Source organism: Alteromonas sp. S015, from assembly GCF_036864485.1.
Lineage (GTDB): Bacteria > Pseudomonadota > Gammaproteobacteria > Enterobacterales > Alteromonadaceae > Alteromonas.
In genome coordinates this window covers 57672-115342 of the sequence record NZ_JAZETO010000004.1, presented here as the reverse complement: position 1 = coordinate 115342, position 57671 = coordinate 57672, and the positions used below count along the sequence as shown (strand labels likewise).

Annotated in this window: 47 protein-coding genes (1 of these 47 only partly in view); 41 read left to right on the top strand and 6 right to left on the bottom strand. The window is 45.7% G+C overall.

The window, feature by feature from the left end:
- The first annotated feature begins 235 nt into the window (after window positions 1-235).
- Together prsK and prsR are read left to right on the top strand one after the other, a co-directional pair.
- Window positions 236-2308, top strand: a complete 2073-nt coding sequence (prsK, locus tag V7R42_RS09210) for an XrtA/PEP-CTERM system histidine kinase PrsK (protein ID WP_334019886.1) — start codon at window positions 236-238, stop codon at window positions 2306-2308.
- A 79-nt stretch (window positions 2309-2387) separates the two neighbouring features.
- Window positions 2388-3749, top strand: a complete 1362-nt coding sequence (gene prsR / locus V7R42_RS09205; RefSeq protein WP_334019885.1) for a PEP-CTERM-box response regulator transcription factor — start codon at window positions 2388-2390, stop codon at window positions 3747-3749.
- 86 nt (window positions 3750-3835) lie between these two features.
- On the opposite strand, the gene V7R42_RS09200 is transcribed toward prsR, so the two are convergent.
- From V7R42_RS09200 to V7R42_RS09185, 4 genes are all read right to left on the bottom strand, one after another.
- Window positions 3836-4153 carry a GFA family protein gene (locus tag V7R42_RS09200; RefSeq protein WP_334019884.1) on the bottom strand — a complete coding sequence of 106 codons (318 nt, stop codon included), beginning with the start codon at window positions 4151-4153 and terminating at the stop codon, window positions 3836-3838.
- Window positions 4154-4171: 18 nt separating this feature from the next.
- On the bottom strand, window positions 4172-6304 hold the full coding sequence (locus V7R42_RS09195) for a tetratricopeptide repeat-containing diguanylate cyclase (RefSeq protein ID WP_334019883.1): 2133 nt from the start codon (window positions 6302-6304) through the stop codon (window positions 4172-4174).
- Window positions 6305-6432: 128 nt separating this feature from the next.
- The gene (locus tag V7R42_RS09190) at window positions 6433-6756 is read right to left on the bottom strand and encodes a replication protein RepA (protein ID WP_334019881.1); all 324 of its coding nucleotides are present in this window, start codon (window positions 6754-6756) and stop codon (window positions 6433-6435) included.
- Window positions 6716-7411, bottom strand: a complete 696-nt coding sequence (locus tag V7R42_RS09185; RefSeq protein ID WP_334019880.1) for an AAA family ATPase — start codon at window positions 7409-7411, stop codon at window positions 6716-6718. The genes V7R42_RS09190 and V7R42_RS09185 overlap by 41 nt, the downstream gene beginning before the upstream one ends.
- A 299-nt stretch (window positions 7412-7710) precedes the next feature.
- On the opposite strand from V7R42_RS09185, the gene V7R42_RS09180 reads away from it, so the two are divergent.
- From V7R42_RS09180 to V7R42_RS09155, 6 genes are all read left to right on the top strand, one after another.
- Window positions 7711-8451: a glutathione peroxidase gene (locus V7R42_RS09180; RefSeq protein ID WP_334019878.1), complete on the top strand. Its 741-nt coding sequence runs from the start codon at window positions 7711-7713 to the stop codon at window positions 8449-8451.
- An 84-nt stretch (window positions 8452-8535) separates the two neighbouring features.
- A complete protein-coding gene (locus V7R42_RS09175) occupies window positions 8536-9624 on the top strand; it encodes an alpha/beta hydrolase (RefSeq protein WP_334019877.1) in 1089 nt (362 codons plus the stop codon).
- A 520-nt stretch (window positions 9625-10144) separates the two neighbouring features.
- A complete protein-coding gene (locus V7R42_RS09170) occupies window positions 10145-10543 on the top strand; it encodes a hypothetical protein (RefSeq protein ID WP_334019876.1) in 399 nt (132 codons plus the stop codon).
- A gap of 188 nt (window positions 10544-10731) precedes the next feature.
- Window positions 10732-12144 (top strand): TolC family protein, encoded by a 1413-nt coding sequence (locus V7R42_RS09165; RefSeq protein WP_334019874.1) that lies wholly within the window; start codon window positions 10732-10734, stop codon window positions 12142-12144.
- A 5-nt stretch (window positions 12145-12149) separates the two neighbouring features.
- Entirely contained in the window at window positions 12150-13862 is a 1713-nt protein-coding gene (locus V7R42_RS09160) for an efflux RND transporter periplasmic adaptor subunit (RefSeq protein WP_334019873.1), read from the top strand.
- Window positions 13855-17082 (top strand): efflux RND transporter permease subunit, encoded by a 3228-nt coding sequence (locus tag V7R42_RS09155; RefSeq protein WP_334019872.1) that lies wholly within the window; start codon window positions 13855-13857, stop codon window positions 17080-17082. The genes V7R42_RS09160 and V7R42_RS09155 overlap by 8 nt, the downstream gene beginning before the upstream one ends.
- An 85-nt stretch (window positions 17083-17167) precedes the next feature.
- Here the strand turns inward: V7R42_RS09155 and V7R42_RS09150 are convergent, their stop codons facing one another.
- Window positions 17168-18394 carry a dipeptidase gene (locus tag V7R42_RS09150; protein WP_334019871.1) on the bottom strand — a complete coding sequence of 409 codons (1227 nt, stop codon included), beginning with the start codon at window positions 18392-18394 and terminating at the stop codon, window positions 17168-17170.
- A gap of 392 nt (window positions 18395-18786) precedes the next feature.
- Between V7R42_RS09150 and V7R42_RS09145 the strand changes: the two genes are divergently transcribed.
- From V7R42_RS09145 to V7R42_RS08990, 32 genes are all read left to right on the top strand, one after another.
- On the top strand, window positions 18787-19557 hold the full coding sequence (locus V7R42_RS09145; protein WP_334019870.1) for a SapC family protein: 771 nt from the start codon (window positions 18787-18789) through the stop codon (window positions 19555-19557).
- 153 nt (window positions 19558-19710) lie between these two features.
- The gene (locus V7R42_RS09140; protein ID WP_334019869.1) at window positions 19711-20529 is read left to right on the top strand and encodes a hypothetical protein; all 819 of its coding nucleotides are present in this window, start codon (window positions 19711-19713) and stop codon (window positions 20527-20529) included.
- Window positions 20530-21017: 488 nt separating this feature from the next.
- Window positions 21018-21476 carry a division/cell wall cluster transcriptional repressor MraZ gene (gene mraZ, locus V7R42_RS09135; RefSeq protein ID WP_159493646.1) on the top strand — a complete coding sequence of 153 codons (459 nt, stop codon included), beginning with the start codon at window positions 21018-21020 and terminating at the stop codon, window positions 21474-21476.
- On the top strand, window positions 21473-22414 hold the full coding sequence (gene rsmH, locus V7R42_RS09130) for a 16S rRNA (cytosine(1402)-N(4))-methyltransferase RsmH (RefSeq protein ID WP_334019868.1): 942 nt from the start codon (window positions 21473-21475) through the stop codon (window positions 22412-22414). Before mraZ ends, rsmH begins: the two co-directional genes overlap by 4 nt.
- Window positions 22411-22746: a cell division protein FtsL gene (ftsL, locus tag V7R42_RS09125; protein ID WP_014999277.1), complete on the top strand. Its 336-nt coding sequence runs from the start codon at window positions 22411-22413 to the stop codon at window positions 22744-22746. The genes rsmH and ftsL overlap by 4 nt, the downstream gene beginning before the upstream one ends.
- Window positions 22743-24518 (top strand): penicillin-binding transpeptidase domain-containing protein, encoded by a 1776-nt coding sequence (locus tag V7R42_RS09120; RefSeq protein ID WP_334019867.1) that lies wholly within the window; start codon window positions 22743-22745, stop codon window positions 24516-24518. Before ftsL ends, V7R42_RS09120 begins: the two co-directional genes overlap by 4 nt.
- Window positions 24508-26073, top strand: coding sequence for a UDP-N-acetylmuramoyl-L-alanyl-D-glutamate--2,6-diaminopimelate ligase (locus V7R42_RS09115; RefSeq protein WP_334019866.1), 1566 nt, complete (start codon window positions 24508-24510; stop codon window positions 26071-26073). Before V7R42_RS09120 ends, V7R42_RS09115 begins: the two co-directional genes overlap by 11 nt.
- The gene (locus V7R42_RS09110) at window positions 26070-27479 is read left to right on the top strand and encodes a UDP-N-acetylmuramoyl-tripeptide--D-alanyl-D-alanine ligase (RefSeq protein WP_334019865.1); all 1410 of its coding nucleotides are present in this window, start codon (window positions 26070-26072) and stop codon (window positions 27477-27479) included. Before V7R42_RS09115 ends, V7R42_RS09110 begins: the two co-directional genes overlap by 4 nt.
- Window positions 27473-28555 carry a phospho-N-acetylmuramoyl-pentapeptide-transferase gene (gene mraY / locus V7R42_RS09105; protein ID WP_334019864.1) on the top strand — a complete coding sequence of 361 codons (1083 nt, stop codon included), beginning with the start codon at window positions 27473-27475 and terminating at the stop codon, window positions 28553-28555. The genes V7R42_RS09110 and mraY overlap by 7 nt, the downstream gene beginning before the upstream one ends.
- A gap of 21 nt (window positions 28556-28576) precedes the next feature.
- On the top strand, window positions 28577-30085 hold the full coding sequence (gene murD, locus V7R42_RS09100; RefSeq protein WP_334019863.1) for a UDP-N-acetylmuramoyl-L-alanine--D-glutamate ligase: 1509 nt from the start codon (window positions 28577-28579) through the stop codon (window positions 30083-30085).
- Complete coding sequence (gene ftsW, locus V7R42_RS09095; protein ID WP_334019862.1) at window positions 30082-31506, top strand: cell division protein FtsW; 1425 nt, start codon at window positions 30082-30084, stop codon at window positions 31504-31506. Before murD ends, ftsW begins: the two co-directional genes overlap by 4 nt.
- Window positions 31499-32617, top strand: coding sequence for an undecaprenyldiphospho-muramoylpentapeptide beta-N-acetylglucosaminyltransferase (gene murG, locus V7R42_RS09090; RefSeq protein ID WP_334019861.1), 1119 nt, complete (start codon window positions 31499-31501; stop codon window positions 32615-32617). The genes ftsW and murG overlap by 8 nt, the downstream gene beginning before the upstream one ends.
- Entirely contained in the window at window positions 32617-34062 is a 1446-nt protein-coding gene (gene murC, locus V7R42_RS09085; protein WP_334019860.1) for a UDP-N-acetylmuramate--L-alanine ligase, read from the top strand. Before murG ends, murC begins: the two co-directional genes overlap by 1 nt.
- Window position 34063: 1 nt before the next feature.
- The gene (locus tag V7R42_RS09080) at window positions 34064-35047 is read left to right on the top strand and encodes a D-alanine--D-alanine ligase (protein ID WP_334019859.1); all 984 of its coding nucleotides are present in this window, start codon (window positions 34064-34066) and stop codon (window positions 35045-35047) included.
- Window positions 35048-35049: 2 nt separating this feature from the next.
- Window positions 35050-35820: a cell division protein FtsQ/DivIB gene (locus V7R42_RS09075; RefSeq protein ID WP_334019858.1), complete on the top strand. Its 771-nt coding sequence runs from the start codon at window positions 35050-35052 to the stop codon at window positions 35818-35820.
- Window positions 35821-35827: 7 nt separating this feature from the next.
- Window positions 35828-37057, top strand: coding sequence for a cell division protein FtsA (gene ftsA / locus V7R42_RS09070; protein WP_014980043.1), 1230 nt, complete (start codon window positions 35828-35830; stop codon window positions 37055-37057).
- Between the two features lie 108 nt (window positions 37058-37165).
- Entirely contained in the window at window positions 37166-38332 is a 1167-nt protein-coding gene (gene ftsZ / locus V7R42_RS09065) for a cell division protein FtsZ (RefSeq protein ID WP_014980042.1), read from the top strand.
- A 214-nt stretch (window positions 38333-38546) separates the two neighbouring features.
- Window positions 38547-39458 (top strand): UDP-3-O-acyl-N-acetylglucosamine deacetylase, encoded by a 912-nt coding sequence (gene lpxC / locus V7R42_RS09060; RefSeq protein ID WP_014980041.1) that lies wholly within the window; start codon window positions 38547-38549, stop codon window positions 39456-39458.
- A gap of 208 nt (window positions 39459-39666) precedes the next feature.
- Window positions 39667-40545 (top strand): M23 family metallopeptidase, encoded by an 879-nt coding sequence (locus V7R42_RS09055; protein WP_334019857.1) that lies wholly within the window; start codon window positions 39667-39669, stop codon window positions 40543-40545.
- A gap of 180 nt (window positions 40546-40725) precedes the next feature.
- Complete coding sequence (secA, locus tag V7R42_RS09050; protein WP_334019856.1) at window positions 40726-43434, top strand: preprotein translocase subunit SecA; 2709 nt, start codon at window positions 40726-40728, stop codon at window positions 43432-43434.
- Entirely contained in the window at window positions 43434-43814 is a 381-nt protein-coding gene (mutT, locus tag V7R42_RS09045) for an 8-oxo-dGTP diphosphatase MutT (RefSeq protein ID WP_334019855.1), read from the top strand. Before secA ends, mutT begins: the two co-directional genes overlap by 1 nt.
- A 375-nt stretch (window positions 43815-44189) precedes the next feature.
- Window positions 44190-46097: a methyl-accepting chemotaxis protein gene (locus V7R42_RS09040; protein WP_334019854.1), complete on the top strand. Its 1908-nt coding sequence runs from the start codon at window positions 44190-44192 to the stop codon at window positions 46095-46097.
- A 36-nt stretch (window positions 46098-46133) separates the two neighbouring features.
- Entirely contained in the window at window positions 46134-47681 is a 1548-nt protein-coding gene (locus V7R42_RS09035; RefSeq protein ID WP_334019853.1) for a chemotaxis protein CheW, read from the top strand.
- A 19-nt stretch (window positions 47682-47700) separates the two neighbouring features.
- Window positions 47701-48738, top strand: coding sequence for a chemotaxis protein CheB (locus V7R42_RS09030; protein WP_334019852.1), 1038 nt, complete (start codon window positions 47701-47703; stop codon window positions 48736-48738).
- Window positions 48739-48749: 11 nt separating this feature from the next.
- Window positions 48750-49394, top strand: coding sequence for a HEAT repeat domain-containing protein (locus tag V7R42_RS09025; protein WP_334019850.1), 645 nt, complete (start codon window positions 48750-48752; stop codon window positions 49392-49394).
- Window positions 49387-50241: a CheR family methyltransferase gene (locus tag V7R42_RS09020; protein WP_334019849.1), complete on the top strand. Its 855-nt coding sequence runs from the start codon at window positions 49387-49389 to the stop codon at window positions 50239-50241. The genes V7R42_RS09025 and V7R42_RS09020 overlap by 8 nt, the downstream gene beginning before the upstream one ends.
- A 1-nt stretch (window position 50242) precedes the next feature.
- On the top strand, window positions 50243-50620 hold the full coding sequence (locus tag V7R42_RS09015) for a response regulator (RefSeq protein WP_334019848.1): 378 nt from the start codon (window positions 50243-50245) through the stop codon (window positions 50618-50620).
- Window positions 50613-53228, top strand: a complete 2616-nt coding sequence (locus tag V7R42_RS09010) for a chemotaxis protein CheA (RefSeq protein ID WP_334019846.1) — start codon at window positions 50613-50615, stop codon at window positions 53226-53228. Before V7R42_RS09015 ends, V7R42_RS09010 begins: the two co-directional genes overlap by 8 nt.
- Window positions 53219-53476, top strand: coding sequence for a hypothetical protein (locus V7R42_RS09005; RefSeq protein ID WP_334019845.1), 258 nt, complete (start codon window positions 53219-53221; stop codon window positions 53474-53476). The genes V7R42_RS09010 and V7R42_RS09005 overlap by 10 nt, the downstream gene beginning before the upstream one ends.
- Window positions 53473-54207, top strand: a complete 735-nt coding sequence (locus V7R42_RS09000; protein WP_334019844.1) for a ParA family protein — start codon at window positions 53473-53475, stop codon at window positions 54205-54207. Before V7R42_RS09005 ends, V7R42_RS09000 begins: the two co-directional genes overlap by 4 nt.
- Before the next feature lie 16 nt (window positions 54208-54223).
- Window positions 54224-54592 (top strand): response regulator, encoded by a 369-nt coding sequence (locus V7R42_RS08995; protein ID WP_334019843.1) that lies wholly within the window; start codon window positions 54224-54226, stop codon window positions 54590-54592.
- 9 nt (window positions 54593-54601) lie between these two features.
- The gene (locus V7R42_RS08990; protein WP_334019842.1) at window positions 54602-55891 is read left to right on the top strand and encodes a methyl-accepting chemotaxis protein; all 1290 of its coding nucleotides are present in this window, start codon (window positions 54602-54604) and stop codon (window positions 55889-55891) included.
- An 88-nt stretch (window positions 55892-55979) separates the two neighbouring features.
- Here the strand turns inward: V7R42_RS08990 and V7R42_RS08985 are convergent, their stop codons facing one another.
- Complete coding sequence (locus V7R42_RS08985) at window positions 55980-56852, bottom strand: aspartoacylase (RefSeq protein WP_334019841.1); 873 nt, start codon at window positions 56850-56852, stop codon at window positions 55980-55982.
- 443 nt (window positions 56853-57295) lie between these two features.
- Here V7R42_RS08985 and V7R42_RS08980 point away from each other — a divergent pair, with 443 nt between their 5' ends.
- Window positions 57296-57671: the 5' end (the start) of a peptidylprolyl isomerase gene (locus tag V7R42_RS08980; protein WP_334019840.1), read on the top strand. It continues 386 nt past the right edge of the window; the window shows 376 of its 762 coding nt (coding positions 1-376); the start codon lies at window positions 57296-57298; the stop codon falls past the right edge of the window.

The following is a 57671-nucleotide window of genomic DNA, read 5'->3' as shown; positions in this document are numbered from 1 at the left end:
CGTTTATAATGGCGTGGGCGATGCCTGCGCACAACGCTAATCTGTAAACTATTTATCCCGTACAATGTGCGTTTCAGTGGAATGATAGTATAAATACTCAATGTTGTGGTTAATGTCACCTCGGGTAGTAATGCTGCCGGTTTTTGACATTGCATCGCTAGTTCAGGGATGTTGCATCAAAGCATCGCTTTGTATTGCACCTCCTAAATAGCGATAATAAGGGTGAGATAAAAGGATGATTTCAGATATAGGCTATGGGTTAAATAGTCTGGCGCACTTAGCCCTTTTATTACTGTTGTTAACGGTACGCAAACCCGGTGTAGCCAAGCATTTGCTGGTATTGGCAACTGCAGCCACCTTTTTATGGTCCACAACCTTAATCACTTCGCTGTTTGGACCTATTTCGCTAAGCTGGTTACTTAACGCTGATGTGCTTAAGCAGCTAGCGTGGTTACTCTTTTTGGCCGGCTGTATACAGACCAGCTTTAACAACATCATGGACGTACTAAAACGCCCTGTAACGTTAATTATTATTGCCCCTGCACTGGTAGCATTGCTAGCCCCTTATCTATTGGTAGTAAATCCCGCGTGGAGCTTTCTTGTCCTTATCGTGCTGTCATTAGAAGTTCTTGTACTTCTGGAAGTTGTGTATCGACAAGCGGGGCGTGAGCAATGGGCTTTTAAGCCAATCATTATTTATCTGGGGGCAACCAACCTGTTTGAGTTTGTTACTTATGCAAACGCTACCATGGTCAACCAAGTGGAAATTGGCTACATAGCGGCGCGAGGTTATATTTACTTTTTGTTGATGCCCTTACTCGTCATATCGATTCGACGAATTCATCACTGGGGCATTGATATATTTATCTCGCGGGACGTGGTGTTGCACAGCTCTCTACTCTTAGTTGCGGGCGGTTACCTTTTCGTGATGGCTGTTGTTGGCTATGCCATAAATTATATGGGCGGCAACTGGGGAGCGACGGTTCAAATAATATTGGTTGTGATGTCATTTGCATTGCTTGCCACTGTATTCTTGTCCAACGGATTTCGCACTAAGATAAAAGTATTTATCACTAAACATTTCTTTGCGAATCAGTTCGACTACCGCGTTGAATGGGTAAAGTTAACGCAGTGGCTAACGCGGGCAGGGGATAGCTCATCTGATGTTTACCATGCTGGCCTTACAGGAATGCTGAATGCTATTCAATATGAGTCTGGTCTACTGTTTAAAGTAACGCAGAATGGCTATGAATGTGTGGCTGAGGCATCACCTATCGCAAACACTGTGTCGACTGACAACAATGAAGTGTCAACCGGTTCGAGAGAAAACAACGCTGCCTGTAAAACGCTGGAAACCCTGGCAAGTTACAGCGACAAAAATGGCTGGATAATCGATACGGATGCTTACCTGGTTAAGCCATTCGATTACGAAGGGCTGAAGCTAGATAGAGATGCACTAAAAGCATGGGGTTACCAACTCTTTGTGCCTATTCTAAAGGACGGAACGTTGTGGGGATTTGCTGTTCTTGCAGCAGGGGACAATGAAAAAATCAGTCTTAATTGGGAAGTGAAGGACTATTTGACCGCTGTATCTGAGCAAGTGGGAACGTACATGCATCATCATGAAGCGGCACAAGTGGTTGCGGAAAACGCTCAATTTGCTGCGTTCAATCGAATGTCAGCTTTCGTTTTACACGACTTGAAAAATGTACTTGCTCAAGTTGACCTTATTCTTGCCAATGCTCAACAGCACAAACACAACCCTGAATTTATCGAAGACACCTTCGAAACCTTGGAGCATACTAAAGCAAGAATGGAAAAAATGCTCAAGCAGCTAACTGATAAGAAAGCAGTGGAAGAAGGCGTAAACTCAGAGTTTTTGATTTCGGAGCTCGCTAAGGATGTTGTCAACAACCGCTGTTCGGGCTTAAGTCCACTACCGATAGTTCATGTGCTAAAAGAAACGGCCGTGACCGTTGATAAAGATAAAGTGGCAAACGTGCTTTATCACTTGATCAGCAACGCTCAGCAGGCAACCGCAGATGGCGGAGAAGTCGACGTGGTGATTACTGCGAATTCTGACAACAAAACGCAGCTAGTTTTGATAGAAGATACAGGGTCAGGTATGGATAAAGCGTTTATTGAAGAACGACTATTCAAGCCATTTGATACCACAAAAGGCAATGCTGGTATGGGTATTGGTGCATATGATGCAAAAACATATATCGAGTCTATCGGTGGCAAGCTAACTGTTCAAAGTGAACCTGGACGCGGTAGCTGTTTTACGCTGTATTTTCCGATAGGATAAGGTATATAACTAAAAAGTGGATGAAGCATTATCAAATCCACTCCTTTCGATGGATGAAGTAGAATAATAGGATGATGAAATGACCGATACCATTTTGGTAGTAGATGATGATTTAGGTATCCAAAAGCAGCTTAAATGGAGTCTTACCGATTACAATGTTGTTTTTGCGCACGATCACACCTCTGCCATAGCCCAACTCCGTCGTTTTGAGCCTAAGGTTGTTACTTTAGATCTGGGGCTTCCGCCAGATCCCGCTAACGCGTCGGAAGGTTTGCGTATTCTTCACGACATTATCGCTCTAGCACCAAGAACCAAAGTGATTGTTGTTACAGGCAATAACGATAAACAACACGCATTGAAAGCGATCGATTTTGGGGCATACGATTTTTATCAAAAGCCTATCGATTCAGATACCATAAAATTGTTGGTGCACCGCGCGCTTAATCTGTCTAAGTTAGAGCACGAGAATAGTATTCTTGCTCGCACCCGTTCTGGCATGTCCAGAATAGTGGGGAATAGTGAGGCTATTCAAAAAGTGGTGCGTCGCGCCGAGAAAATCGCCAATACCGATATCAGTACCCTATTACTTGGTGAAAGTGGCACGGGTAAAGAAGTTTTCGCTCGAAGTATTCACGAACACAGTCCTAGGAAAGACAAACCATTTGTTGCCATTAACTGTGCGTCTATACCAGAGAACTTACTAGAAAGTGAACTGTTTGGTTACGAAAAAGGGGCATTCACTGGCGCGAACAAAACCACCGTAGGCAAGATAGAAACGGCACAAGGTGGGACACTGTTTTTAGATGAAATTGGTGATATGCCCATTGGTCTGCAAGCTAAGATGCTTCGCTTCCTACAAGAACGCGTGATTGAGCGTGTTGGTGGGCGCAATGAAATTCCCGTTGATATACGTGTTATCTGTGCAACACACCGCGATTTACAGGCGATGGTGGCGCAAGAAACCTTTAGAGAAGACCTGTATTACCGAGTGGGTGAAATGCCAATCATGATCCCTCCATTACGTGAACGAGACCAAGACATCATTTTACTTGCGCGTACATTCTTAAATATTTATCGCGAAGAATTCAAAGCCAAAGCGAAGAGCTTTTCAGAGACTGCCGTTAACGCCATGCTAGCCCATCAGTGGCCGGGCAACATTCGCGAAATGCAAAACAAGTTGAAGTCAGCCGTTATTATGGCTGAAGGTACGGTAATACAACCTGATGATTTAGGATTGATGCCCGTAGATTCAATTGATGAGCCTGAAACGTTGAACTTACGTGAAGTACGAGAGGTTGCTGAGAGCCGCGCCATTCGCAGGGCCTATCAAAAAGCAGATAAGAATATGTCCAAGACTGCAGAGCTACTGGGTGTGACTCGTCCTACGCTGTATTCGCTCATTGATAAATATCATATGGATGACATCAAAAATAGCGACTAGGTCAGACACGAATACTTAACAGGTGAGCAATGTATTGCTCACCTTCGAACACCAGGGCGCACTCGCTTTTATCATAGCTAACGCTATTAAAATACAAATTGACAGTGAGACTCTGCTAAGGCGTCATGACCGCTGAAGGTTACTTCAACCGATACCTGATTGGAACCCTGCTCAATAAAGATTACGCTTCCACAAACATTACACACGTGGTGGGTCTCATCGTTGGCCTCGTGTAATTGGGCTAGTGCCGAAGGCGCGCAGTCTATCACCAGTTGTTCTTTTTCTATGGTAACGCGCAATTGACTAGTGTCAGAATGGGTTAGCGTTTCGTCATCGGCATCAAGTTCTCCGATATGATCAATTTCATATTGAATTGCTTGGCAGCTGCAGCTTCCTCTATACATATACTTCTTCCTCTACCGCTATTTACCGAGGGTCTCCGGCCATTTGATACTTGCTACGTTATTGAACGACGTGGCAATCGTCGAACCGGCGAAATTAAACTTCGTATCTAGTGGAGTGGGGTAGGCTCTTGGCGTTGTAAACGTTTCAATCACACCAACCCAACCATTTCTACCCGACAATTTAGTGGCATACAGCGCGTAATCGATAACGGCGAACGTACGTTTCCACGCGGTATCAAAATCTTCCTCTCTATCTGGAGGAAGTAGTGAAAATCCGATGCTACAAGTAATATTAATTGGCTTTTCCAAACCAATATCAAAAGGGGTACTTGCGACCATTTCTCTGCAGCGCTCTGCAACCTCGGGTAGCTCTTCACGAATAGATTGACGACAAACCACCAAAAACTCCTCGCCACCCCATCGAATAATTAAATCCGTTTGCCTGAATACTTCTTTAAGAACGTTGGCAAACGCCGATAACACCTTATCGCCTGCTATATGCCCATAGTTATCGTTTATGCGCTTGAAGTGGTCGATATCAATAAGAAAGCAAAGTAAATCTTGTTTCTCCTTTCCTTTGCTAGCGCTCTGTTTAGCGGCAAACTGACTGCGCCTTATTTCGCCGGGAAGCTGTGATTCAAGGTAGTGCCTATTGTACAAACCCGTTAACGGATCGCGTAAACTTACCTCCTCAAGCGTTTTATAGGCTCTTTCCAGTTCTTGGTTTTTCTCTTGGAGAGTTAGAGTTTGCTGGCGTACTTCTCGGCGCAAAACAATGGTTTGCTGACGTTGTTTGTAGCGACTCCAAACTAAAAATGTTAATAGTGTCGCTGCTAACGATATGCTCCAAAATAGAGTGGCTCGCAAGTTTTCTTGCTCGGCTTGCGCTAATGCTAATTGTTTAGATTCTTCTAGTTTTTCCAACGTTCTAGACTGCCGAACTAACTCAATCTCAGCCTGCAGCCCTTCAATGGCAGATTTATTTTCTGAATCAAGCAGCACTTCACGTAGTTGCTGCATCACAGATTGAATGTCTAACGCCTTTTTGAATTCGCCTAATGATACAAAGGCGCTTAGCTGCAAAGAAAGAAAGCTAAGTTGTCCTCTAAGATCTCTATTTTTTCTAGCATCAATGGTGCCCTTACGGGCCTCTTCTAACGCTAATTTAAAATTCTGCTCCTTCATATAGGCTTGAGCTAACGCAAGTCTTCCCTCTTTAACCAGTTTTGCCTGACCCGATGAATTGGCAAACTGCATGGCTTCTCGTAATAGCTCTCTTCCTTCAATGGTATCGCCGTTTTCAATCAATGCTCTACCCAATAGCATTTTAGCTTCGGCGATGGCGCCAACATCAGACGTGGTGTTTAACAGCTCAAGCCCTTCATTAATTGCTTTGAGTGCGTGGTTCACAGCGCCTGTTTTGAGTAATAGTGCACCAATGCGAGTTTTTATAACACCGAGTAATCGCGTTTCTTGTGTTGGCTCGACACTGTCGAAAGCGTCTTGGTAATAGGTGTGAGCCAATGTTGCTTGATTTAGTAAACTGTATATTTCACCAATACGCAGTAACGTAACACTCATTTCACTGGCCATACCGTTTTCCCGAAAGTAACGCAATGCTTGCTTTAATGGCTCAAGCGCGGTTTCTATTTCGCCCTGTTCTTGCTGAATAATACCCAGTTCAAGGTTTAAACGAGCCTTAAGTGATTCATTGTGTTCAATTTGCGCAATAGACATAGCTCGACGGACATAAGTTATCGCAACGGCATAGTTTGATAGATGTCGTTCTGATGTGGCTAGTTGTAATAGCGTCGATGCCATTTTGTTTAATTCACCGTCTGTGGTGTAGCGCTCTAAGGCTGCATTAAAAATGGCTTTTGATACTTCAAAACGCGACGCGTTTTGAAGTAAGCGTCCGAGAGTGGAAAATGTGTCAGCGGATATTTGCTGCTGTTGAAGTGCTTGCTCTAAAAGCAACAACGCCTTGCTATCGGCATCAGCATATTGCTTGCTGCTTAACAAGTTCTCGACATCAGCAATCGCGGTATTGAGAAGCTCGAACGCTTTTACCGTTTTCACCTGTGCGCCATGCACAGCGATTAGCAGAGCGCATACCAACACGCGCACTGTGCTAAATCCTTCACGGCCCATTCGATTGTATCTCCTATACGCTGTCAGAATATGCTGTCACTGAGTATCCCAGTAGGCTAACGCTAAGGCAACATTATTATTGTGAAAGATAAAACGAATGAAGTACGTATTTTAATTTATACTTTAGTCTAATTTTCGCTATTGCTTTCAATCCATTCGCGAATTAGAGCAGACTTGGCTTTACCTGTCGTTTCTGAGAGTTTTGCAAGCCTTTCAATGCATTGCGGTGTTAATGTAAAGGTGGCGTGTCGCATACCTTCGAATTTCGTGGATTTTTTTATCGGTACAACGCGGTCAGTATTAGCAATTTTAGGTTCGATTTTTGCCGCCCAAGAGTCCTTGTTATCTACCTTACCCTGTGCATAAATCAACGCACCGTCTATAAAAGCTTCTACAGTACGAAGTTTGGGTTTAGCTAAAGGCTTCGACTTTTTGAGGTTGAGTAAACTCATAAGCATCCTCCACTTTGCCAGCTAGTAGCTCTTCAAACAGGGTTCTTATTTCTGTAGCCGCTTTACCTTCGGGTTCACTCTCAATAACTGACTGCCCTGATTCTTCTGAGTCGTCATACATGTTTCGACTAAAAGTGACCGAGTTTAGAACAGGAATACCAAAAGAACGACATACTTCCTTTGCCTCTAGAATACGATTAGACAGGCTAGGAAGAGAAGGGCATTGTGTGATTACAAACGCCGCGTTCATTTTGGGGTTAACCATTTTACAGGTAGATAAAATATCTTCCATGTGAGGCACCGTTTTAAGATCGCGACGTTTGGGTCTAAGTGGGATGAGTATGTGGTCGGCAACCGCCATTGACGACCGAAGAGCCAGGTTATCTTGCCCACCACAATCAATTACAACGTAATCGTAGTACTGACGCAGACTGAGCAATTCATTACGTATTTTTCCGTATAACTGAACACAGTTTATTTCAGCCAAACGAGGGTTTGCTTTGCGCTCTTGAATCCAGTCTGAGGTCGTTCGTTGCGGGTCACAATCGACCATTAACACCTTGGCACCCTTTTCAGTGCGAAGATATACCGCAATGTTTTGTGCCAGGCAGCTCTTGCCGCTACCGCCCTTTTCTCCACCAACTAATATAATCATGGTGATAACCCTCGAATATCGCTTACGTTAAAATGCCAAGCGTTACGGAGATCGCGACTGATGTCACAATCCTACCTAACCTCGACAAAAAGCATAGGCAGGCAATGAGATAGGTTCAGCATCAAAATCGATATTAACGAATGTAAGATAATACCTATTGATTTGTGTAAAAACTCATTCTAGTCTTCTAGAATCGGTTGGTCTTTGATGTACGACTTTTTGTTTAAATGTACAGCAAAGCTCATCAGATCCTAGTCTATATAAATATTTACAGTAAAAATCACCGATAAGAGGTTGTTATGTCAGAAAGTCGCTTTACTTCCAAAGAAGGCCAAAAAGTACCTAGCGTTTCATTTCAGTGCAGGGAGAATGAAGCATGGGTAACGAAAACGACAGATGAAATTTTTTCTGGCAAAAACGTAGTGGTATTCTCTTTACCCGGTGCATTTACACCTACATGCTCCTCTACTCATTTGCCTCGTTATAACGCATTAGCCAAGAAATTTGCGAAACACGGTATCGATGACATTGTTTGTGTATCGGTAAACGATACCTTCGTTATGAATGCGTGGGCCGCAGATCAAGAAGCCGCTAACATTACCGTTATTCCTGATGGCAACGGTGAGTTCACCGATGGCATGGGTATGCTGGTAGATAAAGCGGATTTGGGCTTTGGCAAAAGAAGCTGGCGTTATTCAATGCTGGTGAAAGATGGTGTCGTAGACAAAATGTTTATCGAGCCTGATGTTGCTGGCGACCCGTTTGAAGTGTCGGATGCAGATACCATGCTGGCTTACATTGCACCAGAAGAGCAAACCAACGCCCCAGTTTCTATTATCACAAAACCGGGTTGTCCTTTCTGTGCCAAAGCGAAAAAACTGCTCGACGAAAAAGGCTACGAGTACGAAGAAATCGTGTTGGGCAAAGATGCTTCGCTAACCAGCTTAACGGCGATTAGTGGGCGCGAAACCGTGCCACAAGTTTTCATTGGCGGTAAGCACATCGGTGGTTCTGACGACCTAGAGGTTTATTTTAGCTAACTCAGATTGCGTTTTAATCGTCATAACGAACGGGAGCATGGTAAACTGCTCCCGTTTTTTATTAGTTAGCCGAAGCGGAGAGTAATGGTGTCATCGAACTTTTTTGTAAAAATGCTCATAGGTATCGTTGTGCTTTTAAGTGCAAATATGGCTATAGCTGCAAATGTGTCTATATCCGATACCAGCGAAATGAAAAGCAGAAGTTTTTCAGATCTGCAAAATCAGTACAAAGCATTTTACGAAAAAGAATGGGGCCAAACCCAGCCGTGCAGAGAAACGGCACTCAATCGCTTTTCTGTGTGCAGTAATGTGTTGCGAAACGAAGGCAACTCGCCTTTTATGCTGACCAACAAATCAAGCAGCAAGGTGGCCGTGCTTATCCACGGTTTAAGCGATTCGCCTTTCTTTATGCGTGAAGTCGCCAACATCTTATTTGAACAGGGTTTTACTGTCGTCGTGCCGCTTTTACCTGGACATGGTAAACGAGATGCCAATGATGATATGTCTGACTGGGATTTAGCAGAGCGCTGGCAGACGCATGTAGATGAAGTCATCAGTTTGGCTGATGATATGGGTGATACCTTGCTTGTAGGCGGTTTCTCTACTGGTGGTGCGCTGGCGGTTGAACATTATCTGGATGATGCCAATAACGAAGCAACTAATATTGATGGTCTTATGTTGTTTTCTGGCGCGTTGGCATTGTCTGATAACGCAGAAAGTATGTCCCGTATTTGGGGCATTAAACTTTTAGCAAGAATTATTGATGGAAGCTATCAAACCCATGGCCCAAATCCATATAAATATCCTAATGTGGCGGGATTGGCTGGGTTGGAACTGATGGACTTAATCAACACCATTCGCGAAAAGGTTGAGGAAGGTCAGCAATTGGAAGTGCCGTTATTTGCCGCTCATTCTCAAGCTGATGTAACAACCCCAATTCGTGGCATAGAGCAGTTAATGGAAGCAAGTAAAGGTCCGAATACCTTTTTCGTTATCGATGAATCGTACGGGTTATGCCACGCCGATTTAGTCGTAAATACAAGCTTGCTCAATAAAATGAATTTCAACGCAAGCATGGTTAATCAGCAAGAAGAATGTGCGGTACCTAAAGCAAACCCGCTGTTCTCGACCATGGGCCTGATGTTGAAAGATTATTTGTCGCAGTTTAAATAAATTACTGGGGCCTGTTGACCTTTGGTGTACGAATTTTGGTCTAAACGGAAGCCTTTTAATCGCGAAACAGTCCTGCAAGCCTAGTGGGCTAAGTTAAAGGACTGTGACAAAGAGTAAAAAGCTTCCATAACGACCCCTTCGGGCAGCGCCTGTGTGCCATCTATACTGCGTTGGATGCTTTCGATTTAGAACCATTAAACCGTCTAACATCCGCTTTGTCTAGATGGTACACAGACCGCTGCAAAAATGTACAGAAAAGGTCAGCAGGCCCTAGCTTAGTGACATTAACGGCTGGCTTTACTGGTCGGTGACATCACGCTATTATTCTGTTGTAGAATAGACAGTAATTTTCTGAGTACAGTATTTGAGAAAGTTTCGGATTGGTTTAACGCGCAAACGGTATAGGTCGGCGAATGCAAGTTCGTTTATCCTTACACTGTTTTTAATGATGGCCCTCGTGTCGTCAGGTAGCGCTGTATCAATTGAACATTCGTACGAACATATCCATTCGGTGTCGGCGATGACAGTGCAGTCGGATGCTGCTCATGCTAACCATCAGGTTCGAATGCCTGAGTCTGCTAATACACATTGTCAGCACCAAGAATTGTCATCACAACATGCGGATTTAAGTGCTAAAAACAGCAAGAGCAAACCCGCTCAGTTCGACGGCGTCCAAGTTAGCGATGCAGGCGTGAAAAGCGTGAAAGCATCGCAGATGAGCGACATGCCTTGCTGCAAGGATGAATGTAATTGCCCAGCCGATCACTGTTTCAACCTAAGCGCGAGTGCGCTCATTCAGCCTACCGTTGAAACTGAAATATCGGTAGCCAGAATGGCTGCCACTGCACCTATACTGGGGCAGCGCTCATCTCCTCACTTCGGGCAGTTTCGCCCACCTAAGTCACTTTTCACAGCATAGATCTATCTCGCGGATTTATTTCGCAGCAGAGACGTTTTTATGTCACGACGTCGTCTAGTCGTTTTGAGATGTCTCTAATCTTTTATCTATGTAACGCGTGGTAAGCCTTTTTGCTAATCCCCTTTGTCGAATTTAGCGAAGAGCGAGGCAACGTCAACACGCCTTACACCTGAAAAGTGATGTTATACATGAGCAACTATTCGGTACCTAAAAAAATGAACGAAAGTGCTGACAGACCTTGTAAAGTAAGCGCCTTGTTCGCCTTAATTTTTGTGCTTTCTCCTTTTTTGATGGCTAATAAGCCTGTTGTGGCGCAAACCCTAAGCCTGGAACAAGCGCTGCAGTTAGCTATTCAATACGACCCTTTGCTTAAAGGGAATGCGCATCGAAAGGATCGCTTTAATGCAGAAGCTGAAGCGTCATCATATTGGGTAAATCCTCAGGTTTCAGCGTCTGTACAAAACTTGCCTACCGACGGCTTCGCATTTGACCAAGAGCCTATGACGCAAGTTAAAGTTGGTTTGAAGCAGCAATTACCGAGAGGCGATGAAAATCACTACAGTCAGCAAAAGTATCAGGTTATGGCAGGTCAAATATTCGTACAGAGCCAAGCTAGAAAGGCGTGGCTTAAGCGTGAAGTTACCCTTACTTGGTTAGACTGGGTTTATGCAACGCGTCGCATTGCGTTATTGGATAAAGAAAAGTCACTGCTCACGCAGCTACTTGATTTTACTGAATCCAGATACAACCAAGGCGTTGGTGCTGCAGCGCAGCAAGACATACTGCAAGTGCGCTTGGCATTGTTGTCGTTAGACGACAAATACGTGCAGGCCTATCAGCAAAAAAATGAAGCGAGATCGGCACTTTCAAAATGGTTTGGTGTGCCGCTAGATGAACCAGTAAGCACACCGCTGACTCAATCAACGCAAGCGTCAAAGCCGAAGCTCATAGAGGTCGATGCTATCTTCAATGACAGCAACCTTAGTTTATCTTCGTTCTTAACGGTTATTGAGAGTAGTGAGCCTTTTTCAATACTACAGCATCATCCGGAGGCTAGGCTGCTTCAAATTCAAACCCAAATAGAAGCGCAAAATGTGAACATAGCGCGAGAACAAACTAAGTCGCAGTGGGCATTTGAAGCCAGTTATGGATACAGACAAGACGCGCAAAATGGCGCAAGCCGGGCTGATTTTGTCTCACTTGGCGTTCAAGTAGACCTTCCGTTTTTTAACAAATCTCGTCAAGACGCTTCGATTGCGGCGGCGGCTTCTAAAATGAGTGCGTCCGAGACGGATTTCCGCTTGAAAGTGAACGAGCTTGCCGCGAATGCAGAGGTGCTTAAATCACGCTTGTCAGCGCTAAGTGAGCGCAAAGTGCTTTACGAGACGGCGTTAATTGGTGAAACACAGCAACTTTCTGAAGCTGAACTGACTGCTTACACCACAGACACCGGTGATATCAGTGAAGTTGTCAATGCCAACCTCAAGCAAGTACAGGTACAGGATGATTTACTCAAAATCGACATTAAGCGCGCCAAGACACTGGCGTCACTGGCTTATTTGTACCTGCCCACTCACGCCCATTTTTCGAATAAAGAGTAGTTAATATGACATCTTCAACTCACCCTGCTCCAGATACAAAAAGCTTGCTAATAAAAGGTTTGCTAGTAGGTCTGCTATTTGGCGGCCTGATAGCGTTCGGCTTGGCCTCACTATTGTTGTCTGATTCATCAAAACACGGAAATGGTGAAAGTGCCCACAACGACGAAACTGATAATAAAGCCCCTTTATATTGGGTAGCGCCCATGGATGACAGCTATCGCCGAGACAAACCGGGAAAGTCACCAATGGGAATGGACTTGGTGCCGGTATACGTCACTAATGGAGCAACATCAACGCAAAGCAATGAGCGTACGCCGGGTACGGTAATGATTCCGCCAAATGTACAGCACAATATGGGAGTTAAAGTCGCGCCCGTTACCGTTGGAACACTTCAACAGACCGTAACTGCGGTGGGCAACGTGGCCTACGATGAAGAGAGTATTGTGCACATCCACCCTAGAGTATCAGGTTGGATCGACAGGCTTTTCATTAAGTCCCAAGGTGAGCGAGTAGAAAAAGAACAGGCACTTTATACCCTGTATTCGCCAGAGTTAGTTAGCGCACAAGAAGAATACGTTTTAGCCGTTAAGCGAGGAGACGCACGTTTAATTGAGGGCGCAGCAGAGCGCCTAAAAACTCTGGGGCTCTCAAAGGGCGTTATCGAAGAATTGCAGAAAAGTAGACGGGTAGTACAAACCGTCACATTTAACGCGCCGCAAAGCGGTGTGGTTGAAGCGCTTAACATTCGGGAGGGGTTTTACGTCCAGCCTGGGACAACTTTGATGAGCATCGCTCAGCTAGATACTGTGTGGGTGATTGCTGAGGTGCCTGAAAAATATGCGCAAATCGTAGCGCCCCATAATAGCGCTATGGTTACCCTAGAGGAAATGGCCCATGAGTCTGATGCTAAATGGGAAAGCCACGTAGAGTATATTTATCCGTCTTTGTCAGAAACAACGCGAACCTTGAAGGTGCGCATACCGCTAAACAATAACAACCACACATTAAAGCCCAATATGTTTGCTCACGTTTTAATTACGCCTACTCAACGCAAGGCGGCGTTACTGGTTCCTCGCAGTGCCGTTATTCGCACGGCTGAGGGCGCAAAAGTGGTACTCAGTGATGGCGATGGTAACTTTAAGTCGGTACGCGTAACACTGGGGCAAAGCGATCGTACACATTTTGAAGTAGTCGAAGGTTTGCTGCCAGAGGATGATGTGGTGGTATCAGCACAATTTTTAATTGATTCAGAGTCGTCGAAAAGCAGTGACTTTAAGCGAATGAAAGCGCCCGATCACCAGGCCACGACAACAGGTACTATTGAGGCAATTGATTTGCCGACTGAGACCAAATCGAATGGCGCTTCGGATAACGCAAAGATAGTGATTGCTCGCGGGCCGATAGAAAAGTGGGGGCGGGGACCTGCGACAATGTCATTTGCGGTTTCAAAGCATATTGATTTATCTCAGTTTAATGAGGGTGACAATATTATCTTCACTTTTGTGACTGGCGAAGCGTTCACGGTTATAGATATGCGAAAGCGTAGTGAACATGCAATGGACAAGAGCATGGTGCATGACTCAGGTCACAGTAATCATAAACATAATGCAGGCGACCTGAAGGGCGATGAAGAGCAAAGCGATGCTCACGAGTCGATGGTTCACAAGTCGGCAGAACAAAAAGCGATAAATCATAAGGAGCATATGCACCATGATTGAATCGGTTATCCGCTGGTCGGTCAACAATAGAATACTGGTATTGCTGAGCGCTATTATGCTCAGTATTGCAGGTGTCTGGGCGGTGAAAAACACCCCCGTTGATGCTATCCCTGACTTATCTGATGTCCAAGTTATAGTGAAAGTAAACTATCCCGGTCAGTCGCCGCAAGTGGTGGAGGATCAGGTGACGTTTCCTCTCACCTCTGCGCTAATGTCAGTGCCTGGCGCTCAGACGGTGCGAGGGTATTCATTCTTCGGCGATGCCTACGTATATATTATCTTTGATGATGATACAGACATATACTGGGCTCGAAGTCGCGTTCTGGAATACCTAAGCCAAGCGTCTTCGCAACTTCCAGAAGGCGTGACACCTCAGCTAGGTCCAGATGCGACAGGGGTAGGTTGGGTTTACATTTATGCGTTGGAAAACGATGCTAGTCAGCCAAATGCGCTAGATGCTCGTGAGCTAAGGGCGTTGCAAGACTGGTTCTTAAAGTTTGAGCTTCAGTCAGTTGAAGGCGTATCTGAAGTGGCGTCTGTTGGAGGGATGGTTAAACAATACCAAGTTATTGTCGACCCTGAAAAATTACGTGCCTACAACATTCAGCCATCCGTGATAGAAATTGCCCTTAAACGGGGTAACCGCGCGTCAGGCGCTTCGGTTATTGAAATGGCCGAGGCAGAGTACATGGTTAGTGCGCAAAGCTATATTCAGGGCATTGACGACATACAGGCGTTGCCTACAGGCGTTATCAAAGACGGCGTTAGCATAACGATAAACGATGTAGCACAAGTGCTAGAAAGCCCGTTGATGCGCCGCGGTATTGCTGAACTAAACGGGAATGGCGAAACCGTGGGTGGCATTATAGTGATGCGCTATGGAGAAAACGCAAAGGCTACTATCGATGCGGTTAAAGCGAAGCTGGACGCATTAAAAGCGAGCTTGCCTGAAGGGGTGAATATCGTCCCCGTTTACGATCGCTCCACCCTTATTGATAAGTCCGTCGATACCCTCACCAATAAGCTGGTGGAGGAATTGCTGGTTGTCGGGTTGGTGTGCGCTATCTTCTTGTTTCACTTACGTTCATCTATGGTTGCGCTAATCAGTTTGCCTATTGGCATGCTTGCCGCGTTTATCGTAATGAAGCTGCAGGGACTTAATGCTAACATCATGTCTTTAGGTGGCATTGCCATCGCTATTGGTGCAATGGTGGATGGCGCCATTGTTGTGGTTGAAAATTTACACAAACACATTCATCAGCATGCTGTTTCATCGAGTCAGGGAGCTTCAGCAAGTCAAAGGGGGTCTGGGAGTGCCCAGTCCCGAACATCTAGACCAACCTCTGCAACGCTTTCGACAGCCAAACGTTGGGAACTGGTGATTAAGTCAACTACGGAAGTTGGCCCAGCATTATTCTTTGCGCTCCTAATTATAACCGTATCCTTTATTCCTGTTTTTGCTTTAGAAGCACAAGAAGGGCGTCTTTTTGCGCCTCTTGCCTTTACCAAGACCTATGCCATGGCAGCAGCTGCGGCACTGGCAATTACTTTAGTTCCTGTGCTGGCAGGTTATTTTGTACGCGGAAAAATACGTTCTGAAGCCCAGAACCCGGTAAATCGAGCTTTAGAACGTGTGTATCAGCCATTGCTGATGCGATTGCTTAACTACCCACTGCTCACCTTGGCGGGGGCATTTTGCTTATTGCTTTCCATGTACTGGCCGTTAAGCCAACTAGGTAGTGAATTCATGCCCGAACTGGACGAAGGCGATTTGATGTATATGCCTACAACCTACCCGGGTATTTCAGTGGGTAAAGCCAGAGAGCTTTTACAGCAGACGGACAAGCTTATTGCAACCTTGCCCGAGGTTGAAACGGTATTTGGGAAAATTGGACGCGCAGATACAGCCACAGACCCTGCACCATTGACGATGATTGAAACCTTCATTCAACTTAAACCGAAAGCGCAGTGGAGAGAGGGCATGACCACTGAAAAACTCAAAGAAGAGCTAAATGCTCTAGTGCAATTTCCAGGGCTGAGCAATGCGTGGGTAATGCCAATTAAAACCCGCATCGACATGTTGGCAACCGGGATAAAAACACCTGTTGGGATCAAGATTGCGGGGCCTGAGCTGGCAGGCATTGAAGCCATTGGGAAGGATATTGAAATACTGCTTAAAGACCTGCCCAATACAGCATCAGTATACGCTGAGCGGGTGGTGGGTGGCCGTTACGTTTATATCGATATCGACAGACTGTTGGCGGCGCGTTACGGCATGACGATAGACGATGTTCACAGTATTCTAGCTTCGGCGGTTGGCGGCAAAGTGATTACGCAGTCAGTGGAAGGGCGTGAGCGTTTTCCTATTGCCATGCGTTTTTTACAGCACTACCGCGATACGCCTGAAACTTTAGCATCCATGCCTTTCGTCACGCCAAGCGGTGTTCACATTACGCTTGGAGATGTCGCAACTGTGCGTATTGACGACGGGCCGGCTGGGATTAAAAGCGAAAATGCCCGATTAAATGGGTGGGTATACATCGATATCTCGTCAGACTCAGCCACAGGTATTGACTTAGGGGGCTATGTAGATAGCGCGAAACGTCATTTGTCAGAGCACCTTGATTTACCCACTGGATACTCCATCTTGTGGGCAGGGCAGTTTGCTTACCTTGAGCGCGCGAAAGCGAAGCTGTCGGTGGTTATACCGCTAACGTTAGCCATTATCTGCCTTTTACTTTATCTGGCATTTAAACGCCTTCGCGATGTGGCACTCATACTTGCTACCTTACCTTTGGCGTTGGTAGGCAGTGTATGGTTGCTTTACCTTCTCAAATTCAATCTGTCGGTGGCAGTAGGTGTTGGGTTTATTGCCCTTGCAGGTGTAGCGGTAGAAATAGGGGTTATCATGTTGGTCTATTTAAAGCAACATGTATCGGAAGCACTTGCGAAGCACGCAACAAAAAATGGCAACACTAAAAAGGATGCACTTGTTAAAACGGCTATTGTCCATGCCGCCTCGGCAAGGCTTCGTCCTGTTATGATGACATCGCTTTCTATTATTGTGGGCTTATTGCCTGTGCTTTATGCCACTGGAACTGGAAGTGAGGTGATGCAACGAATTGCGGCGCCTATGGTAGGCGGTATGGCGAGTGCACTAGTATTAACGCTACTGGTATTGCCAAGCGCGTTTTACTTAATTGTGTCACGCAAAAAATAATAAAATTGAATGTGCAATAGAGTAGATAAAGCATGGGGAAGCGATAACACGCTTCCCTACGCTTCATTTTTAAAGCGTTGCGCGACTAGTACGCTGCTGCATGATCCTCCGCATACTCTTCTACTTGTTGCCAAACGCGCAAAAGGTTCCCGCTCAATATCTTTTCAATGTCGGCACGGCTATAACCTCTATCCAGCAATCCTTGTACTAGGTTTGGAAAACTCGCCACGTCTTTAAGCCCAATGGGTAGTGAGTCACCTACACCGTCATAGTCTGAACCAATACCTACATGATCAACGCCAATCAGTTTTACCACGTGATCGATATGGTCAAGCACTTCATCAAGGGTTGAATAAGGGTAAGGCACTTCTTTGCGATAATTCTCTTCAAAGTTCTCTAGCTTAGGGCTGTCTTCACCCTCTTTTTCCACCAACGCTTTGCGCGCTGTAGTAAGGCCACTACGCCACTTGCCAGCTTCCTTAGACACAAAACTAGAACCAAAGTTAATCATAATAACACCGCCATTTTCGCCGAGTTTTTTGATCATCTCGTCGTCCATGTTGCGCTCAAAACCGGGGGTGAAGCGGCGCAGTGAAGAATGTGATGCTATGACTGGCACCTTTGTTAACTCAATAACCTGATAAAAGGCGTCGTCAGACACATGGGAAATATCCAGCATGATGCCGATGTTGTTCATTTCGCCCACTAAGGTTTTGCCAAACGGGCTAAGGCCTTTCCATTTTCTGCGCAGGTCATACGAAGAGTCAGAAATGTGGTTGGCTTGACTATGAGCAAGGGTAATGTAGCGGATCCCGCGCTCGTAAAAAGCCGTTAGATTCGCCAAATCACCTTGAATAGGAGAACCATTTTCCATACCCATTGGCAGTGAAATTAACCCTTTTTCAAACTGGGCCCTTACGTCAGAAGGGCTTTTAGCAATGGCAAATTTATCCGGTGCGCGGGCAACAATGGCTTCTACTGAATCGATAAGCTCATGGGCAAGCTGGGTAGATTCTGGCGAGTTATCTAAACTAGCGGGCACATAAATACTCATAAAAGGGGCGTTCAAACCACCGGCTACTGCGCGAGGGTAATCGAAGTCACCTTCTTTAGTGGCTTTAGTGACATCAACCCACTTTTCCTTTACGCGATAAGGTACGTCAATGTGCCCATCTACAATGATGGTTTCTAGTGCGATCTTGATAGCTTTCTCGGATGCCGAATACGTGGTGGAGTCAGCAAGTACAGAGTGTGAAGCAAAAAGCGCAGAGATGAGTAATGCGCAAGATGAGAGTGGGAAGCGCCCCTTCATAGAAAATCCTTATTTTGTTTATCATCGTTTAGGTCAACAGTCCTAAATAAATAGCAAGTAGAGACTAAAGGATTATGTATACCGCTACAATAGGCTTTCATATGCCAAACATTTCCTTCTGATTGATAGTGTTGATCTTTAAATTGGTCGGAATTGCTCATTTTTAGAGCGTTCGTGCTTGTTTACTTCAAGTTTACATTGCAATAAAAATTTAAAACTTGTTATGGTGAGGACTGCGTGACTTCTTTGCGCGAATACGGGATACTCCCAAGCGCTCCGCCAATTATTCGATGACTAAATATGCATCAGTGCGGCCGACGAAATTTTTAGTGGCATCCGCTCTTCTCACACAATCAAGCCGGTGCCACAGTTAACGAGTATGAGAAATAAATATGGCTACTAAATTTGTACCGCTAGATAAAGAAAAACATAAAAACCTAAAGGTTGCGGTTAACACATCTTTCAGCTTTGCGAAAAATACACATCTTGCGGCAGCAACAATCCGTGAATTTGCACAACTATCTGCAACGATGCCGCTCGTCTTTATCGAAGACCCAACATCTAAGCGCCACCACGTTGTAACCATGCTAGGCATGGAACTAGGTCAAAACCTATTCCTAACTGGCGACAGCTGGAAAGGCCCTCACGTTCCAATGAACATCCTTCGCTACCCATTCGATGTGCGACCAGACGGCGACAAGCTTGGCGTTTACATTGATGAAAACTCTGACCTTATTTCTGACGAAGGCCAAGCGCTATTCACTGAAGCGGGTGAAGCAAGCGAGTTTCTAGATAACCGTCAGAAATTCCTAGCAGACCTAGCGAACAGCGAAATGCTAACTCAGCGTTTTGTTGCGAAAGTCGTTGAACTAGATCTTCTTGACCCAATTCAAATTCGCCTTACTTACCAAGATGGTAAGCAGCGCAACGTTACAGGCATGATGAGTATTAATGAGAAGAAGCTTCTTGAGCTACCTGAAGATCAGGTTCTTGAGCTACATAAGCAAGGCTTCCTAGGCGCCATCTACGCAGTAATGATGTCTGTTGGTCAGCTTAACCGTCTTGTTGAGCTTTCAAACGGTACTGACAACCCAATTCGCAGCATGCAGCTTTCTGTTGTAAAGGCAGAAGACGCGGCAGCTGAAGCGACATCTAACGCCTAATCGCTTGATTTTGAAAGTTAAAACCCGCAATGTTGCGGGTTTTTTTATGTCTAAAATTTATGTTCAGATTTCGTCATATTTCATTCATAAACCGTTAAGTTTGAATGTCTTATCTTACACGTCGTTCCCAACACATTTTTAAGGACAAAAGACATGAACATCAAATCAAATAAACTTTCAACAATGCTAACGGCACTATCACTCATCACAGCATCAGTATTTTCAGTCTCATCGACGCATGCAGCTTTACAGAACGAAGTACAGGTAATGGCTGTCGATTTTGAAGGGATAGATGACAATCTTTACGGTGCAAAGTATGTGCGCTACTTAGATGAAGTAAGCGGAAACAGCGGTGCCTACCTTATTAATCCTTATCTACAGCGTGTATCGAGTCTGTCAGGCGCTTATGCCAATTTAGATGGCATAGACATATTCAATCTAGGCAGCACTTTTTACTTCGACGATACGTGGATGCTTGGCATAGATGCTACCCATGGTAAATTTGACGAAGAGTTTGGCGACGAGGATTACACCAACATAGACCTTAAGGTAGGTTTTAACTTATCGCGCCAATGGCAAATTGGTGCGGGTCTTATGTATCAGCGTGCTACTTACGATTTTAACGCCGGTGAAGAAAGCTATAGAGAAAGCGAGAATGAAACGTCACCACTTGTTTTTACACGCTATACCACGGTCGACAATGGTGGAACTGGTTGGGATTTCATCGCCCAATACATTGCCGATGATGTTGATGTATTATCTGGAAGTGCGCGTTACTTCTTTAGCCCAGGTTTAAGCATTCAGGGAAGTTATAGCTATACCAATGCGCCAGACGGTTTCGATAACGTAAAGACCGCAGGGGTGTCTATAGATTACTGGGTAAATGAGCAGTTTGCAGTATCAGCCAGCTATGAAACAGATAGTGATATCGAAAGCGATGTGGCTTCACTAACAGCTTCGTATCGTTTCTAAAAATACATCCGCTCATATATTAACGCGGTAAACAGCCGTTCTTGAATCGCAAAGAGTTAACGTCCAATGGTGTTAGCTCTTTTTTCTTTAAACCTTACGTGAATGCCAATGCACGTTTTTAGTGTGTACTTCTGAAGTTGATCTGCTCGTCAGATAAAATAAGCCTATTTGCTCCAAAGAGGTCTTACTTAGCTAAAAACAGCAATTCATCGATTAGTTTCACCTTTATTTCTCCTCAGCTGAGTATTTTTTATTCTTTTTTGCACGCCTAATCATACACTTCCTACAAGCACTGTATATCTAACCAGTTTGAACCCAGTGTTTATGCGGCCTTCACGTCTTTTTTCTACTTGACAGTGGGGATCATTGATACCTAAACTGTATCTCAGTGGGTAAATGTGGCGAATTGTGGATCAAATCATCATCACTTTGCAGATTAGTACTCAAAAAACAAGAAAACCAAGAGCAAATAATAAAAGGCTAGGGGAATGTTCCGCGGCGCTAACGCAATCAATCTGGATACAAAAGGCAGACTGGCTATACCGACGAAGTATCGTCAGTCGCTGCTGGATGATTGTCAGGGACAACTGGTCTGCACAGTCGATACACAACAAAGTTGTTTGCTACTTTACCCACTTCCCGAATGGGAAGAGATTGAGCTTAAACTCTCTAAACTTTCAAGCATGATTCCAGCCGAGCGTCGCTTGCAGCGATTGCTACTAGGTTATGCTTCAGAAGGTGAGATGGATAAAAGCGGTCGTATTCTTGTTCCTACTCCACTGCGAAGTTTCGCAAAACTCTCAAAAGAAGTCATGTTAGTTGGTCAGCTAAACAAATTCGAAATTTGGGATGCCGAGATTTGGGCACAACAAGTTGAAGCTGATATAGACACCGAACGCAAAGGCGAATTTGAACTTACCGAACGATTACAGGACTTTTCTCTATGACGCAGCCTAGCGAATTTAAACATATTTCAGTATTGCTTGATGAATGTATTGAAGCGCTGGCGATTAAACCGAACGGTATCTACATTGACGCTACTTTCGGTCGTGGCGGGCACTCAGCGCATATTTTAGATGCATTGGGTGAACACGGGCGACTCATCGCCTTTGACCGCGACCCGCAAGCAATCAAAGCGGCAGAACGCTTCGCCGATGATAAGCGTTTTAGCATAATCCATTCACCGTTTGGTGATATGGCAGAAGAAATCAAAGCGCTAGGGCTAACCGGTAAGATTGACGGTGTGCTTATGGATTTGGGTGTGTCCTCACCTCAGCTAGACGATGCCGAGCGTGGTTTTAGCTTTTTACGTGACGGTCCGCTTGATATGCGCATGGATACCTCGCGTGGACAAAGTGCTGCAGACTGGTTGGCTAACGCCGAAGAACAAGATATTACACAGGTTATTAAAGAGTTTGGCGAAGAAAAGTTCGGTAAACGTATAGCCCATGCCATTGTAAATACACGCAAAGAAACGCCTATCACGCGCACCGCTCAGCTAGCCAAGATTATCGACGAAGCGGTTCCTGTAAAGGATAAGTTTAAACATCCGGCTACCCGTGCATTCCAAGGCATTCGCATCTACATCAATGCGGAGCTGGAGCAACTTCGCGTCGGGCTTAAAGCAGCGACACAGGTGTTGGCGAAAGAAGGTCGTCTTGCGGTTATTTCGTTTCACTCGCTTGAAGACCGTTTAGTAAAACGCTTCATTAAGGATCAAAGTAAAGGGAAATCAGTACCACACAACTTACCGATTACTCAGGCTGAAATAGATGCAGATAAAGTGCTAAAGGCTTTGGGTAAAGCGATAAAACCTTCAGAGCAGGAGATCGCGAACAACGTTCGCTCTCGCAGTTCGGTATTACGTGTGGCAGAAAAGTTATGACCAAAGCAGCGCCAGACAAGGCCAGCACTAATTTTAAATTACTGCTAATAATTGTTTCAGATTTGACCCGCAACAAGTTGCGGGTTTTGTTGTATTTAATGGTTATCGTAAGTGCTATGGCGGTAACGCTTAGCAGCCATCACAACAGACAGCAAGTCATTGCCCTTGAAGACCTTATGCAAGAGAAAGATGAGCTAGATGTCGAGTGGCGTAATCTCGTACTTGAGCAACGTGCGTTAACCGAACACAACCGCATAGAAAACCTGGTTGAAAAACAATTAGAAATGTACCGTCCAACCGCAGATGATGAAGTCGTGGTGAGGTTAAAATGAGTACATCAGCGCCTTCTCGCCAACGTAAAAAGACCGGTGCACAACAAAATGTAACGCCAAGCTTAGTGCACTGGCGTTTTGTCGTTGTGCTGGTAGTGATCATGCTGGTGTTCAGCGTGCTAGCCGCCCGTGCAGCCTACATTCAAGTTATTGAGCCAGACGAGCTTATTCAACAGGGCGACAACCGCACACTAAGAACCCGCGACATGCCAACCTATCGCGGGCTTATTACTGATAGAAATGGTGTTGAACTGGCGGTGAGTGTGCCTGTTCGCGCTATTTACGCAGACCCTAAAGTTATCCATGAAAATAATGGCTTCGAGGAAGAACGCCGCTGGGAAGCGCTGGCAGATGTACTGCGCCAAGACGTCAATGAGCTCAAAGAAAAAGTAGCAAATCCCAAACGCCGCTTTGTTTACTTGCAGCGTCAGGTGTCGCCTGCCATGGCAGAGTACGTTGATAAACTGGACATTCCAGGTATTTATCTTCGTCGTGAAAGTCGCCGCTACTATCCTACAGGCGAAGTTTCCGCGCAGTTAATCGGCGTAACTGATGTTGATGATACAGGGGTTGAAGGTCTAGAGCGCATGTATAACGAGTGGCTAACGGGCACGCCGGGTTCTCGTAAAATACGCCGCGATGCAAAAGGCCGTCAGGTTGAAATCTTGGAAACAAAATCAGGCGAAAAAGCCGGCGACCTGCAGCTGACTATTGATCAGCGTATTCAGGCACTTGCTTATAAAGAAATTAAAGAAGCCATGATTTATTACCAATCAAGCTCGGCTTCCGCAATTGTCATCGATGTAAAAAGCGGTGATGTGTTAGCCATGGTGAATGCACCGTCGTTCAATCCGAATGACAGAAGCGATATTTCTGCACACAGAATGCGTAACCGAGTGATTACCGATGCGTTCGAACCAGGCTCGGCGCTAAAACCGCTGGCGGTACTTACTGCTTTAGAGTTTGGTGAAGTAGAGCCTGCAGATTCGGTAAACACCCACCCAGGATGGATGCGTTTAGGCGGTAGCCTAGTTAAAGATTCGCGTAATTATGGCGAACTCACGCTTGAAGAAATTATTCAGCATTCGTCGAATATGGGTACATCAAAGCTGGCGCTATCGGTACCTAAACAGTTCCTGCTTGATACCTATTACAACATGGGCTTAATGAGCGATACTGGCTTGAATATGGCAGGTGAGAGCAGCGGGATCTTTCATGAGCGCAGTCGCTGGTCTGAATTTGAATTAGCCACGCTGTCTTTTGGGTACGGGATCTCTGTGACCACGGCACAGTTGGGGCGTCTTTACGCAACGTTGGCAAACGGCGGTATAAAAACACCGCTTAATATCATCAAGTCACCGGAACAACCTTCTTGGCAAGCTCAGTCTGAGCGGGTGATTAGCGAAGAAAATGCGAAAGCTATTGTTCAAATGATGGAAAGTGTAACTCAGCGTGGTGGCACGGCGATTAAAGCCTCGGTACCGGGGTATCGCGTTGCTGGGAAAACAGGAACAAGCCGAAAAGCGGTGGCTGGCGGGTACGGTGAAGAGTACGTCAACATTTTCGCGGGTATCGCACCTGTATCTGACCCAAGATTAGTGACAATTGTATTGATCAACGAACCCGGCGGTGATTTGTATCACGCTGGGGATACAGCAGCACCTGTCTTTTCAACAATTATGGGTGGCGCATTGCACATGCTAAACGTTACGCCCGATGATAAGCAGGTTACGTCTAGCCACTTATTGAACGGAGGTCAAAGTGGTAGTTAGTGCCTTTATTCAAAGTATAAAAGCCTTGCTGGCAAAATTTGGTGTAGACGCGCCAGATATCCGCATTGAAGGTTTAACGCTAGACAGCCGAGAAGTGAACACACGCTTGGCTTTTTTGGCGATTAAGGGCCACGAACGCGATGGTCGAGATTTTATACCCCAAGCAATAAGTTTAGGGGCCCGTGTAATTCTGGCGCAAACTGAAGACAGTAGCGCCCACGGGCAAATGGAAATGCGTGACCACAGCGTCATTATCTCCCTGTATGAATTGCCACAAATGCTCTCTCCCTTAGCTGCTGCATTTTATGATTATCCTGCTCAGAAAATGACGACGGTAGCAGTGACAGGAACAAATGGGAAAACCTCTACAGTTCAATTGCTTACGCAGATAAAGAGCGCGTTAGGTACACGTAGTGCAAGCATTGGAACCCTAGGTAGCAGTGTGTTTGAGGGCGATGAAACCCAATGGTCGAACACGCCGGCAGCAAACACTACGCCCGATGCCATACGTATGCAGTATTTGTTGGCAGACTTTGTGCAAAGTGAAGTGCGCCATACGGCCTTCGAAGCAAGTTCTCACGCATTGGTTCAAGGTCGGCTTGGTACAGTAAAAACCGATATCGCTGTTTTCACCAACCTTACGCGAGATCATCTCGATTATCACGGCACCATGGAAGAGTACGGTAAAGCCAAGCGCTTGCTGCTTAAGCAGCCAGGTCTAAAGGCTATGGTATTAAACGCTAATGATGATGAAAGTAAGAAGTGGGATGGTGCAGCAGATAAGACGATTACATGCGTCTGGACAGGTATAGACGAAAGTGGTCTGGATGGAAGCGGTGAAAGTGAGTTCTTGCTAGAGCATAACAATCCTCAAAGTCGCCATTGTTTCGCCACAAATGCTTCTTATCATGCAGGTGGTTGTAGCTTCGAGCTGGTGAGTTCGTGGGGAAGCGCTGCTATTTCGCTGCCACTTTTCGGAAAGTTCAATATCAGCAATGTATTAAGCGCTATAGGTACATTATTAGCTGAAGGTGAGCGTTTTGATGATGTGGTTAACGCGGTAAATGCAATCACGCCTGTACCCGGGCGAATGGAAGTCTTCCCTGTAACGGGTGCGGCTAACTTGGTGGTGGACTACGCGCATACGCCAGACGCTCTGGAGAAAGTGCTGTTAAGCGCCAAATTCCATACAACGGGCAAAGTGTGGTGTGTGTTTGGTTGTGGCGGAGACAGAGACAAAGGCAAGCGGCCGCTGATGGGGCAGGCTGCCGAGGTTGGTGCTGACGCTATTGTGATCACCACAGATAACAGTCGCAGTGAAAGCCCTGAATCTATCGCCGTAGATATCATTGCGGGTTTGAAGAACCGTGAGCTGGCAGTGTCTATTCCTGACCGCGAGCAAGCTATTCGTCATTGCCTTGAACATGCGCATGAAAGCGACATCATCATTGTGGCCGGAAAAGGCCATGAAGATTACCAAATTATCGGTGACAAAAAGACTAACTATAACGAACGTGCAGTTGTGGCGCGACTGCAACAGGAGTACAGCAAATGATAACAACAACGCTGTCATGGATAGCCGAAAAGATTGATGGAAAATTATTGAACGATGCTGAAGACATTGAAGTGTCAGCGTTAAGTACCGATACGCGTACCCTTGAAGATGGCGCAGTTTACTTAGCCTTGAAAGGTCCGAATTTTAATGGCCATGATTTTATTTCAACGGCAGAGAAAGCGGGCGCAAGTGCGGTTATTGCCAGTGAGGACGTAGCGACCTCGTTACCCGTCATCATGGTTGAAGATACCAAAGAAGCGCTTGGTCTGTTGGGTGCGGCTGTAAAATCTCATGTGGCGCCTAAAACGATTGCGATTACCGGAAGCAGTGGCAAAACCACCGTAAAAGAAATGTGTGCAGCTATTTTGGCGCGAAGAGGTAATGTATTAGCCACAAACGGTAACTTCAATAATGATATCGGTGTGCCGCTAACCCTTTTACGCTTGGAAGAACAGCATGAATTTGCGGTTATGGAGTTGGGTGCAAATCATATTGGAGAAATCGCCTATACTACGAACCTTGTTAAGCCGAACGTGGCGACAGTCGTAAATGCAGCGGCCTCTCATTTAGAGGGATTTGGGAGTTTGCTTGGTGTGGCCCGCGCTAAAAGCGAAATTTTTAAAGGCTTGGGAACTGATGGTGTGGCGGTAGTGAATGTCGATAGCCAATTTTCTGAATTTTGGCTAGGCAAGCTCAAACAGACTAAAACGCTAACATTTTCACCTCAGCAGAAAAACGATGCCGACTTTAAAGCAGAAGATATCACTATTGGATTAGATGGATGCGCTGCATTCCATTTGGTTTGCCCACAAGGTGATATGTCTATTCAGCTCACTATTCCTGGCGTTCATAACGTGGGCAATGCCCTCGTTGCTGCCGCATTAACGCTGCAAGTAGGCGCAACATTAGAAAACGTGCGCGACGGCTTACTCGCCATGAAGCAGGTCAGCGGCCGCTTGAATGTAAAACAGCTCACCGAACAGGTTCGACTGTTAGATGATACTTATAACGCCAACGTAGCGTCTGTAAATGCGGCAATTGATACGTTAGGTAGCTTTTCAGGCATCCGCGTTCTTGTTTTAGGTGACATGAAAGAATTAGGTGAAAAGGCGCGTTATTACCACGAGCAGGTTGGGGAATACGCTAAAGAAAAAGGAATTAATTACCTGTATACCATGGGTGTTTTGAGTCAATCAGCCAGTGCTGTATTTAATGAAGATGGTGGCCATTTCAACGATGTTGAAAGCTTGTTGGCCGCGATGGAGGGTGATTTGTTAGTGCAGCAGCGCGATATTTCAATTTTAGTAAAAGGTTCACGCAGTTCCAGAATGGAACGTGTGGTAGAGGCGGTCGAGGCCTCTGCGCTGGGAAAGCACGATAGCCGTCGGGAGCGAATAGCATGTTAATTTGGCTAGCCGACTGGCTGACACAATTCGATTCAGGGTTTAACGTATTTTCATACCTAACACTTCGTGCCATTTTAAGCACGCTGACCGCACTACTTATTGCCATTCTTATTGGCCCTAAGATGATTCGTTATTTGCAGCGTATGCAAATTGGTCAAACCGTACGAGACGATGGGCCGCAAAGCCATTTATCAAAATCAGGCACACCAACTATGGGCGGGTTGCTGATCCTTGCGGCAATTGTGGTAAGTGGCTTACTGTGGGCGGACCTGACTAACCGTTATGTGTTGGTAACCCTTACAGTGGTGGTGGCCTACGGTGTTATTGGGTTTGTTGACGACTATAGAAAAGTGATCCGCAAAGACTCAAAGGGGCTCATCGCCCGTTGGAAATATTTCTGGCAATCAGTGGTCGCGTTAGGGGTCGCATTTTATCTATACAGCAGCGCAACAATAAGCGCTGAAACCTCGCTATTGGTGCCCTTCTTCAAAGAAGTGTTTCCGCAGTTAGGGGCATTCTTCATTATCATTACTTACTTTGCCATTGTAGGCACAAGTAATGCGGTAAACCTTACCGATGGATTGGATGGACTTGCCATTGTGCCTACTATTTTGGTGGCGGGCGCATTTGCCATTTTTGCCTATGTGACAGGTAATGCGAACTTTGCCGAATACCTGAATATTCCCCATATTCCGCTCACCAGTGAACTGGTGATTGTGTGTACTGCCATGGTCGGTGCAGGCTTAGGCTTTTTATGGTTTAACACATATCCGGCGCAAGTATTTATGGGGGACGTTGGTTCATTAGCGTTAGGTGGCACGTTAGGCGTGTTGGCTGTATTGGTGCGCCAAGAACTCGTGTTAATCATCATGGGAGGGGTTTTTGTTATGGAAACCCTGTCGGTCATTCTTCAGGTAGGTTCTTACAAATTGCGTGGTCAGCGTATTTTTCGTATGGCGCCTATTCATCATCACTATGAATTGAAGGGCTGGCCAGAACCGCGGGTCATCGTGCGTTTTTGGATCATTTCAATCATTTTGGTTTTGGTGGGGCTTGCTACCCTCAAACTTAGATAAGCGGTGAAGAGATAAAAAGTAATGTCGTATAACGTACGTGAGCATAGTTATGTAGTCGGTGGCCTAGGTGTTACAGGTCAGGCTTGCGTGCGCTTTTTGTTGCAACAAAAGGCAACGGTTAAAGCGTTTGATACACGTGCTAATTTTACCGTAGTTACTGACCCAGATTCTGACCTTGATGGTGATCTCTATTTTGGCATGCAAGCTTTTATGGCAGAGAAGGTCACTTGCCATGCCTTAAGCGAAGATTACTTTGATGGTGTAGACACCTTGGTGTTAAGCCCGGGTCTTGCCCTTAATATTGAACATGTTGCTTTAGCGCAAAAGTGTGGCGTTGAGGTAATCGGCGATGTTGAGTTGTTCGCCCGTTTAAATGCCACCAAGAACGGTGCTACGCCAGCTAAGCGCGTAGTGGGCATCACGGGGTCTAACGGTAAAACCACGGTTACTTTATTAGTGAACCATCTGCTTCAAGCCTGTGGGGTAAAGAGCATTGAAGCAGGCAATGTGGGTCGCCCTGTACTTGAAGCATTGGAAAGCGATGCAGATGTCGTGGTGATGGAGTTATCAAGTTTTCAACTTGAAACTACGTCTAGCCTGGTACTTGAAGCTGCCACTGTGCTTAATATTTCCGATGACCACCTAGACCGTCACGGTAACCTTGAAGCCTATATCGATGCCAAACATCGCATTTTCGATAACGCGAAGTCTGCGGTTGTATGGCGAGACGGTGAGTTTGTAGCGCCAGACGAGCAGGTTATTGCTGATGCTAAGGGTAATGCTGCATCTAATGAAAATTCGCTAGCGTCAAAAAATATTATCGAATATGGACTGGGAGAGTCGACCACAGGGTTTGCGATTGCTCCTTTTGACGGTGACGGTAGTATGCTTAACGATAAACAAAGCCTGTTCATTACGTTTAACGGTGAAAAGCTTATCGCATTAAGTGATATTCAATTAGCAGGCATGCATAATGTGCTAAACGTCATGGCCGCATTAGGCATTTGTCTTAAACTTGGCGTGTCACCAGAGCTCGCGATTAAACATCTACACAGCTTTAAATCTGCACCACATCGGTGTGTGGAAATAGCCCGTGTAAACGGTGTTCGCTATATTGACGATTCCAAAGCAACCAACATTGGCGCCACGGTCGCGGCTCTTGAAGGTTTAGCCCCGACTATACAAGGGAAGCTGATTCTTATTGCCGGTGGCGACGCGAAAGGGGCGGATATAGGGAATCTAACATCGTATCTAAATCAGCACGTTTCGCACGTGTTTGCTTTAGGCAAAGATGCACACCTGTTTGAAAAGAGTTTTGCGCATACTACCCGTGTGGCAACGATGAAAGATGCCGTAAAAGCAGCAACAAGACTTGCTGCACCTGGTGATGTAGTGCTGCTTTCGCCTGCGTGTGCAAGTTTAGATATGTTTAAGAACTATATGCATCGCGGTGACGTGTTTAAACAAGACGTGCACGACCTACACAATTTACACAGTGAGAACAAAGGCGCTGTGGAGGCCGCATTATGATGGCTGCCTATACCAAACTTAGCGCGTTATTCGCCGCGAAGCACGATGGCCAACCTTCGACAACGCACCCTTATGACGTAACGCTGATATTAATTGCGCTCGCGCTAATGAGCATAGGGGTTGTAATTGTAACTTCCGCGTCGATGCCGGTGGCCGATAGGCTGCACGACAATCCGTTCTATTTTGCTATTCGCCACGGCATTTATATTGTTGGGGCGATCGTTGCAGCTATGATGGTGCTGAATTTGCCTATGCAGTTTTGGCGCATGACCAATCCTTATCTTCTTATTGCGGCTATAGCGTTGTTGCTAGCAGTACTGGTGGTGGGTAGGACCGTAAACGGGAGTACCCGTTGGTTGGCGATAGGCCCTATAACCATTCAGGCCGCTGAGCCAGCCAAGCTCTTTTTCTTTGCGTACCTGGCAGGCTATCTGGTTCGCCGTTATGAAGAAGTTACCGAAAATTTAAAAGGCTTTATTAAGCCCTTGGTGGTGTTTTTTGTGCTGGCGATGTTGCTATTGCTACAACCAGATTTAGGTACGGTTGTTGTTATGTTTGCAACCACGATTGGTTTGTTGTTTTTAGCCGGTGCACGGCTGTGGCAGTTTTTCGCTCTGGTGTTTGTAGGCATATTGGCAGTAGTGGCACTCATCGTGTTCGAAGAATACCGTCTTAAACGAGTGACTTCCTTCTTAGACCCATGGGCCGATCCATTTGGGGCAGGCTATCAGCTTACCCAGTCCTTAATGGCGTATGGTCGTGGGAACTGGTTTGGGCAAGGCCTAGGCAATAGCTTGCAAAAACTGGAATTCTTACCCGAAGCACATACTGATTTTGTCATGGCCATCTTGGCTGAAGAACTTGGCTTTGTTGGTGTGCTAGCCGTACTTGGCCTTATTTTGTGGATGGTGTTGCGTGCGCTGGGCATTGGAAATAAGGCCCTTGAAAAAGGGCGAGCGTTTGATGGTTACATGGCTTACAGCATTGGCATTTGGTTCAGTTTCCAAACGGCGGTAAATATTGGTGCAAGCGCCGGTATTTTGCCAACCAAAGGGTTAACACTGCCGTTAGTTAGCTACGGCGGCTCGTCACTTATCATTATGTCAGTAGCGGTAGCCATATTACTTCGTATCGATTTTGAACTGCGCGTTGATGGCGTACAGGCGATTGGCCGGGGCGACAGCAAATCCGATAAGAGCAAAGCCCGCCGTAAAAAGCCTATTCCAACAAGCGCGTCCAAATCTAAAGCGTCACATAATGAAGGTGAGGCGAGTGTAGAGAGCAAGACCGATGAAACTGATTTTTCTACGGCGACGGTTGAAGCTAAACCTAGCGCCAAAACGTCGAGCGCGGAAGATGAAGGCAAAGCTGGCATTAAAGCCATACTCGCGCGCGTAGCGCAGGAGGCTGACAATGGCTAAGCGTTGCTTGATTATGGCTGGAGGTACAGGCGGACATGTTTTTCCAGGACTTACAGTGGCAAACGCGCTTCGAAATGAAGGCTGGGATATTCATTGGCTAGGCACCGCCGAGCGAATGGAGGCACAAGTTGTGCCTAAGCACGATATCCCCATTCATTTTATTCCGGTAAAAGGGCTTCGTGGTAAAGGCATAGCGGCACGCTTTGTAGGCGCCATTGCCTTAGTGAAAAGTTTGTTCTCGGCAAGACGAATTATAAAGCGTCTTCAACCTGACATCGTTGTCGGATTTGGCGGTTATGCCAGCGGCCCGGGTGGGGTTGCCGCAAAAAGCTTAGGCATTCCTGTAATTGTGCATGAGCAAAATGCCGCGGCAGGCATGACCAATAAGCTTCTCGGTAAAATCGCAAGCCGCGTATTGCTTGGCTTTAACGATGCTAAAGAACAATTTTCAGGTGGCGCTGATAAGGTGCATACTGTTGGGAATCCTGTTCGCGATGAAATTTGGCAGGTAATGCCCAAAGTTGTAGACATTAACGCAACCAGTTTCGAAAAGGGCAATGAGCAAACGCATAGCCTTAATATGCTTGTCGTTGGTGGAAGCCTAGGAGCACAGGTTTTAAATGAAACCGTGCCCGAAACTTGCGGTGTACTCGAAGGGTTATCAATAAAGCACCAGTGCGGAAAAGGTAATAGTGAAAGGGTTTCGCAGGCATATATGTCGGTGGGCGCTGATATGGCGAAAATCGATGTCAGCGACTTTATCGACGATATGGCCGCAGCGTACGAATGGGCAGATTTTGTTGTATGCAGAGCGGGTGCGCTCACAGTAAGTGAGGTTGCAGCTGCCGGACGCGCAGCGATTTTCGTTCCGCTACCTTTCGCGGTTGACGATCACCAAACAAAAAATGCGCAATCGTTAGTGAAGCAAAATGCAGCATTGATGATCGCTCAATCTGTATTGAAAGAAAATTTAGGGCAGGCGGTGCGTCAGTGGTTACAACACTCTGAAGATTGCTTAAGAATGGGTACTGTAGCGAAAAAATGTGCAAGTACTCATGCCACAAAAAATGTAGTAAGCCACGTTAAAAGCGTGGTAGGAGTAGGGGACTAATGGTTTTTAAAACCCCATTTGAAAGCCCGCAAATGCGCAGGGTAAAAAATATATTCTTTATTGGTATCGGCGGTGCCGGTATGGGCGGTATTGCAGAAGTATTGCTAAACGAAGGTTATGCTATTGCTGGCTCTGATATTCAAGAAGGGCCTATGACACAGCGTTTAAGCGAATTGGGCGCTGATGTGAAAATAGGCCATCGTGCCGAAAATGTCGAAGGCATGGACGTTATTGTGGTGTCTAGCGCCATCAATGAGCAAAACCCAGAGATTATCGTGGCTCGTGAAAAGCGCATTCCGATCATTCGCCGTGCAGAAATGCTGGCTGAACTGATGCGATTCCGCCACGGTATTGCAGTGGCAGGTACGCACGGCAAAACGACCACAACCAGTTTAATTTCAACGATTTTCGCAGAAGCGGAATATGACCCTACGTTTGTCATTGGTGGTTTGCTTAACAGTGCTGGTACGAATGCGCGTTTGGGTAAAAGCCGTTATCTAATAGCAGAGGCTGACGAGAGCGATGCGTCGTTCCTTCATTTACAGCCGATGGTTTCTGTGGTGACCAATATTGAAGCCGACCATATGGATACTTATGGTGGTGATTTCTCAAAGGTGAAAGATACCTTTGTTGATTTTTTGTCGAACTTACCGTTTTACGGGCAGGCCATCGTATGCGGTGATGATGCGAATATTCAAGAGATTCGCCCTCGTATAGGCCGAAGCATTCTTACCTATGGTTTTGAGTCTCACAATGACTACCGTGCAGAAAACGTTTCACTGTCATTCGGTAAAGCGAATTTTACGGTAATTCGCACGGAGCGCGAACCGTTAGATATTACGTTGAATCTTACCGGCAATCACAATGTGCTTAATGCGCTTGCCGCTATCGCGGTAGCAACCGACGAAGGTGTAGATGACGACGCTATCATTCGCGCACTAGCTAGCTTTGGTGGCATCGGCCGTCGATTCGAGCAGTTAGGTACGTTTACTACCAGTAAAGGCGAAGTGTGTTTGGTGGATGACTATGGTCACCACCCAACGGAAGTAAGGGCAACTATCGCTGCGGCTCGCGCAAACTGGCCTGATAAACGCTTGGTTATGGTTTACCAGCCCCATCGCTTTACGCGTACCCGCGACCTTTATGAAGACTTTGTTGAAGTATTGTCGAGCGTTGATGCCCTGTTGCTTCTGGATGTATATGCCGCCAGTGAACAGCCAATTGAAGGGGCTGACAGTAAAGCGCTGTGCAGATCCATTCGTCAGCGCGGTCAAATCGAACCTGTTTATGTTGGCGATAAAGATGCCTTACCAGCTATTTTGGCGAATATTATGCAAGACGGCGACATTGTGATGACCCAGGGGGCGGGTAACATCGGACAAATTGCTAAGCTCTTAGCTCGTCACGCGCTAGAGCCGATCACACTTGCAAAGGAAGGGGAATAAGATGTTTACACCTTCAGTAAGTATTCACTCACAGAAAACCCATTCGCCGAGTGAGTATGGAAAAGTTGCTGTATTGCTTGGCGGTGATTCTGCCGAGCGCGAAGTATCGCTGAATTCGGGCAATGCGGTGTTAAACGCGCTGTTAAGACAAGGGGTCGACGCGTTTGCGTTTGACCCCGCAGAGCGGCCACTAACCGAACTTCTCGAACTAAACGTTGATAGAGCGCTAATAATGTTGCATGGTCGTGGTGGTGAAGACGGCTCTATGCAAGGAGCGCTACAGTTTCTAAAAATCCCTTATACGGGAAGCCGTGTTTTAGGGTCTGCACTGGCAATGGATAAAATTCATACTAAGCAAGTATGGCAAAGTTTAGGCTTACCCACTGCAAAATATGAAATTGCTGATAAAAGGCACTTTGAAGCTAGTAAGTGCGGCGCTATAATGGACAAACTGGGGAATGAAGTCATGGTAAAACCGGCCAGAGAAGGGTCGAGTATTGGCATGGCGAGAGTGACAAGCGCTAAACAGCTCAACACTGCCATTCAGGACGCCTTTAAATACGATAATCAAGTCCTGTTAGAGCAGTATATAGATGGTCCCGAATTCACTGTTTCTGTATTGCAGGGACAGGCGTTGCCGTCTATTCGCATGTCTACTCCACATACATTCTATGATTATGCTGCGAAATATCAGGATAATACAACAGAATACTATTGCCCAAGCGGTTTGTCTGAAGAGCAGGAAGCACAGCTAGCAAAACTAGCATCCCGTGCTTTCGACGCTATTTCGGGTAGCGGCTGGGGCAGAATTGACGTTATGCAGGACAGTCAAAGGCAGTTTTATTTGCTAGAAGCGAACACAGTGCCTGGCATGACAGAAAAAAGTTTGGTGCCGAAGGCTGCCAAAGTTGCGGGACTAACATTTGACGAGCTGGTACTAAGCATTCTTTCTACCAGTTTTGATGACGTTGCAAACAAGGCGTAGACGTGGTTGACACCAATCCTAATCAAGATACGCCGGTTTCTGCAAGGGCTGGCAAAAGTAAAACGGCAGTGTGGGGCGGCGTCGCTTTTTTACTGCTTGTTATTGCTGGATTAGTGTTGGGTGGGCTGAAAGCAAACCAGTATTTGCAAGACGAACAGCAAATGCCGGTGCAGGTTATCGATTTTTCTGGTGATTATCAGCACATCGATATTACAAAGCTAGAGCGGTTAATTCGCAAAGCGCAGCCTGGAAGCTTTTTTGCTCTTGATGTCAACGAAGTATTTGAGCTTGTTGAAGCGCAGCCATGGGTTTATCGCGCGTCAGTAAGAAAGAAATGGCCAAATACGTTAAAAATTTATTTGGTTGAGCAACAGCCGGTTGCGCAATGGAATGAAGATTTATTGTTAAACCCTTATGGCGATACGTTTAATGACGAAGGCGTGAAGCTGGACTTACCGCGCCTGTACGGCCCGGGTGGCAGTGAAAAAACAGCCCTTGAAGGCTACAACGCTATGCATGCGTTGATTGCGACGACAGATATGACGTTAGACGAGCTGTCCTTAAGTGAGCGATTTGCTTGGCAAGTGCAGTTGAAAAACGGCATTAAATTGAATTTAGGACGTCAGGAGTTTATCGATAGGCTACAACGCTTTATCGATGTTTATCCACTTCTGGCGCAACAAGAGAAGGCGGTGAAATACGTCGACCTTCGCTATGACACGGGCGTAGCAGTCGGCTGGAAAGACGACGGCGCCACAGATGAAGAGAGTTAAGGAAACCATGTCAAAACCTGCTGAACGCAATTTGATTGTAGGACTAGATATCGGCACCAGCCAAGTTAAAGCTGTGGTGGGCGAATTGCTAGAAGATGATCAAATCAGTATCGTTGGCGTGGGCACCCATGCATCGAAAGGCATGGATAAGGGCGGCGTTAACGATTTAAATCTTGTGGTTAAATCGGTACAGCGTGCTGTGAACGAGATGGAGTTAATGGCAGATTGCCGTGTGTCTTCAGTGTTCATGTCTATCTCGGGACGCCACGTTAAGTGCCAGAATGAAAATGGTATGGTACCGATTAACAACCAAGAAGTAACACAGGAAGACGTAGACAACGTTATTCATGCAGCACGCAGTGTGCCTATTGCTGCGGAACGTCGTTTATTGCACGTTTTACCTCAAGAATTTACTATTGATGTGCAGGAAGGAATTAAGAACCCTATCGGCATGTCAGGAGTAAGAATGGAAGCCGATGCTCACATTATTACCTGCGCCGACGATATGGCGAAAAACATGGTGAAATGTGTTGAGCGTTGTGAACTGAATGCCGATCAGCTGATCTTTTCAGCATTGGCATCGAGTTATGCGGTACTGACTGACGACGAGCGCGAGCTTGGCGTATGTGTGGTTGATATCGGTGGTGGTACTATGGATATGGTTATCTACACCGATGGCGCTATTCGACACACGGCGGTAATACCGGTTGCGGGTAATCAAATTACCAGCGACATCGCTAAAATATTTAGAACACCTATTAGCAATGCAGAAGAAATTAAGGTGAATTACGCCTGTGCATTGAAGGATATGGTGAGTATGGAAGACAGCATTGAAGTGCCTAGTGTGGGCGGACGCCCTGCTAGAGTGATGTCTCGTCATACGTTAGCTGAGGTTATCGAACCTCGCTATCAAGAGCTTTTTGAGCTGGTACATGATGAAATTCGTGCCAGCGGTCTGGAAGAGCAAATCGCTGCAGGCCTTGTGCTTACGGGCGGTACCGCCAAGATGGAAGGTGCTGTGGAATTTGCCGAAGAACTTTTCCAGATGCCCGTGCGCGTGGGCAAACCCATCAATGTCAAAGGCTTGTCCGAATATGTTGATGATGCCGGGTTTGCGACAGTCGTAGGACTGCTGCAATATGGCAAAGTACAATCTGACAATAAGAAGTCCAGTACGCAGAAGACCGGTGAGAGCTTATTTCATCGAGTGCAAAGCTGGTTTAAAGGTGAATTTTAATTTTATTTTGGGGGCGCTATAGCTGCGGCATTAAGGCTAGCAGGAAGCAATTAGCCTAAGGGAATGACCTGGCGTAGTGTTTAAAAGACGTACAACCGGAGAGTAAGTATGTTCGAATTAATGGATAGTCACGGCGAAGAAGCCGTAATCAAAGTCATCGGTGTCGGTGGTGGCGGCGGCAATGCGGTTGAGCACATGGTGTCTCAAAGCATTGAAGGCGTAGAATTTATTGCAGTTAACACAGATGCACAAGTACTTCGTAGTTCAAGTGCAGACGTTACGCTTCAAATTGGCTCAAGTGTAACGAAAGGATTAGGTGCGGGTGCTGATCCGAACATTGGTCGTGAAGCGGCACAAGAAGACAGAGAAACCATTCGTCAGGCGCTAGACGGTGCAGATATGGTTTTCATCACCGCCGGTATGGGCGGTGGTACAGGAACGGGCGCAGCGCCAGAAGTGGCAAAGATTGCGCGTGAAATGGGTATTTTAACGGTAGCAGTAGTGACCAAGCCATTCCCATTTGAAGGTAAAAAACGCACCTCGTTCGCGGAACAGGGCATTGTTGAGCTATCTAATAACGTTGACTCGTTAATTACTATTCCTAACGAAAAGCTTTTAAAAGTAATGGGTCCTGGCACGCCCCTTCTTCAAGCGTTTAGCGCAGCAAATGACGTATTGCGCGGTGCGGTTCAAGGTATTGCTGAACTGATTACCCGTCCTGGTCTAATTAACGTTGACTTTGCAGACGTACGTACCGTTATGTCTGAGATGGGTAAAGCGATGATGGGGAGTGGCGCTGCAAGCGGCCCAGACCGTGCTGAAGAAGCTGCTGAAGCCGCGATTGCCAGCCCGCTTCTTGAAGATATCGACTTGTCTGGCGCACGCGGTATTCTTGTAAATATCACAGCGGGTCCAGATTTCGCTATCGACGAGTTTGAAACCGTAGGTAATGCGGTTAAAGCGTTTGCTTCGGAAAACGCAACCGTGGTTGTTGGTACGGTTATTGATATGGAAATGACAGACGAACTTCGCGTAACGGTTGTTGCGACCGGTATTGGCGCAGAACGCAAACCTGACATTTCTCTAGTAAGCTCTGAAGGCTCTCGTCTAACACAGCCTGCAAAAGAATACGGTAACACGCAATCAAGTGAACCACGTTCTGCAGTAGGCGGTACAGAGGGCAATCAGGCGCTGAAGGCTGACGACAGTGCACAGCCAGAAAATGACTTGGAATATTTAGATATTCCAGCATTTCTACGCAAGCAGGCAGACTAATTTAGCTGCCTGACATGGAATGGAATTATTTCGCGTTTGTGATGTCTTAATAAATAAGGTGTATTTACACAACGTGAAAAATTTTGCGTGGATAGGTTGATTAATGGCGTAATCTGGCAGAGTTAAATCCGTCGGAATGGGTGTCTTTTTGACATGTGAGTAATAACTTACTATAATTCGCGCCCGCTTTTTTAATAGGTAAAAGCTTAAGCAGATGATTAGACAACGTACAATCAAGCAATCGGTACAAGAGACCGGAATTGGGCTTCATAAAGGGGAAAAGGTCACAATGACTCTCCGACCTGCGCCGGCAAACACGGGTATCGTGTTTAGGCGTGTTGACCTTGAACCACATGTTGACATACCTTCGCGTGCGAACGCGGTAGGTAATACCATGCTATGTACGTGCCTTAATAACGAAGACGGTGTGACTATCCAAACGGTAGAGCACTTAGCGTCTGCGCTTGCAGGTTTAGGAATCGATAATATTATTGTTGAAGTAGACAGTAACGAGCTGCCAATTATGGACGGAAGTGCTAGCCCGTTCGTATTCTTGCTTCAATCTGCCGGTATCGAAGAGCTAAACGCGCCTAAGCAATTTATTCGTATTAAAAAGCCAGTTCGTGTAGAAGATGGCGACAAGTGGGCCGAATTAGTGCCTTATGATGGTTTCCGCGTAGATTTCCAAATTGACTTTGATCATCCTGTCATCAGTCAAACGCGTCAGCATATGGTGATGGATTTTGATTCATGCTCATATGTAAGCGAAGTTAGCCGTGCACGCACCTTCGGATTTATGCGCGACTTAGAGTACATGAATGCTAATAATCTAGCGTTGGGTGGCAGCATGGAAAATGCTGTAGCGCTAGACGAATTCCGTGTACTTAACCCTGAAGGGTTGCGCTACGACGATGAATTCTTAAAGCATAAGATTTTGGATGCTATTGGTGACTTATACCTTGGCGGCCACAGTCTAATTGGTGAATTGCGCGCGTACAAAACAGGCCATGGTCTGAACAACAAGCTATTAAACGCAGTACTTGCGCAAAAAGAGTGTTGGGAGTTCGTGACCTACGACTCGCAGGAAACAGCACCAATTCGTTATGCTCAGCCCGCATTAGCGTAAGAATTTTAAAAAGCCGCCTTACGGGCGGCTTTTTTTCGTATGGCATTTACTGAAATAAATGATACAGTAGCCGAATAATTAATATAAATTTCACCCATGTGACATAAAAACTATAGGTCAAAGGTTGTCGCCTTTGGCTAAAAACACATTCATCGTGGTATGAAGTGGTATGAAAAGAGTGGCGTGAAACAGCAATATTCTTCGTGGTATGAAACTAACAATTACACTCGCTGGTAAAAATAAACGCTATAGGCACAGTATTAGTGTCCGCACGCTCGTGAGCGCTACGGTGCTCTCGTCTATTTTTATGCTAGTGTCGAGCCGTTCAACAGAATCGGTATCAGAAGATATTGCCCGCGTTCGTTTGGCGCAGACTGAAGTCAACGAACGACAAAAAGACGTTGAAGCGCTTAAACAGCAAACAACGGTTAAATTACAAGCTTTGCTTTCTCACGTTGCCGCGTTGTCTGCGCAGGCGACATTGCTGGACGAGAAAGGTAAGCAAATCGCAACAGAATTAGGTATGTCAGCGGCTGACCTGGACGCTTTCGTACCGGTATCGATACCGGATAACCTTCAAGACGATCCCATCCTTCACGAAATAGCCAAACTAGAGCAATCACTCGATTTGAAGTCTCAACAGTTGTCTATGCTTGAAAGTTTGGTCAGGGGTCACCATATCCACGAACAGAGCCAATTATCTGGTCGTCCGATAGAGTCAGGGTGGTTGTCTTCTTATTATGGTATGCGGGCCGACCCGTTTACTGGCGAACCTACCATGCACAAAGGGCTAGATTTCGCAGGTAAAGCAGGGGAAAACGTGGTGGCAACTGCTGCAGGTATTGTGACCTGGGCTGGTGAGCGCTACGGCTATGGCCAACTTGTAGAAATTGATCACGGTGATGGTTTTGTTACCCGCTATGGGCATAACGACACCCTTACTGTTTCAATAGGCGACGTGGTAACCAAAGGGGAACCTATCGCCAAAATGGGCAATACGGGGCGCTCTACTGGCGTTCATGTTCACTACGAAGTAATAAGAAACGGAAAACAAGTCGATCCTCTGCCTTTCGTCTACAAAAAGTAGCGTAGGTAGCAGCCAGGTAATTCTCGTAGACGGTGCCTTTATTAACTAAAGTCACCTAAAACGAAAAAGCATAATTTTAGAACATCGCAAAACTCAACGTACTTATCGTTGTGTTTTATACGTTTAATTTAGCTGTACACGTTGTGCGGCGCCTCGACAAGTAGTGGAATAAAAAAGCTAATGTTTTCAAGCATCCTTCGAAAAGTATTCGGTAGTAGAAACGACCGACTATTAAAAAAATTACGCAAAAACGTAGATGCCATCAATGCACTGGAAGCAGAATTTGAAAAGCTTTCCGATGAGGCGCTAAAGGCTAAAACCGACGAATTTAAAGCGCGCATTGAAAAGGGTGAAACCCTTGACGATATTCTTGTTGAAGCCTTCGCTACTGTGCGAGAAGCGAGTAAACGCGTATACGGCATGCGTCACTTCGACGTTCAGATGCTAGGTGGTCAAGTACTTCACCAAGGTAAAATTTCAGAAATGCGCACGGGTGAAGGTAAAACCCTTACCGCTACCCTGCCAACTTACCTTAATGCTTTGTCTGGCAAAGGGGTTCACGTTGTTACCGTGAACGATTACCTTGCTCGTCGTGATGCTGAGTGGAGTAACCAGTTATTTACTTACCTAGGTATGCGTGTGGGCTGCAACGTGCCTGGTATGTCACCACAGCAAAAGCGTGAAGCTTATCAAGCAGACGTAACCTATGGTACGAACAACGAATTTGGTTTTGACTACCTTCGTGACAACATGGCATTTAGCCCACAAGATCGCGTACAGCGTCCGCTTAACTATGCCGTAGTGGATGAGGTTGACTCAATTCTTATTGACGAAGCCCGTACGCCGCTAATCATCTCTGGTCAGGCCGAAGATAGCTCAGAGCTATATCGCCGTATTAACACCATTATTCCTAAGCTTGTTCAGCAAGAAAAAGAAGATGAAGAAGGTCAAGAGGGCGATGGTGACTACACGATTGACCTTAAAGCGAAACAAATTCACCTTACCGAGCGTGGTCAAATTCACGTTGAAGAAATTCTTCAACAAGAGGGCATGCTACCTGAAGGTGAGTCGCTGTTTGCCGCAGGTAACATTTCACTGCTTCATCATATTAACGCTGCGCTTCGTGCACATAAGCTATTCGCTAAAGACGTAGACTACATTGTTAAAGAAGATCAAATCGTTATTGTTGACGAGCATACGGGCCGAACGATGGAAGGCCGTCGCTGGTCTGAAGGGTTGCATCAGGCTGTAGAAGCAAAAGAAGGGGTTCGTATTCAAAACGAAAACCAAACCCTTGCGTCAATTACCTTCCAGAATTACTTCCGCTTGTATAACAAGCTTGCGGGTATGACAGGTACTGCAGATACTGAAGCCTTCGAATTTAACCATATTTACGGCTTAGAAACGGTAGTTATTCCAACAAACCGTCCTATGCAGCGTAAAGATATGGCTGACCTTATCTACCTAACGGCAGAAGAAAAATACGAAGCCATTGTTGAAGATATTAAAGAATGCGTTAAACGCGGTCAACCTACGCTTGTGGGGACGGTGTCTATCGAGAACTCAGAACTCATTTCTCGCATTCTTAAGAAGTCGAAAATTCCTCATAAAGTGCTTAACGCTAAGTTCCACGAACACGAAGCAGATATCGTTGCTCAGGCTGGCAAGCCAGGCGCGGTTACGATTGCGACTAACATGGCAGGTCGTGGTACCGATATCGTGTTAGGTGGTAACTGGCAGGCAGAAGTTGAGAAGATTGAAAATCCAACTGAAGAGCAAATCAAAAAGATTAAAGCTGAATGGAAAGAAAGCCATGATGCTGTGCTTGCCTCAGGTGGTTTACATATTATTGGTACAGAGCGTCACGAGTCTCGCCGTATTGATAATCAGCTTCGAGGTCGTTCGGGCCGTCAGGGTGATCCGGGTTCAAGCCGTTTCTACCTATCGTTAGACGACGCACTCATGCGTATCTTTGCCTCTGAAAAAATGGGCAACATGATGAAGCGGTTAGGCATGGAGCGCGGTGAAGCCATTGAGCATCCGTGGGTAACTCGTGCCATCGAAAATGCACAGCGCAAAGTAGAAGGTCGTAACTTCGATATTCGTAAGCAGTTGCTTGAATACGATGATGTAGCCAACGATCAGCGTAAAGTTATTTACGAACAGCGTAATGAACTTCTTGATGAAGGTGATATTAGTGAGACTATCGCAGCTATTCGTGAAGATGTTATTTCGAGTGTTGTCGATGAATACATTCCGCCACAGTCGCTTGAAGAAATGTGGGATGTAAGCGGACTTGAAGAGCGCATGCGTGCCGATTTCGCCGTAGACTTGCCAATCAAGACCTGGCTTGAAAATGACGACAAGCTTTACGAAGAGAAGCTTCGCGAGCGTATTCTTGGCGAAGTTGTGGATGCCTATAAACAGAAAGAAGCGGTAGTAGGCGAGCAGGTACTGCGCCAGTTTGAAAAAGCGGTAATGCTACAAAACCTAGACAGCCATTGGAAAGAGCATTTGGCTGCAATGGATCACCTACGCCAAGGTATTCATTTACGCGGCTATGCGCAGAAGAATCCTAAGCAAGAATACAAGCGTGAGTCATTTGCCTTGTTCTCACAAATGCTAGAAGCGCTAAAAGTTGAAGTGATCACGATTCTTGCGCGTGTAAAAGTACAAGCCGAAGAAGACGTGCAAAAGGTAGAAGAGCAGCGTCGTCAAGCTGACGATGTGCCTAAGAATTTCGAGCACGAAGACGCGAACGCAACGCCAGAACAGGCAAGTGACAAAGTACGTACGCAAGTTCGCGAAGGTGCGAAAGTAGGCCGTAACGATCCATGTCCTTGTGGCTCTGGTAAAAAGTATAAGCAGTGTCATGGTAAGCTTAAGTAATGAAAGTAGTACATGTTGCTGTGGGCGTTATCGCCCGCGGCGATGACATATTCATTGCCCTTCGTCCTGACGATGTTCATCAGGGCGGAAAATGGGAATTTCCCGGCGGTAAAGTAGAAGACGGTGAGACCGTTCTAGAAGCGTTAAAGCGAGAGCTTGCTGAAGAAGTGGGGATTATTGTGAACCGCAGCGAGCCAGTGATTGTTATCACCCATGATTACGGCGATAAGCAAGTTAAACTAGATGTTCATCGCGTGTATGATTTTACCGGCGAGCCGCACGGCAAAGAAGGCCAACAGTCGCGGTGGGTCAAGGTAACATCACTAAATGCTTCTGACTTTCCTGAAGCAAATGTTCCCATAATTAGCGCTTTACAATAGTTCGGCGTTATCCATAGTCTACAGTGTAGCGGCGCTTAGCCGCTTTTTTACTTATACCTAAGTATAAGTTGCTAATTCCTCAGTAATTTATTTAGAAATTAATCTCAAAGCCTACAAGCCCATTAGACTATTGTACTTTGACAAAGTCGCTAGCATCAGCTTTCATGAAAACTCGTATATAAGTTTCTGATTTTATATTGATATGTAAAAAAGTGTCATTTGTGACATTTGCGTCATTTTGCCGTTAAATTCTGTTTCTACGGAGATAACGTGCCCCTCTTCATACAAACGTATTTCGTTTAATACATAAATGCGCCCGATTCTCAACGATATTTGAATAGTGTTTTTACAGCCATTCACATAACGGGGTTACTTATGGCGCTCAAAAAATCTACCGAACAAACAGTCGCACCCGCAGTGCGAGTTGATGCAAAGATGCGTAAAGAAGCGGAAGAGGAGCGCCGCAAAGCGAGAACGTTAGCAAGGCAACAGCAAGCCGCAGAGCGCGTTGCTTCCGCCACGACTGAACTAGCAAGTGGTATAAATCAGGCGTCAAGCGCTACAGACCAGTTGTCCACCGCGGTTAACGAAATTGCGGCGGGTGCTGAAGAGTCAAGCAGTGCCAGCCAAGAAAGCTTAGCGGCTATTACACAGATTTCAGGTGGCCTTGCTGCGCAGCTCGAATTGGCAGGCTCGACAATGGACAAAACCAACGAGCTTCAAACCTATCTTGAACGCGTTGTCGGTGATTTAAGCACCATGATGACCAGCGTTAAAACCGCATCTGAGCATCAATCACGCTCTGTAGTTATGATGAGTGAGTTAGAGCAACAAGCATCAAACATCGGCGAAGCTGTCAAACAAGTTACCCGCATTGCCGACCAGACAAACTTGCTAGCGCTTAACGCCGCTATTGAAGCGGGACGCGCAGGTAAGCATGGGAAGGGATTTGCTGTAGTCGCCGATACGGTTCGCGCGCTCGCGGAAGTCTCAGACAAGAGTGCTGCTGATATAGCTAAGCAGATAGAGCGTATTCAAGAGCAATCAAATCGAGTCTCTGATGCCGTTAAATCCTCCTCAGAAGCAGCGCTTGAAGAAGTAACGAAAGGCGAAGCGGTTACAGAGCAACTCATTACGATTAAATCAGATATGCAAAGTATCGCAGACGGAGCAGATGAGTTGCAGGCACAGGTCAAAGCGATGGATGCCGCAGCCAAAGAAATTCAAACCGGTTCAGAAGCAATCTCGTGCGCGGCCGACGAGCAGTCTACAGCTGCTCAAGAAGTTTCTTCTAACGTCTCTGAGCAGAGTGTTGCTTTGTCGCAAGCTGAACAAGCTGCACAGTCATTAGAAATAATCACTGAAGAGCTTAAAAACAGCACAGACATAAACAAGAGCGCAGAAGAGGTGGCATCGTCAGCAGAAGAGCTGTCAGCAACCCTCGAAGAAATCAATCGCTCATCAAGTGAAATCATGACGGCGTTGACTCAAGTGAATAACGGTTCACAGCAGGCAGCAAGCTCTGTCGACCAAGCCGTGGGCAATATTGACCTGTTAAGAGAAGGTGTTGATAGAGCCTCAGCGCAGTGTGATGTGGCGTTAGAGAAAGGCAATGCTATTACTGAATTGCTTAAAGAAAACCGTGCACTGATTGAGGGAATGGTTAGCGGCATAAATCTGGCTCTTGAAACCAGCAAAGAAAACGTGAGTGCCATCAGTGAGATGGAAGTCATGACGCGCCAAATAGATAAGGTTATCGATACAATTACCACGGTATCAGTGAAAACCAGCATGTTGGCGGTAAACGGTGCAGTAGAAGCGGCGCGAGCTGGTGAGTATGGCAAAGGTTTTGCGGTTGTCTCAGCAGATATTCAAAGCCTGGCAGATGAAGCGGCTGAAAACGTCGAGCAGATAAAAGATCTCATCAAAGCCATTCAAGACCAAACAATGAGCGTGAAAACGGACTTAACAAATGTTGCTGAAAGTGCGTCAAGAGAGGTCATGAAAGCGAAGCAAACTACGCAAGATGTCGAGCAAATTGCGACTGACATCAACGAAGTGGTGCAATATAACCAGGCGATGAAAGAGCGGGGTGAAGAAATTGCCGCGGGTGTGACACAGGCCCAGCGGGGACTAGAGCAAATTGCAACGGCAAATGAGCAAGCGAGCAGTAACTGTCAGCAGGCGCTTAACGCAGCAGATCAGCAAAGCAAAGGCATGGAAGTGTTGGCCAAGTCCATTGAAGAAATTGCTTCAGTGGCAGATGAAATGCAAAACGGCTAATCCATTGCGCTTGTGTCTAATAGAGGAGCTTGCCTCATGAGTAACGAAAATACGAATAACGAGACCGCAAACGATACTGAGCTAATGTCAGGTGGTGAACAACAGTTCGTGTCCTTCATGGTTAACGAGGAGCGTTTCACTTTTCCTATGCTTGCGGTGGGCGAAATCATTCGTGTACCGACTATGGTGTCTGTCCCCCTTGGGCCCGCACAAATGATTGGCTTAGCAAATTTACGTGGGAACGTATTGCCCGTGTATGACTTAAGCACAATCTTGCTCGGAGCAAAGTCAGGCGTGAGTGACGTAACCCGCGTTGTTGTCGTGGAGTCTGAGCTTGGTAGCGTAGGATTTCTGGTAGACAGAGTACTACGTGTCTACAGTGTTAGCAGCGATGCTGTTATCGATAAAACCTCAATGACGGATTCTATCGCCTACGACTATATGCAGGGCATCATTAAACAAAGCGACCAGCCTGTAGAGCAAATCCTTGATGTTTCTGCGCTTGCAAAAGCACAGGCAGTTGTTAAGCAAGATGGCAATACTATGCAGCTGTCGGGAATGCAGCATATTGATAACGATACGCCTGAAGATTCTCAAGAGGATGAGAATTTACAGCAGTTAGTGTGCTTCTCGCTAGAGGAACAAGAGTTCGCATTTCACCTTCAAGATGTAGAAGAAATTGTGCGTGTTCCCGCTGAGATATCGCAACTTCCAGACAGCGCGCCTTCTGTTTTGGGACTGGTCAATCTGCGCGGCCGCATCATACCCATTGTCGACTTGTCGAATTCCATTGGCATGATGCGCACTGAAATTAACGAAGCATCGCGCATTGTAGTCACGCAAAACAGTGAGTTTGGTAGCGTTGGCTTTGTGGTAGCCAAAGTCAGTAATGTGGTGTCTATTTCTGAAGCCGAACTGGAATCTGTACCTTCGGTATGTAATGACGGCGCGGAATCGGGGCTGCTTGAAGCGGTCTACCGCAGCGATGGCGGCAAACGCCTGGTGTCTATTATCAACCTTTCTAACATCTACAGTCGTGCGCTGATGAGCGCTTTAACCAGTCTTGATGCCGATATTCAGCAGGAGTCTCAAATGAATGATGGCAACGATTTAGCAATTGATGAAGATGACTGCGAGCAATACGTTATCTTTTGGATTAATGGGCAAGAATACGGCGTAAGCATTGACGATACCCAAGAGATTACGCGAGTACCAGAGAAGCTCGAAAGTGTGCCGAGTACACCAGATTATCTGAAAGGCATTGTTAACCTTCGCGGTACAGTGTTGCCGGTTATCGACTTGCGTAGCCGCTTAGGCATGCCGTGCAGCGAAACGTCAGAACGTCAGCGCATCGTTGTTCTTACCAAGGATAAACAGCGTACCGGGTTTATCGTTGATGGCGTTGCCGAAGTGAAGACCGTCGTTAGACAGACTATTGAAGAAGCGCCTTCACTTTCTGAGATGCAATCTGAGTTCTTAAACCGCCTGATTAAGCTCAATGATGAAAAACGCATTATTCAAATTATCGAGCCCAAAGTTCTGCTTGATGACAATGCAGTATCTAAAGCGCAAGAGCAATGCTAGCTAATATTTGAGGTTATTTATGACAGTAAAAGTACTTATCGTCGACGATTCCGCGTTAATGCGAAAGCTGTTTACGCAACTCTTCGAGAAAGAGGGCTTTATTGTTCAAGTAGCACGTAACGGCGAAGAAGCGCTAACTAAAGCTGTAGAGTTCGAGCCAGACTGTATAACACTAGACATTAATATGCCGGTAATGGATGGCATGACATGCCTGGCGATGCTCAAGAAACTTTATCCTTGTCCTATCATCATGGTCTCGTCGCTCACGCAAAAGGGAGCCACCATTACCCTAGAGGCACTCGCGCTTGGCGCAAGTGACTTTGTGTTAAAAACCGGGGGCACTGTTTCGCGGGACATTTCAGATTTAGAGGCGCCTTTAATAAACAAAATTCACGCCTTGGCCAAAACTGGTAAGCCACAGCGTCCTACAATTAAACCGCCCCCAGTCGTGACACAAAAAGTTGTTCGCAACAAAACAAGCGTACCTTTTGAAGTCGTATTGGTAGGCGTTTCCACTGGTGGCCCTAAAAAGCTTGAACACCTGGTAGCTAACTTAAGCCCCACATTTCCGGTTCCTATCGTTATTTCACAGCACATGCCTGCCTCTTTCACCAGTGCGCTTGCTAAGCGCTTGGACGGAATCAGTCCGCTTAACGTGCTTGAGGTGAATGCGAAGATGCCCATAAAGGCTGGCAATGTCTATCTTGCAAAAGGGGATGCTGATCTTGCCTTCTCAAAAATAGGCGGTGAAGTCTCAGCGCGTCCTGTGCCATCAAGCCCAAGTTTTCTGTGGCATCCAAGTGTGGATCGTATGGTAGACAGCGCACTTAACTGCTACAAGCCACTTTCTATGCTATGCGTACAGCTGACCGGAATGGGGTGTGATGGTGTTGCCGCTATGAGCAAAGCGTTTAAAGAAGGTGCGACAACGATCGCAGAGAGTGAAGCGACCTCTGTTGTCTTCGGTATGCCGAAAGAACTTATTGAAGCGGGTTGCGCCAGCTTCGTACTAGATAGTCCCAAAGTCGCATCTAAACTGAATGCGCTTTGTCGTTAAGAGGAGAAGTAATGATGGGTCTCAAGAAGAAAGCAGAACCTATTGCCGATGTTTCCGATGACTTTGAGGAAAAACGCGAACACCCTCGAACGAAAGCGCAACTTATTAGCGATTTAAGCTCTAGCGACAGTGATGTGCGCCGGTGGGCGGTCAGAGATTTAAGTGGCCAAAAAGATGCGCATGACGCCTTTATCTATCGATTGCCACAAGAAGATGATCCAACGGTGATTGAGGCTTTATTTAGCGCACTCGAGCATGACATGACTCAAAGACATGCCTCGCAAGTTATCACTATGCTTAAAAGCGAACACGTGCAATTGCGAAATGGGGCCATTGAGCTTATGCAGCAAAACCCCGATATTTTTGCTGCGAATGTTAATTTGCTCATGCATGACGACGATCCTGACACCCGTATTTTCTGCGTAGACATTATAGGTGCGGTCGCTCACATAGATGCAGTTAACTGGCTGCATCAATTCGCGCTGAATGACGACAATGAAAATGTTGTGGGTACTGCACTGGACAAACTAGCTGAAATTGCTGACGTGTCTACTTTGGATATTTTGCAAACTGTTGAAAGCCGTTTTCCAAACCACAGCTACATTCAGTTTGTTATTTCACTAATTCGTAATCAAGTGAGAAACGCCGATGAATAGTGTAGCACTAGACAAAATAGGTGCTGCCGATTTCGAACGGTTCCGCTCTATGTTTTACCGAAAAACCGGGATCCATTTCGAAGACTCGAAGCGCTATTTTGTAGACAAACGTCTTCATGAACGCATGAAGGCTACAGGTCATACGAGCTTTAAAGGTTATTTCACTTACATGCGGTTCCAAGCGTCAGGTGAAGAATTTCAAAATCTTGTGAATTCAATGACTGTCAATGAAACATACTTCTTTCGGGAAGAATATCAATTTGAAGCGATGACCAGAGAAATCATGGATGAGTTAGACAGTTATCGTCCTGCCGGAGAGGATTTGCGCATTTGGTCAGTACCTTCAAGCACTGGCGAAGAGCCATACTCAATTGCGATTTATCTTATTGAGTACTGGAAAGGGTTGGCGCACAGGGATGTAGAGCTTATCTCTTCTGATATTGATAGCAACGTGCTGGCATCAGCAAAAAAGGGACTTTACTCCAAGCGCTCTGTTCAGAATATTCCACTCTCTTTAGTGAAGAAGTATTTCAAGGAAATTAATGGGCAATTCCAGCTAAGTGATGACATCCGTGAGTCCGTATCCTTTACGCTCGCGAATATCTTATCAGCAAGCAATATGAAGCAGTTTAGGCATTTCGACCTCATTTTTTGCCGAAACCTGCTTATTTATTTTGATGACGAATCGCGTAAGAAGGCGGCGCAGGTACTCTTTGATGCGATGAAACCCGGTGGATACATTTTTTTAGGGCATAGTGAGTCCATGAGCCGTATTTCGTCTATGTTTAAAGTACGCAAATTTGGTGATGTGATTGCTTACCAGAAGCCACTTGCAGGAGGGGCATAACATGAAAACAGTAATGATTGTTGATGATGCCTCTACGGTAAGAATGTTCCACAAAATGTTGGTGACTTCGCCTGACAGAGTTGTCGAAGAGGCGGAGAACGGCGTAGAAGCGCTTGAGAAAGCGATAGGTAAAAATGTGGACTTGTTCCTTGTTGATGTGAACATGCCAAAGATGGATGGTTATCGGTTATGTAAGGAAATACGGCTCAATGAGGCACTGCGTGCGGTACCTATTATTATGATAAGTACCGAGTCGGCTAATCAAGATGCCGAGCGAGCCTATCAATGTGGTGCAAACTATTACATGACGAAGCCTGTGGATGCAGACACGTTGAAGTCAGTAGTAAGTGCAGTGATTGGGGGGGAACCCAATGAGTGAATTACTCGATGTATTTATCGGCGAGTCCCGCGAGAATTTAGAGTCGGCGAGCCAAGCGCTTTTAGAAATTCAGTCATCAGGCCCTGCTTCAGAGCGTGTGGATAAAATTTTTCGCGACCTGCACACCATTAAAGGTTCTTCTGATTTATTTGATATTAAACCTTTAACTCACTTGGCTCACGCAGCAGAAGATTTACTTGATAGCGTAAGGTCTAGCGAAGTGACCTACAGCGATGACATAGGCGACTTGTTGCTTGAAGCCTTAGACCAAATTTCAATATGGTTCGACGAGCTCGAAGTGGGGTCCCAGAACGTTGAGCAATGGAAACCAATATCGACTCGGCTCAGCGCTCAATTACGACACTTTATCGACCCGACAGAATCGAGTGACATTGATGAAAACAGCGACACCGTCAACAATGAAAGCCTAGTAGCTGACCCGCAAACGCTAAGCGAAGAGCACATAGCACTGCTCGCCAGTTTTGGTGGAAACGCTGACTTAGACTTACTTTGTAAAGCGACTGGTTCAGACTGCTATTTCATTCATTACACGCCTGACGAAGGGTGCTTCTTTCGCGGAGAAGACCCAATAAATGTTACCGTAGCCTTGCCTGGGCTAAAGGCGTTTGACATTGAAATGCCCGAAATAGCCGAAGATGCAGATATCTATAACTGTTTCACTTCAATCAAAGCGCTCGGCGTTGCTAGTGAAGATGAAATCAAACAGCATATGGCATATTACGAGGGGCAATACTCGTACGTTAGTTTTTCCACTCAAGCTTTAAAAGCTGCATGCATTGGCAAAATTCAAAAGTGCGTTGAAACTATCGACGACGAGACCTTGAACAGTGCCTTAAATGACACAGACATAGACCAAGTACATGCTAGCGCTGGACTACTGCTTGCCTCACTACACTTTGACGGTAGCGAAGATGATAGCGCAAATAGGGCGGTGCTAAGCCTGTTATCTTCAATCGACGATTTGAGCTTTCTCAACAACGAGAGCCGAGAGGATAGAAGCTCAGATAAAGACACTCATACAAATGTGTCTCCTAACGTCATTAATAGTACGGCAAACGAAGCAGGCGACTCAAAGAGGGAAGCGTCTAAGCCAAAAAAACTAGCGTTGCATGAACGAGCGATGCTGACACAACAGCTCACGCTATTAAATTCGGATAACTATAAATCTGAGTTTATGTTTCCTTCTATTGCAGGGCTGGTAGGTAATATTCTGGGCGCTGAGTTTGAGAATGAGGACGCGCTGGCGGTTGCCATTAGCAATGCGTTAGATGAGGAAACAATTCAAGCGCAAGCAAATGATGACCAAGCGCAACAAACCTCTAATGAGGCGACAGCAGTGGCGACACAGCCAGCTAATGCACTAGAAACAGCCGAAGACACCGCTTCCCCTGTAAAAGCTGAACGCCAAGCGGTGAAAATGCTCAAGGTCGACCAGTCAAAAATAGATTACTTAATGGATATTGTTGGCGAGCTAACTGTTGCCAAAAATTCTTTGCCTTATCTTGCAAAGCAGGCAGAAGAAGAGGGGGGCAGTAGAAAGCTCAGTAAGCAAATCAAAGCCCATTTCTCCATTGTTAATCGGTTAACAGAATCACTTCAAAGTGCTGTACTTCAGATTCGTATGGTCCCTGTTTCGCACGTATTTCAGCGCTACCCTCGCTTAGTGCGGGATTTAGCCAGAAAGCTCGATAAAAAAATCGAGTTGTGTATGCAGGGGGAAGATACCGAGTTTGACAAAAACTTAATTGAATCCTTATCTGAACCGCTTATTCACTTGCTAAGAAATAGCATTGACCACGGCATAGAGTCCCCTGAAGAGCGACTTGCAGCAGGAAAGCCTGGAGTAGGTCGCATCGACCTCATTGCAACGCCGCTTGATGATAGCGTAATCATAGAGATTCGTGATGATGGTAGAGGCATTGACCCTCAAAAAATAAAGCTTTTGGCATTTCAAAAAGGGGTTATCAGTGAAGCGCAGCTTGAAAACTTAGATGATAATGAAGCGCTACAGTTAATCTTTGCCGCTGGTTTTTCTACGTCTGAACAAGTGTCAGATTTATCCGGGCGTGGCGTTGGAATGGATGCCGTAAAAACAATGGTTAGCCAGGCCGGCGGCACAATCGAAATGCAAAGCGAAGTTGGAGTAGGAAGTACTTTCAAACTATTGCTGCCCCAAACTATGTCAGTTAACCGAGTAATGATGTTTGAAGTGAATGATCAAATGTTTGGTGTTGGAATGGATGCCGTCGTTGAGACTGTCAAAGTGCCTACTGCCGATATCCAGCGTATTCGCAACGAACATGTACTGGTTATCCGCGAAAAGCTCATACCTCTTTGTGATTTGCGTGAAGCGTTAGGCTTCGAAGCAGCCGAAGAAAGGGAAGAGCATTCAATTCTTGTGGTATCTACGCCTCAGGGAGAGTTTGGATTAATCATTGATAAGTTTCACGAAGGCATTGACGTCATTCAAAAACCGCTTGAAGGCGTGTTGGCTGGGTACGCTCACTTTTCGGGAACGGCGCTGCTTGGCGACGGGCGTGTGTTATTGATTGTCAACGTTCAAGAGGTATTAGCAAAATGCCTATAGCTTACAAAAAGAAAGTCGCGGTCATGACAGGGCACTGTGAAATAGAGGAAGCCGAAGCGCTCTTCGCTTGGCTAAATGAAGAGACTTCCCGACAAGTTAATTTAAAAACCTTAGGTAGCGCACATACCGCTGTATATCAGGTATTGCTAGCTAAGAAGCCAAAAGTGAGCGTGTGGCCTGAAGCTGACACACTTTATTGGCTGACTGAAATGATGCAAAACAAGCAGAGTAAAGTGTGGTTTGAATGAGAGTCATCACGGTAGCTAATCGCAAAGGCGGTACGGCGAAAACCACCACGGTGGTAAATCTCGCTTATGGATTCGCACAAGCGAATAAACGGGTCATTGTGTTGGATCTTGATAATCAGGGCCATGTTATGCATGGCTTAAAAGCACTAGGATGCGTTCAACAAAGCGATATAACTGAACTGCCTCTCAACATCTTCTTTACCTCTATTGTGAAGTGCTCTGACAACATTTATGCCACCGATGTTGATACTTGTAATGCGAATACAAATGAAGAAATCACGCTAGATGTTTTGCGTAACTGGTGCGACTCGGAAGCGGTAACCAAATATTTCGATATTGTTCTTATTGATACCCCGCCAACATTGAGCACACAGCTTATGGCTGCACTATCGGCGGCGACCGACATCATTATTCCTGCAACGCCTCTTCCTTTGGCAAGTGACGGTGTTCAGAAGTTGCTCAATGCCTGCAGAAATGCCATGGCAGAACGAAAGTTTAGAGCAACTAAACTCACTATCCTACCTGTCATGGTAGAACAAAATCTAAAGCTGCATAGACAGGAGTTAAGTAACTGGTATGGGCGCTACGGACGAAGCAAAGTGTTAAGCCCCATTAGAAAGAGCATCAAATTAGCCGAGGCATTTGCAGAGAACAAACCTGTATATGCCTATGCTCCTAACAGTCGTGGCGCACATGACTATACTAAATTATGTAAACAACTAATCGGCTAACACAAGAGGTAATGCAATGAGCGCAATACACTTAGTAGATGACTCGGCCACCATGTTGATGAGCATGGAAATGTTATTAAAACGGGCAGGCTATACGGTCACAAAATCAGAAAGTGCGGAAGCGGCTATAACAGCCCTTGAATCAATCAGTCCTAAACTGATTATTACAGACTTAAACATGCCAGGTATGAACGGCATAGAGCTTATTAAAACGTTGAAACAGCAGTCTAAATTCAGGTTCACCCCCATGTTGATGTTAACCACTGAATCGCAACAGAGTCGTCGCGAAGAAGCGAAAGCGGCGGGCGCGACGGGTTGGCTTGTTAAGCCTGTTGAGCCAGAGCAATTATTAGGTGTAGTAAAGCAGTTGGTGCCAGCTGCATAAGGTTAGATTATGAAAGTACTTGAAAAAACAAAGCAGTATTATGAGTTTGTTCTCGCTGAAAAGTTTAAAGTGCTTAAGGATAAGACTAAGAAAGTTCAGGACTCACTTTTGCTTTGGAGCGGTTTAATTGGTGTGTCTACATTGGGCATGGCGACTTCGTTAAATACACCCAAACACTTTTTAAGTGGGCATACTGGTACCATTGCCACAATCTTAGGTTTTTTGAGCTTCATCGCATGGTATTCGTATAGGCAAACAAGCGTATTTAAAGCTAGTTTAAATAAGCAGGAAGACTACTTACAAGAAACGTCTGCTCAACTTAACGAAACACACGCTCAAGTTAGCGAGTATGTAGCCATCCTCAAAGGGCAAATGGACGGAATAAGCGCTATTACCGAAGATGCCTCGATGGAGTTGATGAAGGCGCTGTACGAAATTGAAAGTAGTATTCAAGACAGTATAGATAATGTTGAGTTAGGGCAGAAGAACGCGCTTAACTGTAAAGAAAAAAGCGCCGCTGAGTTTGACTTAGCCGCACAGCGTTTAATGAGCATTAAAGCCATGATAAATACGCAGCGGGAACAGCAAATTTCAGATACAGAGGCGATTCAGAGGGTAATGCGTGAAGTTGAGAACCTCAAAGAACTTACTGAATTGGTAAAAAATATTGCTTCGCAAACCAACTTACTAGCGCTAAATGCGGCGATCGAGGCAGCCAGAGCGGGAGAATTTGGAAGGGGCTTTGCGGTAGTGGCAGAGCAGGTGCGCATATTGTCTTCCCAATCTTCAGAGGCGGCTGAAAAAATTGAATCAGGTATAAAGTCTGCTCTCGATGCCGCGCATCATCAAGGGGAGAAAATGCTCAATTCAACGCGTGCAAACGATACGTGTGAGCTATTAACGGGGTTTTCCGAATCGCTAGAAAACATTACGACCCATTATCGAGTATTAGAAGAACTGAACCCCAAAATGCTGGCCTGTTTTTCACACAGTGCGACGGAAGTGGCGTCTAAAGTGAGTGGTGCAATAGCCAAAATTCAATTCCAAGATATTATTCGCCAGCGCACCGAACATGTGAAGTTAGAGCAAGATGCCATTGTTAGCCTATTTGGGCAGTTTTCGTCTTACATCAATAATCGCGAACATTTTGACGAGTCTTTTAATTTGAGCACGAAAGAAATGTTTGAAAAATACGTCATGGAAGATCAGCGTAAAATCCATTTTGATATTAATGAATCTTCACCTGAAAATAAAAATGAGTTTGAAGAGGCGCGGGAACCCAAGATAGAACTCTTTTAGCGAAGGGCCCTTCAGGGCCCAGTAGCGTTTTTAGCTTGGCCTTTGTTATTTTTATACTGGCAGCGTCGAGTAATAAGATTACTGACGCTTACAGCGTTATTCGCTCAGCGGTGGCAAACGCAACATCCAGTTTAAAATAGGCGGCTTCATTAATAAAGTGGGGGTAGGTTTCAGCTTTGCTTTCCCAGAGAATATCTTTGCCGTCAAACGTCCTAAACACAGGTGCGCTAGGCATGAGAGGTTTGAAATCGTTATCTTGCAATGAATGATGGATCATTGCTGTACGCTTTCCATTAGCATCTAACGGAAAAGATACGTTATCGCCTAAACGAAAAGCTTCACAGGCAGGCAAAGCGTCAGTACTGATTTTCCCTTTATTATACGCGGCACAAAAATCCAATATTGCTTCAGCCATGGTTTGTGTTAGAAGGTAAACGTCTTCTCTTAATACGCCTTGGGGCTGCCCACCCACTTCTATCATTACGCCTTTTTTACCCGTGGTGCAAAGATAGCCATGTTCTAGATATGGTTTTTCATCTTCTACCAAAATATTCGCTTCTGGCATTTGTTGCTTAACATATCGGGCTAATTGAATATGAAATTCATCGGCTTCAAGTAAGATAAGGGTAGCGCCCATCTCGCTAGTAGTGTTGTGGATATCAATGACAAAGTCTGTCTGTGAGTCACCTTTTGGTCCGAACTTCTCGTTTATTGATTTAGCGAGTATGGCTTCTTTGGAAGCCGCTGAACTTTCTAGGCGTTCTAATGTAAATTGTCGATTCAAGTCTTCTTCAACAAAGCGAACATTGGCAGCGATTGCTGCCTCGTTTGCAATATTTAACGATACATTCAAGGTGTTAAATCGCGTAGGCAATCCGTATTGTTGCCAATTTCTGATTAGTTGAATGCCACTGGTTTCATTGCCGTGAGTACCACCAAAAAGCGCGATTGAATCAAACATTGGGTTTCCCTTCGAAGCGGATGCGCATCAATATTGATGCGCACTGAAATTGAATTCGTTAACCAGACACATCGCTAAACCGTGCGAAGGCTCTACTGATGCGCTGTAGTCATTGAGTGATGATGAAATACTACATTAGACAACGGTTGGCGCAAATAGCTTTTAAAGGGTATTTCACACTATTATTCAGAAATTTCGCTCGAATATTGTTGGCAATAACGCTTGGCCAATGTAGCGGACACAAAGGCTGGTTTGTTACATGTCTATGTTACTGTCAACGTAAAGACTTTGGCCTGCCAAAAAAATTGCAAAAAATTCCACGCTTTAGATGTGATCTAGTGGGTTACGATTTAATACATTTTGTTGTATCAAATAACTAGAATTACTGTATTTACCGTTCTATTGTGTTGTACTTTGCGATTATCAAATAACAAAGTAACACTATGAATTTCCGTATAAAAAAGCTAATAACAATACTTTCATGTACAGCACTTTTTTCTTTTTGTGCGCAAGCTACCATCGTCGAGTTTGCTACCTCCCAAGGCAATATACGCGTCAACTTGCATGACACTACTACACCAAAAACAGTTGAAAACTTCCTAAACTACGTTAATGAGGGGGCGTATACAGACACTATTATTCACCGTCTAGAACCCGATTTTGTTGTGCAAGGTGGTGGCTTTAAATACGAAAACGGTTTTAGCCACGTTGCTGTTGAGTCAGGGCCAGCGGTAGAAAATGAACCGGAATTGTCAAATGTCAGAGGGACAATTGCCATGGCTAAGGTTAGCGGTAACCCCGACAGTGCTACCAATCAAT

What these genes read in the sequence shown, in the direction of transcription:
- prsK (WP_334019886.1), top strand. Translation starts at nt 236, where the DNA reads ATGATTTCAGATATAGGCTATGGGTTAAATAGTCTGGCGCACTTAGCC.
- prsR (WP_334019885.1), top strand. Translation starts at nt 2,388, where the DNA reads ATGACCGATACCATTTTGGTAGTAGATGATGATTTAGGTATCCAAAAG.
- V7R42_RS09200 (WP_334019884.1), bottom strand. Translation starts at nt 4,153, where the DNA reads ATGTATAGAGGAAGCTGCAGCTGCCAAGCAATTCAATATGAAATTGAT.
- V7R42_RS09195 (WP_334019883.1), bottom strand. Translation starts at nt 6,304, where the DNA reads ATGGGCCGTGAAGGATTTAGCACAGTGCGCGTGTTGGTATGCGCTCTG.
- V7R42_RS09190 (WP_334019881.1), bottom strand. Translation starts at nt 6,756, where the DNA reads ATGAGTTTACTCAACCTCAAAAAGTCGAAGCCTTTAGCTAAACCCAAA.
- V7R42_RS09185 (WP_334019880.1), bottom strand. Translation starts at nt 7,411, where the DNA reads ATGATTATATTAGTTGGTGGAGAAAAGGGCGGTAGCGGCAAGAGCTGC.
- V7R42_RS09180 (WP_334019878.1), top strand. Translation starts at nt 7,711, where the DNA reads ATGTCAGAAAGTCGCTTTACTTCCAAAGAAGGCCAAAAAGTACCTAGC.
- V7R42_RS09175 (WP_334019877.1), top strand. Translation starts at nt 8,536, where the DNA reads ATGGTGTCATCGAACTTTTTTGTAAAAATGCTCATAGGTATCGTTGTG.
- V7R42_RS09170 (WP_334019876.1), top strand. Translation starts at nt 10,145, where the DNA reads ATGACAGTGCAGTCGGATGCTGCTCATGCTAACCATCAGGTTCGAATG.
- V7R42_RS09165 (WP_334019874.1), top strand. Translation starts at nt 10,732, where the DNA reads ATGAGCAACTATTCGGTACCTAAAAAAATGAACGAAAGTGCTGACAGA.
- V7R42_RS09160 (WP_334019873.1), top strand. Translation starts at nt 12,150, where the DNA reads ATGACATCTTCAACTCACCCTGCTCCAGATACAAAAAGCTTGCTAATA.
- V7R42_RS09155 (WP_334019872.1), top strand. Translation starts at nt 13,855, where the DNA reads ATGATTGAATCGGTTATCCGCTGGTCGGTCAACAATAGAATACTGGTA.
- V7R42_RS09150 (WP_334019871.1), bottom strand. Translation starts at nt 18,394, where the DNA reads ATGAAGGGGCGCTTCCCACTCTCATCTTGCGCATTACTCATCTCTGCG.
- V7R42_RS09145 (WP_334019870.1), top strand. Translation starts at nt 18,787, where the DNA reads ATGGCTACTAAATTTGTACCGCTAGATAAAGAAAAACATAAAAACCTA.
- V7R42_RS09140 (WP_334019869.1), top strand. Translation starts at nt 19,711, where the DNA reads ATGAACATCAAATCAAATAAACTTTCAACAATGCTAACGGCACTATCA.
- mraZ (WP_159493646.1), top strand. Translation starts at nt 21,018, where the DNA reads ATGTTCCGCGGCGCTAACGCAATCAATCTGGATACAAAAGGCAGACTG.
- rsmH (WP_334019868.1), top strand. Translation starts at nt 21,473, where the DNA reads ATGACGCAGCCTAGCGAATTTAAACATATTTCAGTATTGCTTGATGAA.
- ftsL (WP_014999277.1), top strand. Translation starts at nt 22,411, where the DNA reads ATGACCAAAGCAGCGCCAGACAAGGCCAGCACTAATTTTAAATTACTG.
- V7R42_RS09120 (WP_334019867.1), top strand. Translation starts at nt 22,743, where the DNA reads ATGAGTACATCAGCGCCTTCTCGCCAACGTAAAAAGACCGGTGCACAA.
- V7R42_RS09110 (WP_334019865.1), top strand. Translation starts at nt 26,070, where the DNA reads ATGATAACAACAACGCTGTCATGGATAGCCGAAAAGATTGATGGAAAA.
- mraY (WP_334019864.1), top strand. Translation starts at nt 27,473, where the DNA reads ATGTTAATTTGGCTAGCCGACTGGCTGACACAATTCGATTCAGGGTTT.
- murD (WP_334019863.1), top strand. Translation starts at nt 28,577, where the DNA reads ATGTCGTATAACGTACGTGAGCATAGTTATGTAGTCGGTGGCCTAGGT.
- ftsW (WP_334019862.1), top strand. Translation starts at nt 30,082, where the DNA reads ATGATGGCTGCCTATACCAAACTTAGCGCGTTATTCGCCGCGAAGCAC.
- murG (WP_334019861.1), top strand. Translation starts at nt 31,499, where the DNA reads ATGGCTAAGCGTTGCTTGATTATGGCTGGAGGTACAGGCGGACATGTT.
- murC (WP_334019860.1), top strand. Translation starts at nt 32,617, where the DNA reads ATGGTTTTTAAAACCCCATTTGAAAGCCCGCAAATGCGCAGGGTAAAA.
- V7R42_RS09080 (WP_334019859.1), top strand. Translation starts at nt 34,064, where the DNA reads ATGTTTACACCTTCAGTAAGTATTCACTCACAGAAAACCCATTCGCCG.
- ftsA (WP_014980043.1), top strand. Translation starts at nt 35,828, where the DNA reads ATGTCAAAACCTGCTGAACGCAATTTGATTGTAGGACTAGATATCGGC.
- ftsZ (WP_014980042.1), top strand. Translation starts at nt 37,166, where the DNA reads ATGTTCGAATTAATGGATAGTCACGGCGAAGAAGCCGTAATCAAAGTC.
- lpxC (WP_014980041.1), top strand. Translation starts at nt 38,547, where the DNA reads ATGATTAGACAACGTACAATCAAGCAATCGGTACAAGAGACCGGAATT.
- V7R42_RS09055 (WP_334019857.1), top strand. Translation starts at nt 39,667, where the DNA reads ATGAAACTAACAATTACACTCGCTGGTAAAAATAAACGCTATAGGCAC.
- secA (WP_334019856.1), top strand. Translation starts at nt 40,726, where the DNA reads ATGTTTTCAAGCATCCTTCGAAAAGTATTCGGTAGTAGAAACGACCGA.
- mutT (WP_334019855.1), top strand. Translation starts at nt 43,434, where the DNA reads ATGAAAGTAGTACATGTTGCTGTGGGCGTTATCGCCCGCGGCGATGAC.
- V7R42_RS09040 (WP_334019854.1), top strand. Translation starts at nt 44,190, where the DNA reads ATGGCGCTCAAAAAATCTACCGAACAAACAGTCGCACCCGCAGTGCGA.
- V7R42_RS09035 (WP_334019853.1), top strand. Translation starts at nt 46,134, where the DNA reads ATGAGTAACGAAAATACGAATAACGAGACCGCAAACGATACTGAGCTA.
- V7R42_RS09030 (WP_334019852.1), top strand. Translation starts at nt 47,701, where the DNA reads ATGACAGTAAAAGTACTTATCGTCGACGATTCCGCGTTAATGCGAAAG.
- V7R42_RS09025 (WP_334019850.1), top strand. Translation starts at nt 48,750, where the DNA reads ATGATGGGTCTCAAGAAGAAAGCAGAACCTATTGCCGATGTTTCCGAT.
- V7R42_RS09020 (WP_334019849.1), top strand. Translation starts at nt 49,387, where the DNA reads ATGAATAGTGTAGCACTAGACAAAATAGGTGCTGCCGATTTCGAACGG.
- V7R42_RS09015 (WP_334019848.1), top strand. Translation starts at nt 50,243, where the DNA reads ATGAAAACAGTAATGATTGTTGATGATGCCTCTACGGTAAGAATGTTC.
- V7R42_RS09010 (WP_334019846.1), top strand. Translation starts at nt 50,613, where the DNA reads ATGAGTGAATTACTCGATGTATTTATCGGCGAGTCCCGCGAGAATTTA.
- V7R42_RS09005 (WP_334019845.1), top strand. Translation starts at nt 53,219, where the DNA reads ATGCCTATAGCTTACAAAAAGAAAGTCGCGGTCATGACAGGGCACTGT.
- V7R42_RS09000 (WP_334019844.1), top strand. Translation starts at nt 53,473, where the DNA reads ATGAGAGTCATCACGGTAGCTAATCGCAAAGGCGGTACGGCGAAAACC.
- V7R42_RS08995 (WP_334019843.1), top strand. Translation starts at nt 54,224, where the DNA reads ATGAGCGCAATACACTTAGTAGATGACTCGGCCACCATGTTGATGAGC.
- V7R42_RS08990 (WP_334019842.1), top strand. Translation starts at nt 54,602, where the DNA reads ATGAAAGTACTTGAAAAAACAAAGCAGTATTATGAGTTTGTTCTCGCT.
- V7R42_RS08985 (WP_334019841.1), bottom strand. Translation starts at nt 56,852, where the DNA reads ATGTTTGATTCAATCGCGCTTTTTGGTGGTACTCACGGCAATGAAACC.